The 57,301-nt window shown below is 38.4% G+C and carries 47 protein-coding genes, 3 pseudogenes and 2 other annotated features; of the genes and pseudogenes, 32 read left to right on the plus strand and 18 right to left on the minus strand.

What is annotated here, in order from left to right:
• Window positions 1–81: 81 nt before the first annotated feature.
• The 3 genes from betB to AC3G7N_RS15255 are packed head-to-tail and all read right to left on the minus strand — an operon-like array spanning window position 82 to window position 3,040.
• Window positions 82–1,554 (minus strand): betaine-aldehyde dehydrogenase, encoded by a 1,473-nt coding sequence (gene betB / locus AC3G7N_RS15245; protein WP_489423022.1) that lies wholly within the window; start codon window positions 1,552–1,554, stop codon window positions 82–84.
• Window positions 1,555–1,601: 47 nt separating this feature from the next.
• The gene (locus AC3G7N_RS15250; RefSeq protein WP_489423023.1) at window positions 1,602–1,955 is read right to left on the minus strand and encodes a Rieske (2Fe-2S) protein; all 354 of its coding nucleotides are present in this window, start codon (window positions 1,953–1,955) and stop codon (window positions 1,602–1,604) included.
• 17 nt (window positions 1,956–1,972) lie between these two features.
• Entirely contained in the window at window positions 1,973–3,040 is a 1,068-nt protein-coding gene (locus AC3G7N_RS15255) for an amidohydrolase family protein (protein WP_489423024.1), read from the minus strand.
• 294 nt (window positions 3,041–3,334) lie between these two features.
• Window positions 3,335–3,562, plus strand: a binding site (T-box leader).
• A 44-nt stretch (window positions 3,563–3,606) separates the two neighbouring features.
• Window positions 3,607–3,836 (plus strand) — a binding site (T-box leader).
• Window positions 3,837–4,015: 179 nt separating this feature from the next.
• On the opposite strand from AC3G7N_RS15255, the gene AC3G7N_RS15260 reads away from it, so the two are divergent.
• From AC3G7N_RS15260 to AC3G7N_RS15270, 3 genes are read left to right on the plus strand one after another with little or no spacing between them, the layout of a single operon-like run.
• Entirely contained in the window at window positions 4,016–5,092 is a 1,077-nt protein-coding gene (locus tag AC3G7N_RS15260) for a bifunctional 3-deoxy-7-phosphoheptulonate synthase/chorismate mutase (protein WP_489423025.1), read from the plus strand.
• A 15-nt stretch (window positions 5,093–5,107) separates the two neighbouring features.
• Window positions 5,108–6,214: a histidinol-phosphate transaminase gene (hisC, locus tag AC3G7N_RS15265; RefSeq protein ID WP_489423026.1), complete on the plus strand. Its 1,107-nt coding sequence runs from the start codon at window positions 5,108–5,110 to the stop codon at window positions 6,212–6,214.
• Window positions 6,211–7,314, plus strand: coding sequence for a prephenate dehydrogenase (locus AC3G7N_RS15270; RefSeq protein WP_489423027.1), 1,104 nt, complete (start codon window positions 6,211–6,213; stop codon window positions 7,312–7,314). Before hisC ends, AC3G7N_RS15270 begins: the two co-directional genes overlap by 4 nt.
• Before the next feature lie 108 nt (window positions 7,315–7,422).
• Here AC3G7N_RS15270 and AC3G7N_RS15275 read toward each other — a convergent pair whose 3' ends face one another.
• The gene (locus AC3G7N_RS15275) at window positions 7,423–7,878 is read right to left on the minus strand and encodes a hypothetical protein (RefSeq protein ID WP_489423028.1); all 456 of its coding nucleotides are present in this window, start codon (window positions 7,876–7,878) and stop codon (window positions 7,423–7,425) included.
• Between the two features lie 313 nt (window positions 7,879–8,191).
• Between AC3G7N_RS15275 and AC3G7N_RS15280 the strand changes: the two genes are divergently transcribed.
• The 4 genes from AC3G7N_RS15280 to AC3G7N_RS15295 all read left to right on the plus strand — a co-directional run bounded on the left by AC3G7N_RS15280 (window position 8,192) and on the right by AC3G7N_RS15295 (window position 13,028).
• Entirely contained in the window at window positions 8,192–8,731 is a 540-nt protein-coding gene (locus AC3G7N_RS15280) for a sigma-70 family RNA polymerase sigma factor (protein ID WP_489423029.1), read from the plus strand.
• Window positions 8,706–10,073 (plus strand): DUF4179 domain-containing protein, encoded by a 1,368-nt coding sequence (locus AC3G7N_RS15285; RefSeq protein WP_489423030.1) that lies wholly within the window; start codon window positions 8,706–8,708, stop codon window positions 10,071–10,073. Before AC3G7N_RS15280 ends, AC3G7N_RS15285 begins: the two co-directional genes overlap by 26 nt.
• A gap of 497 nt (window positions 10,074–10,570) precedes the next feature.
• Window positions 10,571–11,740: a hypothetical protein gene (locus AC3G7N_RS15290; RefSeq protein WP_489423031.1), complete on the plus strand. Its 1,170-nt coding sequence runs from the start codon at window positions 10,571–10,573 to the stop codon at window positions 11,738–11,740.
• A gap of 16 nt (window positions 11,741–11,756) precedes the next feature.
• Window positions 11,757–13,028, plus strand: coding sequence for a metal-dependent hydrolase family protein (locus tag AC3G7N_RS15295; RefSeq protein WP_489423032.1), 1,272 nt, complete (start codon window positions 11,757–11,759; stop codon window positions 13,026–13,028).
• Between the two features lie 86 nt (window positions 13,029–13,114).
• Here the strand turns inward: AC3G7N_RS15295 and AC3G7N_RS15300 are convergent, their stop codons facing one another.
• A complete protein-coding gene (locus tag AC3G7N_RS15300) occupies window positions 13,115–13,564 on the minus strand; it encodes an Lrp/AsnC family transcriptional regulator (protein WP_489423033.1) in 450 nt (149 codons plus the stop codon).
• A 269-nt stretch (window positions 13,565–13,833) separates the two neighbouring features.
• Between AC3G7N_RS15300 and nikB the strand changes: the two genes are divergently transcribed.
• Genes nikB through AC3G7N_RS15340 form a run of 8 tightly spaced genes read left to right on the plus strand, consistent with a single transcriptional unit; the run spans window position 13,834 to window position 21,843 of the window.
• A complete protein-coding gene (gene nikB / locus AC3G7N_RS15305; protein WP_489423034.1) occupies window positions 13,834–14,775 on the plus strand; it encodes a nickel ABC transporter permease in 942 nt (313 codons plus the stop codon).
• A gap of 16 nt (window positions 14,776–14,791) precedes the next feature.
• Complete coding sequence (locus AC3G7N_RS15310; protein WP_489423035.1) at window positions 14,792–15,688, plus strand: ABC transporter permease; 897 nt, start codon at window positions 14,792–14,794, stop codon at window positions 15,686–15,688.
• 15 nt (window positions 15,689–15,703) lie between these two features.
• On the plus strand, window positions 15,704–17,242 hold the full coding sequence (locus tag AC3G7N_RS15315; protein WP_489423036.1) for a glutathione ABC transporter substrate-binding protein: 1,539 nt from the start codon (window positions 15,704–15,706) through the stop codon (window positions 17,240–17,242).
• Between the two features lie 8 nt (window positions 17,243–17,250).
• Window positions 17,251–18,096: an ABC transporter ATP-binding protein gene (locus AC3G7N_RS15320; protein WP_489423037.1), complete on the plus strand. Its 846-nt coding sequence runs from the start codon at window positions 17,251–17,253 to the stop codon at window positions 18,094–18,096.
• The gene (locus AC3G7N_RS15325; RefSeq protein ID WP_489423038.1) at window positions 18,071–19,042 is read left to right on the plus strand and encodes an ABC transporter ATP-binding protein; all 972 of its coding nucleotides are present in this window, start codon (window positions 18,071–18,073) and stop codon (window positions 19,040–19,042) included. The genes AC3G7N_RS15320 and AC3G7N_RS15325 overlap by 26 nt, the downstream gene beginning before the upstream one ends.
• 44 nt (window positions 19,043–19,086) lie before the next feature.
• Window positions 19,087–20,700: a gamma-glutamyltransferase gene (ggt, locus tag AC3G7N_RS15330; RefSeq protein WP_489423039.1), complete on the plus strand. Its 1,614-nt coding sequence runs from the start codon at window positions 19,087–19,089 to the stop codon at window positions 20,698–20,700.
• 34 nt (window positions 20,701–20,734) lie between these two features.
• Window positions 20,735–21,319: a chromate transporter gene (locus AC3G7N_RS15335; protein ID WP_489423040.1), complete on the plus strand. Its 585-nt coding sequence runs from the start codon at window positions 20,735–20,737 to the stop codon at window positions 21,317–21,319.
• Window positions 21,316–21,843, plus strand: coding sequence for a chromate transporter (locus AC3G7N_RS15340; RefSeq protein ID WP_489423041.1), 528 nt, complete (start codon window positions 21,316–21,318; stop codon window positions 21,841–21,843). The genes AC3G7N_RS15335 and AC3G7N_RS15340 overlap by 4 nt, the downstream gene beginning before the upstream one ends.
• A gap of 54 nt (window positions 21,844–21,897) precedes the next feature.
• Here AC3G7N_RS15340 and AC3G7N_RS15345 read toward each other — a convergent pair whose 3' ends face one another.
• Complete coding sequence (locus tag AC3G7N_RS15345; protein WP_489423068.1) at window positions 21,898–23,121, minus strand: dicarboxylate/amino acid:cation symporter; 1,224 nt, start codon at window positions 23,119–23,121, stop codon at window positions 21,898–21,900.
• 302 nt (window positions 23,122–23,423) lie between these two features.
• Here AC3G7N_RS15345 and cuyB point away from each other — a divergent pair, with 302 nt between their 5' ends.
• The 4 genes and pseudogenes from cuyB to AC3G7N_RS15365 form a co-directional block, all read left to right on the plus strand.
• Window positions 23,424–24,107 (plus strand): cysteate racemase, encoded by a 684-nt coding sequence (cuyB, locus tag AC3G7N_RS15350; protein ID WP_489423042.1) that lies wholly within the window; start codon window positions 23,424–23,426, stop codon window positions 24,105–24,107.
• A 35-nt stretch (window positions 24,108–24,142) separates the two neighbouring features.
• Window positions 24,143–25,156 (plus strand): D-cysteate sulfo-lyase, encoded by a 1,014-nt coding sequence (cuyA, locus tag AC3G7N_RS15355; protein WP_489423043.1) that lies wholly within the window; start codon window positions 24,143–24,145, stop codon window positions 25,154–25,156.
• A 1-nt stretch (window position 25,157) separates the two neighbouring features.
• The gene (locus tag AC3G7N_RS15360) at window positions 25,158–26,258 is read left to right on the plus strand and encodes an alanine racemase (RefSeq protein WP_489423044.1); all 1,101 of its coding nucleotides are present in this window, start codon (window positions 25,158–25,160) and stop codon (window positions 26,256–26,258) included.
• Window positions 26,259–26,349: 91 nt separating this feature from the next.
• Window positions 26,350–27,069: pseudogene (locus AC3G7N_RS15365) on the plus strand (pyridoxal-phosphate dependent enzyme); the annotation flags it as partial.
• 55 nt (window positions 27,070–27,124) lie between these two features.
• Here AC3G7N_RS15365 and AC3G7N_RS15370 read toward each other — a convergent pair.
• The 4 genes and pseudogenes from AC3G7N_RS15370 to AC3G7N_RS15385 all read right to left on the minus strand — a co-directional run bounded on the left by AC3G7N_RS15370 (window position 27,125) and on the right by AC3G7N_RS15385 (window position 29,329).
• Window positions 27,125–27,340 (minus strand): penicillin acylase family protein, encoded by a 216-nt coding sequence (locus AC3G7N_RS15370; RefSeq protein ID WP_489423045.1) that lies wholly within the window; start codon window positions 27,338–27,340, stop codon window positions 27,125–27,127.
• A gap of 74 nt (window positions 27,341–27,414) precedes the next feature.
• A pseudogene (locus tag AC3G7N_RS15375) lies at window positions 27,415–27,951 on the minus strand (penicillin acylase family protein); the annotation flags it as partial.
• A 177-nt stretch (window positions 27,952–28,128) separates the two neighbouring features.
• Window positions 28,129–28,251, minus strand: coding sequence for a hypothetical protein (locus AC3G7N_RS15380; protein WP_489423046.1), 123 nt, complete (start codon window positions 28,249–28,251; stop codon window positions 28,129–28,131).
• Between the two features lie 40 nt (window positions 28,252–28,291).
• Window positions 28,292–29,329 (minus strand): AimR family lysis-lysogeny pheromone receptor, encoded by a 1,038-nt coding sequence (locus tag AC3G7N_RS15385; protein ID WP_489423047.1) that lies wholly within the window; start codon window positions 29,327–29,329, stop codon window positions 28,292–28,294.
• 863 nt (window positions 29,330–30,192) lie between these two features.
• On the opposite strand from AC3G7N_RS15385, the gene AC3G7N_RS15390 reads away from it, so the two are divergent.
• Complete coding sequence (locus tag AC3G7N_RS15390) at window positions 30,193–30,414, plus strand: YppG family protein (protein WP_489423048.1); 222 nt, start codon at window positions 30,193–30,195, stop codon at window positions 30,412–30,414.
• Between the two features lie 258 nt (window positions 30,415–30,672).
• On the opposite strand, the gene AC3G7N_RS15395 is transcribed toward AC3G7N_RS15390, so the two are convergent.
• The 4 genes from AC3G7N_RS15395 to nhaC all read right to left on the minus strand — a co-directional run bounded on the left by AC3G7N_RS15395 (window position 30,673) and on the right by nhaC (window position 34,748).
• Entirely contained in the window at window positions 30,673–31,113 is a 441-nt protein-coding gene (locus tag AC3G7N_RS15395; RefSeq protein ID WP_489423049.1) for an Hsp20/alpha crystallin family protein, read from the minus strand.
• A 380-nt stretch (window positions 31,114–31,493) separates the two neighbouring features.
• The gene (locus AC3G7N_RS15400; protein ID WP_489423050.1) at window positions 31,494–32,186 is read right to left on the minus strand and encodes a GNAT family N-acetyltransferase; all 693 of its coding nucleotides are present in this window, start codon (window positions 32,184–32,186) and stop codon (window positions 31,494–31,496) included.
• Entirely contained in the window at window positions 32,183–33,295 is a 1,113-nt protein-coding gene (locus AC3G7N_RS15405) for a mandelate racemase/muconate lactonizing enzyme family protein (protein WP_489423051.1), read from the minus strand. The genes AC3G7N_RS15400 and AC3G7N_RS15405 overlap by 4 nt, the downstream gene beginning before the upstream one ends.
• 31 nt (window positions 33,296–33,326) lie before the next feature.
• Window positions 33,327–34,748: a Na+/H+ antiporter NhaC gene (gene nhaC, locus AC3G7N_RS15410; protein WP_489423052.1), complete on the minus strand. Its 1,422-nt coding sequence runs from the start codon at window positions 34,746–34,748 to the stop codon at window positions 33,327–33,329.
• A gap of 513 nt (window positions 34,749–35,261) precedes the next feature.
• Here nhaC and AC3G7N_RS15415 point away from each other — a divergent pair.
• The 8 genes from AC3G7N_RS15415 to AC3G7N_RS15450 all read left to right on the plus strand — a co-directional run bounded on the left by AC3G7N_RS15415 (window position 35,262) and on the right by AC3G7N_RS15450 (window position 47,490).
• On the plus strand, window positions 35,262–35,585 hold the full coding sequence (locus AC3G7N_RS15415; RefSeq protein WP_489423053.1) for a DUF4870 domain-containing protein: 324 nt from the start codon (window positions 35,262–35,264) through the stop codon (window positions 35,583–35,585).
• A gap of 199 nt (window positions 35,586–35,784) precedes the next feature.
• The gene (locus tag AC3G7N_RS15420; RefSeq protein WP_489423054.1) at window positions 35,785–37,131 is read left to right on the plus strand and encodes a cytochrome ubiquinol oxidase subunit I; all 1,347 of its coding nucleotides are present in this window, start codon (window positions 35,785–35,787) and stop codon (window positions 37,129–37,131) included.
• A 66-nt stretch (window positions 37,132–37,197) separates the two neighbouring features.
• On the plus strand, window positions 37,198–38,928 hold the full coding sequence (gene cydD / locus AC3G7N_RS15425) for a thiol reductant ABC exporter subunit CydD (RefSeq protein WP_489423055.1): 1,731 nt from the start codon (window positions 37,198–37,200) through the stop codon (window positions 38,926–38,928).
• Window positions 38,928–40,646 carry a thiol reductant ABC exporter subunit CydC gene (cydC, locus tag AC3G7N_RS15430; protein WP_489423056.1) on the plus strand — a complete coding sequence of 573 codons (1,719 nt, stop codon included), beginning with the start codon at window positions 38,928–38,930 and terminating at the stop codon, window positions 40,644–40,646. The genes cydD and cydC overlap by 1 nt, the downstream gene beginning before the upstream one ends.
• A gap of 258 nt (window positions 40,647–40,904) precedes the next feature.
• The gene (locus tag AC3G7N_RS15435; protein WP_489423057.1) at window positions 40,905–41,915 is read left to right on the plus strand and encodes a DUF3231 family protein; all 1,011 of its coding nucleotides are present in this window, start codon (window positions 40,905–40,907) and stop codon (window positions 41,913–41,915) included.
• Between the two features lie 87 nt (window positions 41,916–42,002).
• Complete coding sequence (locus tag AC3G7N_RS15440) at window positions 42,003–42,545, plus strand: CBO0543 family protein (protein WP_489423058.1); 543 nt, start codon at window positions 42,003–42,005, stop codon at window positions 42,543–42,545.
• A 588-nt stretch (window positions 42,546–43,133) separates the two neighbouring features.
• Window positions 43,134–46,550, plus strand: coding sequence for a hypothetical protein (locus AC3G7N_RS15445; protein WP_489423059.1), 3,417 nt, complete (start codon window positions 43,134–43,136; stop codon window positions 46,548–46,550).
• Between the two features lie 379 nt (window positions 46,551–46,929).
• Window positions 46,930–47,490, plus strand: a complete 561-nt coding sequence (locus AC3G7N_RS15450) for a flavin reductase family protein (protein ID WP_489423060.1) — start codon at window positions 46,930–46,932, stop codon at window positions 47,488–47,490.
• A gap of 189 nt (window positions 47,491–47,679) precedes the next feature.
• Here the strand turns inward: AC3G7N_RS15450 and AC3G7N_RS15455 are convergent.
• Window positions 47,680–47,801: pseudogene (locus AC3G7N_RS15455) on the minus strand (hypothetical protein); the annotation flags it as partial.
• A 309-nt stretch (window positions 47,802–48,110) separates the two neighbouring features.
• Window positions 48,111–49,205 (minus strand): branched-chain amino acid aminotransferase, encoded by a 1,095-nt coding sequence (locus tag AC3G7N_RS15460; protein WP_489423061.1) that lies wholly within the window; start codon window positions 49,203–49,205, stop codon window positions 48,111–48,113.
• 208 nt (window positions 49,206–49,413) lie between these two features.
• Here AC3G7N_RS15460 and AC3G7N_RS15465 point away from each other — a divergent pair, with 208 nt between their 5' ends.
• The gene (locus AC3G7N_RS15465; RefSeq protein WP_489423062.1) at window positions 49,414–50,871 is read left to right on the plus strand and encodes a carbon starvation CstA family protein; all 1,458 of its coding nucleotides are present in this window, start codon (window positions 49,414–49,416) and stop codon (window positions 50,869–50,871) included.
• Between the two features lie 93 nt (window positions 50,872–50,964).
• Window positions 50,965–51,756 carry an HAD family hydrolase gene (locus AC3G7N_RS15470; RefSeq protein WP_489423063.1) on the plus strand — a complete coding sequence of 264 codons (792 nt, stop codon included), beginning with the start codon at window positions 50,965–50,967 and terminating at the stop codon, window positions 51,754–51,756.
• 84 nt (window positions 51,757–51,840) lie between these two features.
• Here the strand turns inward: AC3G7N_RS15470 and serA are convergent, their stop codons facing one another.
• Both serA and AC3G7N_RS15480 read right to left on the minus strand, forming a co-directional pair.
• Window positions 51,841–53,427 (minus strand): phosphoglycerate dehydrogenase, encoded by a 1,587-nt coding sequence (gene serA / locus AC3G7N_RS15475; protein ID WP_489423064.1) that lies wholly within the window; start codon window positions 53,425–53,427, stop codon window positions 51,841–51,843.
• Complete coding sequence (locus AC3G7N_RS15480; protein WP_489423065.1) at window positions 53,427–54,584, minus strand: pyridoxal-phosphate-dependent aminotransferase family protein; 1,158 nt, start codon at window positions 54,582–54,584, stop codon at window positions 53,427–53,429. Before AC3G7N_RS15480 ends, serA begins: the two co-directional genes overlap by 1 nt.
• 211 nt (window positions 54,585–54,795) lie before the next feature.
• Here AC3G7N_RS15480 and ilvD point away from each other — a divergent pair, with 211 nt between their 5' ends.
• Both ilvD and AC3G7N_RS15490 read left to right on the plus strand, forming a co-directional pair.
• Complete coding sequence (gene ilvD / locus AC3G7N_RS15485) at window positions 54,796–56,478, plus strand: dihydroxy-acid dehydratase (protein ID WP_489423066.1); 1,683 nt, start codon at window positions 54,796–54,798, stop codon at window positions 56,476–56,478.
• A gap of 566 nt (window positions 56,479–57,044) precedes the next feature.
• On the plus strand, window positions 57,045–57,301 hold a 257-nt coding region (locus AC3G7N_RS15490; RefSeq protein ID WP_489423067.1), incomplete at its 3' end, for a thiamine pyrophosphate-binding protein.

Raw genomic sequence — 57,301 nt, forward strand, 5'->3', positions numbered from 1 at the left:
ACGGATGTTCTCTAACACAGCAAAGGACCGGGCGGTCTATGCCCGGTTTTTCTTACTTCCTTCGATGTTAAAAATATCAAGTTAGTTAAACCAATTCAACGGTTCCGGCTTTTTGTTTTGGAAAATGTGTTTTACCTCGGTATATTCTTCAAGTCCTGATTTACCTAATTCGCGTCCGATTCCTGATTGTTTGTATCCACCCCAAGGTGCTTGGGCGAAGTAAGGATGAAAATCGTTAATCCATACCGTTCCCATACGGAGTTCAGCAGCCACTTGATTTGCTTTAAGCGTATCTTCTGTCCACACGCCGCCTGCTAAACCATAGATGGAATCATTGGCTAATTGGATAGCCTCTTCTTTCGTAGTAAAACGCTCGACCGTTAACACGGGTCCAAATACCTCTTCTTGAACAATTCTCATGTCTGTTGTGCAATCTGTGAATAGTGTTGGTTCATAAAAGAAACCATTTTGTAACTCGGGCAAATTAGGACGTTTTCCGCCAGCACGTAATGTAGCCCCTTCCTGCTTTCCAAGCGCTACATAACTTTCTACTTTGGTACGATGTTCGGCTGAAATCATTGGCCCGGACTGCGTTGCCTCATCAAATCCATTCCCCAGCTTGATGTTTTTAACGCGCTCTATCAATTGGGAGATGAATTGATCATGGATTCTATCCTCTACAAGTAGTCTAGATCCAGCGGAACATACTTGACCTGCATGGAAATAAGCGGCATTAAGTGCTTGATCCAGTGCTGTTTCTAAATTAGCGTCGGCAAAGATAATATTTGGATTTTTGCCTCCAAGCTCTAATGCTATATTTTTCATGGTATTGGCAGCGGATTTCATAATTTTTTTACCGGTATGAATGCCTCCAGTAAAGGATATAAGGTCCACCAAGTTGTTATCTGCTAATTCTTGGCCAACCGTTTCCCCAGCACCTAATACTAAGTTAAATACACCAGTTGGAATTCCTGCCTCTTCTATTAACTCGGTAACCTTTATGGTAGTAAGTGGGGTGATTTCGCTAGGCTTTATCACCACTGTATTACCTGCTGCTAGTGCAGGCGCTATCTTCCATGAAGCTTGTAACAATGGATAATTCCATGGTGTGATTTGTGCACATACACCAACCGGTTCCCGCACAACTTTGCTTGAAGAATCAGGGATAGGTGATTCAATTATTTCGCCACCATCTTTGTCAGCGAGACCTGCGTAATAGCGAAACACCTTAGCGATATCATCCATATCTACACGACTTTCAACGGCTGTTTTACCTGTGTCCAGCGTCTCAAGCTCAGCCAATTCTTCTTTGTCGCGTTCAATAAAGGCAGCGACTTTCAACAAAAGTTTTCCACGCTCCGATGCAGGGGTGTTACACCAATGGCCATTGTCAAAAGCAATTCGCGCGGCTTGGATTGCCTCGATTGCGATTGATTTATCACCCTCAGCAACTTTAGCTATAATTTCTTGGTTAAAGGGGTTGATGATATCACGTGTTTGATTATTATTTGGTTGGATCCATTCCCCGTTTACAAACATTTTTTTAATATGCATAAAAAAACTCCTTCTGTTTAGTGTAGATCCTGATCTTGTGAAATGGATTATTTATATACGATGACATAATCGTTTTCTATCTTGACAGGAAAGCTTGGCAGTTTGTGTGTTGGATCGGCTAACATACGACCCTCATCCTTCACATTAAATTCACGTCCATGCCAAGGGCAACGGAGAATCTCACCATCTTGACAGAATGTATATTCTCCTGGACGATCAGATTGAGGTGCACCACAGAGTTTTCCCTTGGATAAGGGCCCACCTTGGTGGATACACTTATTTGCAAAAGCGTAAAATTCTTCATCCAGCGTTTTGCAAATTACAATAGAAATCCGTCCGAGTTCAGCTTCCCGCAATTCTCCTGGTTCCATATCATTTATGTGACAGACAGTTTGTTGCATTATTTTTTTCCCTCCTGCTACTTCAATTTTGGATAGAATGCACGTGCATTTTCAGAAAATATTTTTTTCTTAAGATCGGGGTCCAAGCTAGGTAAGGACCGGTGCGGCGAATCAAAATCCCAGTGGGGGTAATCCGTTGCAAAGCAAAGCATTTCATCTGAACCCATTTGATCAAGTACGGATAAGAAGTCCTTTTTATTTAATTCCTCTGATGGTTGGGTACAAAATCGAACGTGTTCTTTCATGATATCGCTAGGCTTTCTTTTGATCCAAGGTACTTCATGACGAAGATCCTTGTATTGCTGATCAAGTTTCCACATCAAATGAGGAATAAACGTAAAGCCGCCTTCAATCATCATAAGTTTAAGATTTGGGAACTTCTCGAATACACCGTTGAATATCATGTTCGTCACCTGCATCATGTGTGTTGTAGGCAGGAGGCTGTGCCATTCTATAAAGTACCTTGGCCATTTACCAAAATATAATGGTGGCTCATTATGATGCATGCCGATCATCAATTCATATCTTTGGGCAGCTTCATAGATAGGGTGAAAGTAAGGGTCGCCCCACATCTTATCATCAATAGGCAGTAATATTTGAACCATTTTTGGATGTGACCCAACTCTTTCTATTTCACGAATGGCTCCACCCGGATCTTCCGCATTAATGTGCACAGAACCGTAAAGTCGCTCGTCTTTTTCCAACCAATTCTCTATTTGCCAGTCATTGTAAGCGGATGCGAGTGCTGTCGCCATCTCATACCATCCATGCATGGATGATGGTGATGGATCCAAGGCGCCGGTAAGAATACCGTATTCGTGACCAATGTCATCAAGTAGTTGTTCCTGCATAAAGGGTAGATCAGACCCTGCTTGCCGGCCATCCGGTAATTTAGCATCGGCACGGTTAACACCTGCTACAGAAGGCTGCGTGTATGGCAAATGTTTTTCCTGAATCCAATTCGCATCCTCGATATACCTTCTATATGGATTATCTAAATACTTGAATAGGTCTTTATACGCAACACTTTCGTGGATATCAACGTCTATAATTCTCTTTTTTTGTTGTTGATTGTTGTTACTCACAATATACCCTCCCGGTTGTTATTTATCTTATCTAGCATTATAGCAATCTCCTTATTTAAACCCTAACTCGGGAATAGACTGTGAGTAACACTGAGTGAGCTTAGTGTTACTCAGTGAGCGTCAGTAATGCTCAGTGATGCAAATTCGTTTTCTGTAGTAACACCTTGCAGCTGAAAAATGTTTCTTTATATCAAAAGCACAGTAATTAATTTAAATTTAAAAAAGTATTGACAAACAATCGATGGTCAACATATAATAAGAAACTATAACATTTAAACAATTAAATTATCATATATTTCGGCAACGAAAGGAAAAGTAGTGCCTTATCTCCCTGTTTTAGAGAGCTGATGGTTAGTGGGAATCAGTACAAAGATAAGCATGAATTACACCCTGGAGCTTCTTTTTCTAGTAAAGAGAGATCTTTATGAAGAGAAAGACGGTCAATTGATCGTTAACAAAATGAAGTGGTGAACAAATTCCGTTCACAACTAGGGTGGTACCGCGATTACAATCGTCCCTACTGATTAATCAGTAGGGACTTTTTTAATACAAAAAAATTGAATTATTTATAAGCAATGAAAGGAAACAGTAGTGTCTTATCTCCCTGTTTTAGAGAGCTGATGGTTAGTGGGAATCAGTACAAAGATAAGCATGAATTACCATCCTGGAGCTTCTTTTTCGTATTAAAGAGAATTCTTTAATTAGAGAAAGACGGTCAACCGATCGTTAACATTAACAAGAGGTGAACAGTTCTGTTCATAATAAGGGTGGTACCACGGTGAAAATCGTCCCTGTCGTTTAAATAAAAACGGCAGGGACGATTTTTTTATTATTTGAGGGAGTGATGCTTGTATTATTACACTAAAAGAAAGCTCGTTTTTATCGGTATAAAGTATAAAAAAACCATGGCGACGAGCCGAGATTTTCTGGAATTATGTGTCTAACTATAAAAACAAAAATTAGGAGGAATAAGATATGACTACAAATGACTTAACGCAATTACGTGACAAAATAGATGGGGTTAACTTACAACTGCTTAAATTACTAAACGAACGAGCGGAAATCGTTCAGGAAATTGGTGAACATAAGGAAAAACAAGGAGTAGCCCGATTTGATCCAGTTCGTGAGCGTCAAGCACTCGATTTAATTATCCAGCATCATGACGGACCTTTCGAAGCTTCAACCATTCAATACATTTTTAAAGAAATTTTTAAAGCTAGCTTAGAGCTTCAAAAAGATAATCATAAAAAGGCATTACTCGTTTCACGAAAAGCACGTCCTGAAAATACGATTGTTGATGTGAATGGTGAAAAAATTGGTGATGGGGAACAACGATTCATTATGGGGCCATGCGCAGTTGAAAGTTATGAGCAAGTAAAAGCGGTTGCCTTAGCAATGAAAGAGCAAGGACTTACCTTTATGCGAGGCGGAGCGTTCAAGCCTCGGACTTCTCCATACGATTTTCAGGGACTGGGACTTGAAGGCCTGCAAATTTTAAGAGAAGTTGCAGATGAGGTAGGAATGCAGGTTGTCAGTGAAATCCTTGCACCACATGATGTGGAAAAGGCGCTGGATTACGTTGATGTTATTCAGGTGGGTGCCCGTAACATGCAAAACTTTGAATTGCTTAAAACGGTCGGAAAAGTGAAGAAACCAGTTCTCCTAAAGCGTGGGCTTTCAGCAACCATTGATGAATTTATTAATGCGGCTGAATATATCATTTCGCAAGGAAACGACCAGATCATTTTATGTGAGCGTGGTATTCGCACATACGAAAAGGCAACGAGAAATACATTAGATATTTCCGCTGTACCGATCTTGAAAAAAGAAACACACTTGCCAGTTGTAGTTGATGTAACCCACTCGACAGGAAGAAAAGACTTGCTTCTACCAACCGCAAAAGCAGCTCTTGCTATTGGAGCAGATGCCGTTATGGCGGAAGTTCACCCGGATCCTGCAGTTGCGTTATCCGATTCAGCTCAGCAAATGAACATTCCTGAATTTAATGAGTTTATGGATATATTAAAGGTTTTCAAAAATAAGTTAGCGTAATAAGGAGGAAGGTTAATGAAATGGAAAGAACAGATTCTGGATTTGCGAGCGTATCAGCCTGGAAAATCGATTGAAGAAGTTAAGGAGCAGTATCAACTAGATTCAATCGTCAAACTGGCTTCAAATGAGAATCCATTCGGTTATTCACCAAAAGTAGATACTGCATTAAAAGAATTCCATTCGTCATTTATTCTTTATCCTGATGGGGATGCTTTTAAATTACGTGAAGCAACTGCATCTTTAATAGGTGTAAATAAAAAACAATTAATTTTTTCAAATGGAACGGATGAACTCGTCCAGATTATTTCTAGAGCCATGCTGGAACACGGGAAAAATACAGTAATGGCCACGCCAACTTTTCCACAATATAAACATGCGGCCATCATCGAAGGAGCCGAAGTACGTGAAGTAGAGTTAGTCAATGGAAATCATGATTTGAACAAAATGCTTGCCATGATCGATGAAAATACAGCAATTGTTTGGGTTTGCAGCCCTAACAATCCAACTGGGAGTTATATTCCGGAAAATGAGCTTTGGTCCTTTTTAGAGAAGGTGCCAAAAGATGTGCTAGTCGTTCTTGACGAGGCTTACTTTGAATATGTAAATGATTCCTATGATTCTCTTGCCTTTTTAAATAAGTTTTCGAATTTAATCATCATGAGAACTTTTTCTAAAATGTATGGTCTTGCTAGTTTTCGTGTTGGTTATGGGGTTTCGTCGGCAACGAATATTAAAAGACTAGAACCGATTCGTCTTCCTTTTAATACGAATGTACTCGGCCAACTAGTAGCATCCGCTGCGATAACAGATCAAGTCTTTGTAGAAAGATGCAGGCTGAGGAATTCGGAAGAAAGAGAAAAATATTATACGTTTTGTCAGGAAAATCAACTTCATTATTTTCCTTCGCAGGGCAATTTTGTCTTAATTGATTTTGATCGCGATGGTGACGCGGTAGCCAACTTTTTGTTATCAAAAGGTCTAATCGTTCGTTCTGGTAAATCATTAGGTTTCCCAACATCAGCCCGTATTACAATCGGTTCAGAGGTACAAAACGAACAAGTAAGAAGTGCTATCAAGGAATTTATGGAAAAAGGTGTAGAACTACAGGAGGATCATTCATGAGTGGAAACGTATTTATCGTAGGATTAGGATTAATTGGGGGTTCATTAGCCCTCATAATTAAGAATCAACATCCAGATGCAAAAATCTATGGGTACGACGTGAAGCAAAGTGAAGTAGAGAGAGCAAGCGTACTCAACATAATCGATGAAAAAGTAGCTTCTTTTCGACAGGGAGCAGAATTAGCAGATTTAATCATCCTGTCTACACCAGTATTAGAGATGGAAAAATTAATAAAACAATTATCAAGCCTTACCTTAAAGGAAAACGTTATTATAACTGACACAGGTAGTACAAAAGGGGGGATTATGCAACTTGCTGATGATTTGTTGCAAAGAGAGGTAACGTTTATTGGAGGACATCCAATGGCAGGTTCGCATAAAGCAGGCGTGGAAAGTGCTAAGGCACATTTATTTGAAAATGCTTTTTACGTACTAACACCTCACGCTGATACCCTTTCAGAAAGAATAGAAGAATTAAAAGACTGGCTAAGTGGGGCGAATTCTCACTTTCTAGTTCTCGATACAGAGGAACACGACTATATTACGGGGGTAGTAAGTCACTTTCCCCATGTTATAGCGGCAGGCCTGGTCAACTTAGCAAAAAAGAACGCGGACAAAAATCCGCTCATAAGCTTGTTAGCTGCAGGCGGATTTCGGGATGTAACTAGGATTGCGTCCAGTAATCCTAACATGTGGAAAGATATCGTTAAACAAAACCGGCTTAACTTATTAGCTTTATTAGAAGACTGGATGATGGAAATGCGAAACATACAAAATGTCTTAGTAGAAGAAGATGACAACGATATTATCCATTTCTTTGAAGAAGCAAAAGAATACCGGGATTCATTGCCAGTCCATTCCAAAGGAGCAATTCCGTCCTATTATGACTTATATGTGGATGTAATGGATGTACCTGGAGCCATCGCAGGTATTACTTCATTGCTAGCGGAACAAGCGATTAGTATAACTAACCTTCATATAATCGAATCCAGGGAGGGGTTACTCGGTGTCTTGCGGATTAGTTTTCAAAAGGATGAAGACCGTACCAAGGCTCAAGCTTTACTTAACCATAACGATTTTAAGACATATGAGGCAGCATAATAATATTGTACGGCACTACTAAAAATAGTGTCGTATTTTTTATTGATATTGAAAAAGTACACGTCAATTTGTTGGATTCAATAGCTGGTGTAAGTCTATCATTTACACTTAGTTTAAAGGTAGTTCAGCGATTACATTTGTTCCATCCAAAACAACCAATTTTACATTCAATGCAAATTTTTTTATCATTTCTAAATCCTTTATGTCCTTAAAAACATATTCTGCATGAAAGTCGCCTACTTGATTAGGAGGAATTTGACCTCTTCCACCAAATCCGACTGTCTGCATTTTTATATATTTTGTATTAGGGAGTATTTTCATGAATTTTTCTAATTTCTTATCTGGGACTACGACAATTTCCATACCTTGGTATTGGTATCCAGGATAATCAAATTCATTTCCGATAGTAGTAGAACCTGTATTTTTAATTTTTAAATCATATCGGATATTGTTCTGAGCCTCATTAATCGTAGTATCAACGTTAATTATTTTTAGATGGTCTTGGTGATCAAAACCTGTTAAAAGTAAAAGCGATGTCATAATAACGAAAATAATCCTAGTCACAAAAGTTACTCCTTTCGTAATTATATAAGCCTTTTTATCCTGCCCTAATGTAAAAAACCTATTTAAATAAGGTTTTACCAGACATGGGAAAAGAATAAACAAGCATATACCGTAATAGGGTGCTTATCTTGAATAAGGTTTAGCGCTTCTTCTGACATTTAAAGCCCATAAATAAGTGAAGTTAATTAGTAATAACGTGCTAAACTCTATCAGTTAGCACTTTTTTAATGCAATAGATTCTACTATCTATCTTAAATAAAAAACTTGAAACTTTTATACGTAAATTCTTCTCTAATGGTAAAGGGGGACAAGCATGGATCATTTAAAACTTATAAAAAAGGCGAAAAACGGCAACAAAAAAGCATTTGAAGATCTCCTTTCACTACATAGTGGACAGTTATATCGTACCGCTTTCCTATATGCAGGTAATCGCGAAGATGCTCTGGACATAGTACAAGAAACTTCTTATAAGGCATTTATATCAATTGGGAGTTTAAAAAATAATAAATACTTTTCTACATGGCTAACAAGAATACTTATCTATAGTGTTTATGACCTGAAGAAAAAACAAAAAAAAGATATACCGTTTGAAAATGTGGGTGAACTTTCATCCGAGAAAGTTCAAGAAAACATTGAACATATTGATTTAGTTAGAGCTATTAGTGACTTACGAGATACCTATCGGGATGCTATTATTTTATTCTATTATCAAGATCTACCGATTAAGGAAGTAGCTAATATTATGAACATACCTGAAAATACAGTTAAAACATACCTTCAAAGAGGAAAAAAGCGGTTAAAAACTATTTTAGAGGGGATGGGGTACAATGAAGGAAAAATTATTTCAAGATAAATACGATAAAATAGAAGTTCCAGAAGAAGATGTTCAAAAGGCAATTCGGGGTGGTATAGAAAAAGCTGATGATAGTTCTATTTTCAAGAAAAAGAAGAGCAGAACTAGGAAATTTATTATTTCAACTACAGCAGCTGTTACTTTACTGTCAACCAGTTTCATAGTTCCGTCTGTATCGAATGTGTTGGCTGATGCCCCACTTGTTGGGCAATTATATTCAAATTTTAATGATTTAGTTGGAAGAAGTCTTGAATCACAACAATTAATCACTCAATTAAATGAATCAGCTAGCAGTGAAGGAATAAACGTCATGATTACAAGTGCCTATTACGATGGAGCTGTTATCGGTGTTACTTTTGATGTGACAGGTGATGTAAAGGAGAATCAAAGTGGCAAATTAGCTGGATTTTATGAAATATTTAATGGAAATGAAGCAATTGCTGAGAGCAAAGAAATTGTTCAGATGGAAAAAACGGATAAAGGGTATACTGGACAAATTCAATTGCATTACCCTGGAGAAGAGTTGCCTGCTAACACGACATTTCCTTTGGAGTTTCTGAGAATTGGAAATGATGAAGGAGCATGGAAATTCGATGTTCCTATTAAACAACTGCCAAATCAAATTATTAGAGTTGACAAAGCAAGTAGTGATAAAAAGGCAGACGTACTGGTTCATTTCAATTCAATTATAGCAGGTAAGGCTTCTACAGCAATTGAATACACAAGCACATTCCCGGCTGAGGGCAAGAACGACCAAGTTCGATTAGAAGCTTATGATGACCAAGGAAATAAGATTAGAATTTCGATGGACGGTATTGATCTAAAGAAAACAAAAAAAGATAAACAAATGATAGTAAAAGGAAGAAGTATTATTCCTCAAGAACTTTATGGGAAAACGAATTATATCAAAATACATCCGAAAGTAGCTCTAAATCCAAGGAGTCAGTTTGTTAAATTAGATCAAGAAACACCTTTTGTAATAAGTTCTGATCGACAAGATCTCTCCGTAAGTCTGGAGAATATCACTATAAACGACGATACTGTTGTTATTGATTTTCAGATAAATGAGGGAGAAGAAAAGAATCAACGATTACTTTTCTATAAGAACATAGCCCGAAATGATGTAATAATGGTGAAGGAATCGGAAAAGGATATTTATAAGGAACCAATGGAACACTCCATAAAAGTTTTAGATGAAGGCGATTTAAGATTTAGAAGCACATTTGATCTTAGCTCTCTAGATGATTTTAAAAATAACGGTTATGTCGTAAGAGTTGGATTAGGTGGTTTAAGTAGTAATATACCTGTAGAGATGGAACCAGTAAAAATTTATTTGAAATAAAAGTAGATATACTTACAACACTTCATACATTTATTGGTTACATTAAAATAATAATTTGTTCAACTGAGGGGCACGTTTATTGAATAACGTGCCTTTTAGTATAGATGCGAATAGTAGAAAAAGGCATAATAAGCTAATTAAATATTTATGCTAAATAATATAGATTGTGAAGTATTAACCCCCACTGCCAAATAGTGCGCAATTTATTACACAATTTAATTGTATTTCTAGTACGATTCAAGTTCTGTAACGGTACCCTGGTTTTTTTCCTGAAATATTACTTTTTCCAATTCATGGAATACCGACCTCTCATAAGTCACAATCAGTAACCGCTTTCTTTATTGAAAGAACAATCACCCAGTCAACAAGGGATATTATTCTATTAAAATAATGCAACTGAAAATATTCTAATTGTAACAAATAATCTGAAAACACCATAGACAAACGATCTTTGAGGTGGTATATTATTAGGAATTTACATCATGAGGAGGGGTTTTATGTTAAGTAATCCGCTAATAGCTACGGTTTTGATCTTTTCTTTAATTGCATTAGGGGAGTGGCTATCTATTGTTTCCAGAGCCCGAATCCCTATGCTGCTTACTGCAATGGTTGGTTTTTTAGTTTGTTCATGGACAGGCATTTTTCCTGAAGATATTTTAGAGAAATCAACTTTTCCAGCTTTAGGAGCAATTTTGATCGGCCCAGCTATTTTGCATATGGGTACGTTAATTCCCTTCTCTATACTTAGAAGCCAACTTAAAGCGGTAGTTATTGCTCTCAGTGGCATCGTTGTGGCTGGCGTTTTACTATTGACGATTATTCCATTGTTTTTTGACTATGCAACAGCAGTTGCTGGTTTTGGCCCAATCAGTGGAGGGATTATTGCTCTTATCATTACTTCAGAAAAACTGACTGAACTTGGACTTACAAGCATTATTGTCATACCGGCTTTAATTGTAGCTTTTCAGGGCGTTCTCGGAATGCCGCTTGCGATGAATTTCATGCGAAGGTATGCCATTAAGATGCAGAAAGAAATGGATGATGGGACGTTTGTTCCGATGGCTAGTGGGCAGGATTCTGATAAAAAGGTTAATGACAAAGCAAAATCCAGTTCATTTAAATCTAGCGTGACATTAAAACTATTTTCTGTGTTTGTGGGTGCTGCAATTGGAATTTCACTAGGAGAAGTTACTCCTATTCATTACAGTTTATGGTGTTTAGTAATCGGTCTAATCGGTGTTAAAGTTGGGCTTTTTGAAACAAGATCTCTTGAAAAATCGAATTCATTTACCCTGACAATGATGGGAATTATCTTTGTCGTAATTGGTACAATGGCTGATGTAACACCTCAGGATGTAGTGAATAATTTACCGAGCATCATTTTAATTCTGTTACTCGGTACATTTGGAATAGCACTTGGTGGCTACCTTGCATCTAGGTTTGTTAAATGGCATCCATTCAAAGGTATGCCTGTAGCATTAACAGCCCTTTTTGGTTTCCCTGGTGATTATATACTCTGTGAAGAAGTTAGCAGAAGTGTAGCGAGAAACGAACAAGAAGAAAAAGTCATATTCAATGAGCTGTTAACACCTATGCTAATCGGTGGATTTACTACAGTCACGATCGCATCAGTGGTTATAGCAGGATTATTAGTACAAACATTATAACTTGGAGGTATACAAAATGACAAAAATGATTATTAAAAATGGGTTATTAATTGACGGTAACGGCGGAGAGCCGAAGAACGATTCTGTGGTAGTAGTGGAAGGTGAACAAATTGTTTATGTTGGTGCTGAATCTAACTACTCAGCTACAGGTGAAGAAACAGTCGTGGATGCCGAGGGAGGTACCATTCTTCCAGGAATAATCGATACGCATGTGCACGTGATGATGGAATTTTCGCCAATTGCAGACAGGCTAGCTACACCATTTTCATTTATGTATTATAAAGCAGCTAAACACTTAGAAAGCACCTTGCATGCTGGGATAACCTCTGTACGTGATGCGCTAGGTGCGGATTTAGGTATAAAAAAAGCAGTTGATGATGGCTTGATCGCAGGCCCAAGATTGCAATTAAGTATTAATGCACTGACCATTACTGGTGGGCATGGTGATGGGTATACCGTTTCCGGGAATACAACGGATATTTTACCTTCTGATTATCCAGGTATGCCTAATGGTAAATGTGACGGTATTGAAGAAGTACGGAAGAAAACACGTGAAATGCTGCGTGCTGGGGCAGAGGTCATAAAAGTTCATGCAACTGGCGGGGTATTAAGCGCTACTGATCACCCTGAGTTTACACAGTTTTCATTGGAAGAATTAAAAGTTATTGTCGAGGAAGGACGCTTTCGAAAAGGCGTTAAAGTGATGGCCCATGCGCAAGGTGCTGAAGGAATTAAAAATGCAGTTAAAGCAGGCATCCATTCGATTGAACATGGTATCTTTTTAGACGATGAGGCAATTGAATTAATGAAGGAAAACGGGACATTTTTAGTACCTACACTACTTGCCCCTGTTGCTGTGTTAGAAACTGCAAAGGACGTTGGAATGCCAGATACTGCAGTTGAGAAATCCAAAGAAGTAATTGAACATCACATGACAAGTATAGCAAAGGCTTACAAAGCTGGTGTGAAGATTGCAATGGGAACTGACGCCGGTGTGATGAAACATGGTACGAATTTAAGAGAACTTGGGTTAATGGCAGACATTGGCATGACACCAATGGAAACAATTGTAGCTTCTACAAAAACTGCTGCAGAATGTTTAGGTTGGGAAGCTAAGGTTGGGACGATTGAACGGGATAAACTGGCAGATATCATTATTGTTAAAGGTAATCCATTAGAGGATATTCATTCACTTGCAAATAATGATACGATTCAAGTTGTTATCAAGAATGGGAAAATAGAAAAAAATACAGTTGCAAAGGCGACGTCACCGATTGTCGTTTCATAATAGCAAAGGGACTGTTACCAAAAGCTAAGGCTATTGGTACAGTCCCTATTGTTTATATGCACTGCAACTGGAGCACAACTTCATAACTAGAGTTTAAATCCTTTACGACTTTTGAAACGTTTTAAAAGTACGCTACTTTCTACCCTCGTGATTCCCTGGACTGAGTATAGTTCATTATTAATAAACGTTTCAAGCATTTTAAAATCTTCCACTAGGACGTGCATATGAAGCGTGCTTGGTCCTGTCATTTGATAGATACTGGCAACATTTGAGTTATCTGCTAGATTTTGCGCTACTTCTTGTAGCTGCTTTGGTTCTACATCCACTTCAAAAAAAGCGGAAACCTTTTTTCCGAATTTCTCTGAATTTACCGTGACCGTAAAATTTTCAATTACGCCTTTATCAATAAGGTTCTGTATTCTATCTTTTACAGCTACTCGCGATAACCCTATTTTTTCAGCTAACTCAACATACGAAATTCTACCATCTTTCACTAGTTCTTCAACTACTCTTTTATCCACATCATCAAATTTCATAAAGGTTGACTCCCAAAATTATATTTCAAAGTTGTTGATTATTTAATAATAGCAGAAAATGTTAAAACTAACAAAATTTATTTTTCTAAAAACTAAACTAATTATACAAAATGAAACCATTAATGTTTAATTTTGGTATAAATGTAAGCTTTTATATTGATTTAACTTACTTTTGTTCAAAAATCTATTGACATGCAATTAAGGGTTTTGTACAATATTAATAATTTAATAAAAAGTTTGAAAACTATATTAAATGAAGGAGGGATAGAGTGATCGGATTAATCGTTAGGAGATTACTTCAACTAATTTTATTATTATTTGGTATCTCATTTTTAGTATTTATGAGTATGCATATCGCGCCAGGTGATCCAGCTACAATAATCGGTGGACCGACTGCGAGTGCTTCAGATCTCGAAGCAATTAGAGCAGATTTAGGGTTGGATAAACCAGTTCTGGTTCAATATGTAGATTACTTAGGTGGAATTTTACAAGGTGATTTTGGCTACTCTTATCAAACAGGACAATCGGTTACAGATGCAATTATAACCCGGTTTCCAAGTACGATAAAGCTTGCTGCCGCTAGTATGGTTGTAGCTGTTATTATTGGGATCATTGCTGGAATTATTGCTGCTATTAAACAGAATTCCTGGATTGACATCTCCAGTACGACTTTCTCTTTAGCAGGAGTTTCTATACCGAATTTCTGGCTAGGTACCATGCTAATACTTATTTTTTCTGTACAGCTACAATGGCTTCCGGTAGGTGGTTTAAATGCCCCTTTTTATACCATTGAAGGTATGAAAGAATTGATATTACCAGCCATTACATTAGGAACGGCTTCAGCAGCTTTAATCGCCCGTATGAGTCGGTCGTCAATGTTAGAAGTAATTAGGTCCGATTATATTCGTACTGCCAGAGCAAAGGGTGTTAAGCAGCGATCGGTAATATGGGTTCATGCACTGAGAAATGCAATGATTCCGGTTGTAACTGTTGTTGGTATAAATTTCGGTTCTTTATTGGGTGGCACCATCATTACAGAGCAAGTATTTGCTATTAATGGGATAGGAAGATTAATGATCGATGCGATTGCATCAAGGGATTTTCCAGTGGTACAGGGAACAGTGTTACTAGTGGCTGCTATCTTTGTAATCGTTAACTTAATAGTAGATGTAGTTTATGCAATTATAGATCCTAGGATAACGTATAACTAAGAGAGGAGGTCAAGTAGTGCCGGCTAATTTAGCTTTAAATGATAAAAACGTAACTCCCAAGAAAAAAGAACGATATCTCGTACAAACGATCAAACGTGTACTAAAAAATAAATTAGCGGTCTTTGGGCTTTTCATTATTACACTATTGATTATTATAGCTTTATTTGCTCCTTTACTCGTTAGCCAGGGGCCTTTTGAACAAAACTTGTCAGAAACAGAACTTGGAATAGGTGCAGAAGGTCACTTTCTTGGAACTGACAACTATGGAAGAGATATGTGGTCACGATTGGTTTACGGGGCAAGGATTTCCCTCGTTGTAGGCTTGTCATCCGTGATACTAGGTTTAATTGGCGGCCTTACATTAGGTCTTCTAGGTGGTTACTATCGGAAAATTGATGGTTTTATTATGAGAATTGTAGATTTGTTATTTGCCTTCCCTGGTATATTGCTTGCGATGCTTATTATCGCAATGTTAGGAACAAGTCTAGTAAATGTGGTTATTGCTATCAGTATTTGGTCAATACCAGGTTGCGCTAGAATTGTCAGGGGTAGTGTCTTATCAGTTAAAAAGCAAGAATATATTTTGGCGATGAAGTCTTTAGGAGCAAGTGATACAAGAATTATTCTAAAGCATATATTGCCTAACTGCACAGCACCAATTATTGTATTTGCGACTATGCGAATGGGTACAGCAATTTTATCTACATCAGCTTTAAGTTTCTTAGGCTTAGGAGCACAACCACCAACTCCAGAATGGGGAGCGATGATTGCTGCGGGTCAAGATTTTATGTGGAGCGCTCCACATATGTCAATTATTCCAGGAATAGCTATCATGCTAACCATCTTTGCATTTAATGTTGTTGGTGATGGATTAAGGGATGCGTTAGATCCAAATATGGAATTAGATGTATAAAATAAGGAGGATATAATGATGAGTAAGAGAATGCTTCAGCTTATGACTTTATTAGTGTTAACAGTACTTGCTTTGGTTGGATGTAGTGAAGAAAGCAGTAGTGAAAATGGTGGTGAGGATGCTCCGGCTGAACTAACATATGCATCAACTTCAGATGCTGCCGGGTTGTCACCCATTGATACAAATGATTCCGTATCTTCTAATGTTACGTATCAAATCTATGAAACTTTATTTACACAAGATCCGGAAACATTGGAAGCGAAGCCGTTACTGGCAGAATCATACGAAACACCTGATGCTAACACTTGGGTAATCAAGCTGCGCGAAGGGATTACGTTTCATGACGGAACTCCTTTCAATGCAGAAGCTGTAAAATATACGTTTGAACAAATTAAAGATCCTGAAAGAGCTGCTCCAAGAGCGTCCTTGCTAGAGCCGATTTCTTCCATTGAGGTTAAAGATGAATACACGGTTGTTCTTAAAACGGATAAACCATATGGTCCAATGTTAGCTGCTTTAAGCCATACGAATGCAGCCATTGTTAGTCCGACTGCCGATAAGGAAGGGGATATTAACAAGGATCCTGTAGGCACTGGTCCATTCGTATTTGAAGAATGGGTAGAAGGGGATCACATCACTCTAAAGAGGAATGAAGACTATTGGAAGGAACCTGCACAATTGGAGAAAGTTACGTTTAAGGTAGTTCCAGAGGCTTCAACAGCCATCTCCATGCTGGAAACAGGAGAAGTCCAATTTATCGATGCTTTACCTTCTGATCAGCTTCCTAGAATTGAGTCACTTAAAGGTGTTGAGGTACAAAAGGCTGAAGGAACACGCGTATCTTATTTAGGGTTTAATATGGATAAGGCACCATTTAATGAATTAGCATTTAGACAAGCTGTTGCATATGGTGTTGATCAAGAAACATATGTAGAGCAGTTAAATGGACTTGGAATTTACAACGAGAGCATAATCGGTCCAAAAGTCTTTGGTTACAACGAAGAAGCGAAAGATGCAGGCTATGCGTTTGACCAGGAAAAGGCCTCAAAATTAATAGAAGAAAATGGGTATACTGGCCAAGAAATAACACTTTTAGTAGCTAATAGAGATAATTACATGAAGATGGCAGAGATTGTTCAGGCTCAGCTAACCGAAATTGGTTTAAATGTAGAAATTGAAACAATGGAATGGGCAACTTTTCTAGAAACTGCAAGAAAGGGAAATTACGAAATGACATTCCTAGGCTGGTCAAATAGTACTGCTGATGGAAGTGAGTTGCTATATCCAAATCTACATTCAGACAATATCGGATCCTCGAACTTCGGTAGATATAATAATGAAGAGTTTGATAAATTAGTAGAAGAGTCACGCGAAACGGTTGATCAGGAAGTCCGAAAAGAAAAATTACATGAAGCAAATGTCATGGCAATAAAAGATGCACCGTGGATAGTTATGGAACACGGAACGGTAACAGCTGCTTATGATGAATCAGTTGAAGGATTGGTTGTAGATCCTACTGGTCAATGGTTACTTTATAATGTTAGCAGAAAGTAGGGTTATGAATGGAACATCTGTTGCAAGTTGAAAATCTTGTTACCCAATATCGGACAGCCAATGGGAAAGTCCCGGCTGTTCGGGGTATTTCTTTCTCAGTGAGTAAGGGAGAGACCTTATGTATCGTGGGTGAATCTGGGTGTGGGAAAAGTGCCACTTCCCTGTCGATAATGGGTCTTTTACCAAATAATGGAGAAATTACCGGATCCATACGTTTAAAGGACGAGGAAATTATAGGTAAAACAGAAGAACAACTACAAAAGATTAGAGGAAATAAAATGTCGATGATTTTTCAAGAGCCAATGACTGCTTTAAACCCAGTTTTCACTATAGGTTTTCAGCTTCGGGAGCCATTGATGATTCATCGCGATATGTCTAAAAAAGAAGCAACACTGAAAAGCATTGATTTACTTGATCAGGTCGGTATACCAAACCCGAAGGAAAAGCTAAAACAATTTCCACACGAGCTCAGTGGTGGAATGAGACAGAGGGTAATGATTGCTATGGCGCTGGCATGTAAACCGTCACTATTAATAGCTGATGAACCAACAACAGCCCTGGACGTGACAATTCAGGCACAGATTTTAGATTTAATTGATGATTTAAAAGAACTGATGGGAATGGGTGTTGTATTTGTAACACATGACATGGGCGTTGTAGCTGAGATAGCTGACCGGGTTATGGTTATGTATGCTGGAGAAGTTGTCGAAATGGGTGACGTGTACAGTGTTTTTAATGACCCACAACATGCTTATACGAAAAAACTCTTGGCAGCAGTGCCGAATGTAGATGATGACAGTAAATATTGGCTTCAGGGGGTGGATAACCATGACAAATCAACAGCCACTACTTGAAGTGAAGGATTTGAAAAAATACTTCCCAATTAAAAGCGGTATATTGCAACGAACAACAGCAAATGTAAAAGCGGTACAGGATGTTAGTTTGCAGGTATATGAAGGAGAAACACTTGGAATTGTGGGTGAATCTGGTTGTGGAAAGTCAACATTTGGTAGAACGATTCTAGGGTTAGATGAGCTAACAGAAGGTTCTATTATGTTCCGTGGAAAAGATATTGGCGGACTGTCAAGCCGGAAATTAAAGGACTACAAAAAAGATATGCAGATGATATTTCAAGATCCGTTTGCATCCTTAAATCCACGCCAACGAATTGGTAATGCTTTGGAAGAGGTATTTGTCATTCATAGTAATTTATCAAAAAAGGATAGGGAAAAACGGGCACGTGAACTTTTAGTAGAAGTAGGATTAAAGGAAGAGCATTATGAAAGATATCCACACGAATTTAGTGGGGGACAACGACAACGTATTGGAATTGCCCGCGCGATTGCACTTAATCCTTCGTTAATAGTCTGTGATGAAGCGGTGTCTGCACTTGATGTATCCGTGCAAGCCCAAATTATTCGACTGCTCAATGATCTGCAAGAAAAGTATCAACTGACATATATGTTTATTTCTCATGATTTAGGTGTTGTCAGACACATGTGTGATCGTGTGTTAGTGATGTATCTTGGGAAAATGGTGGAACTCGGATCATCAGAACAGATATATAAGAATGCAATGCATCCCTACACAAAAGCGTTATTATCAGCAATTCCTCGTCCAATTCCTGGTCGAAAAAAAGAACGTATAAAGTTAGAGGGAGATTTGCCGAGTGCCTCCAATTATCCGACGGGCTGTCCATTCCATACACGATGTCCATTGGCTCAGGAACACTGTAAGGTAGAAGTTCCTGAATGGCGAGAAGTCGAGGATGGTCATTTTGTGGCTTGTCACGAGGTTTAATGCTAAAATAATCTAATAATAGTACGTATACAAGGAGTGTTTATATGTTTTCTTTTAACAATCAATCCCATCCGTATCCAAATACGCGAAATGCTACCTATGCAAAAAATGGTATGGTTGCAACGTCTCAACCACTTGCCTCGCAAGCGGGACTAGAAATTCTGAAAAAAGGTGGAAATGCAATTGATGCAGCAATTGCTACTGCGGCATGTCTCACGGTTGTAGAACCTACTTCAAATGGGATTGGGGGAGATGCTTTTGCTTTAGTATGGACAAAGGGTGAATTGCATGGCCTAAATGGAAGTGGCAGATCGCCTAAAAATATTTCAATCGATGCTGTAAAGGAATCTGGTCATGAAGAAATTCCAACCCATGGATGGACACCGGTTACTGTTCCGGGTGCACCTGGAGCATGGGCGGAGCTTTCGGAGAAGTTCGGAAAACTTCCATTAAATGAAGTATTAGAGCCAGCAATTAATTATGCTTCAGAAGGTTTTCCCATATCCCCAACATTAGGGAAATTCTGGGATAAGGCACATAATGTTTTTAAAACAAAATTAAAGGATGATATTTTTACGAACTGGTTTGAGACATTTGCACCTAGAGGCAGAGCGCCTAAGGTAGGGGAAATCTGGTCATCTTTAGATCATGCTGAGACATTACGCTCAATTGCGGAGACAAACGCGGAATCATTTTATCGCGGGGAGTTGGCAGAAAAAATAGCTCGTTTTTCAAAAGAGAACGGTGGTTATTTAACTGCTGAAGACCTTGCTGAACATCGTACAGAGTGGGTGAAACCAATCAATGTGAATTACCGAGGCTATGATGTTTGGGAAATACCACCAAACGGCCAAGGTATTGTCGCACTTCAAGCACTAAATATTTTAAAAGGATTTAACTTTACGGATAAAGAGTCAGTAGATACATACCATAAGCAAATTGAAGCTATTAAACTGGCATTTGCAGATGGTCAGAAACATGTAACAGACGAAGGCCATATGAAACATACTACAGATGATTTGTTATGTGATGAATATGGCGAATTACGGAGAGAGCTTATTGGTGATGAAGCACATCTACCAGAGGCTGGGGAACCTTCTTTAAGTGGAACTGTTTATTTATCTACAGCTGATAATGAAGGTAATATGGTTTCGTTTATTCAAAGCAATTATATGGGATTTGGCTCCGGATTAGTTGTACCGGGAACAGGGATTGCCCTGCAGAATAGAGGACATAATTTTTCCATGGACCCTAATCACGTCAATGCCCTAGAAGGCGGTAAGCGAACATACCATACGATTATCCCAGGATTTTTAACAAAGGGCGATCAACCAGTCGGTCCATTTGGTGTGATGGGAGGCTTTATGCAACCCCAGGGTCATGTCCAAGTAGTCATGAATACGATTGATTTTGGCCTGAATCCACAGGCGACACTTGATGCTCCCCGCTGGCAATGGATGAAAGATAAAACAGTTGAAGTAGAGCATAGATTCCCACATCATATTGCTTCAGCATTGGCGGAAAAAGGGCATGATGTTCGAATTGCGCTTGAACCAAATAGCTTTGGTCGTGGCCAAATTATCTGGGCAGACCCTGAAACCGGCGTCTTGGTTGGTGGTACGGAGTCAAGAACTGATGGTACTGTTGCTGCATGGTAACTATTGTGACGATTAAATTAAAGGCTTGTTTCTAATGAAAAAACAGTGGGATGTCTTTATTGCGTTTTTTAGGATTGGTATGCTTGGATATGGAGGGGGACCAGGGTCTATCCCCTTGATCCATAAAGAGGTAGTTGGTAAGTATAAATGGATGAACGATGAAGATTTTGGTGATTTATTGGCTTTGGCAAATACACTACCTGGTCCGATAGCAACCAAATTGGCTGGATATATCGGCCATCGGGTATCCGGTTTTTTGGGAATGCTTAATGCAGTTTTAGCAACCATTATTCCTACCATAATCTTGATGATCATTCTATTAACATCCTTATCGTCAATTAAGGATTTAAACTGGGTACAAGGAATGACTGCAGCAGTAATACCAGTCGTCGGTGTAATGCTTGCGGTTCTGACATGGCAGTTTTTTCATAAAGCAGTACAGGGCATGGGTTGGTTGCAGACAGGAATAATGTCAGTTATGATTTTTGTATTATTACAATTTTTAAATGTGCATCCAGGTATTATGATTGGAATTTTGCTTGTGGCCGCATTAGTTAAAAAAGATAAAACAGATAAAGAAGAAGAGTCCGTTCGGGGTAAGGAAGGTGAATCATCATGAAGTATTGGCATATATTTTTAGCCTTTTTCATCCCAGGAATTCTTGGTTATGGTGGTGGACCAGCTTCCATCCCATTAGTTGAAAATGAAGTAGTAGAACGGTACGAATGGATGAACGTTCAGGAGTTTAGTGAAATGTTAGCCCTCGCAAACTCACTACCTGGACCTATTGCCACTAAAATGGCAGGGTATATTGGGTATGACGAAGGTGGGGTTTTAGGGGCGATAATCGCTGTATTTGCGGCAGTTGCGCCATCATTAATTATTATGATTTTGTTATTAGGTGTCCTTTATAAATATAAGGATTCTAGTAAGGTAAAGCGTCTAACGCAATATGTTCGTCCGGTAATCGCTATATTGCTTGGGGTCATGGCTTGGCAGTTTTTTAAGGAATCATATGATGGAATAGGGTTATGGCAAACGTCCTTAATTATTATTTGCAGTTATTTGTTAATTGAGCGAATGCAAGTACATCCTGCGTTTGTAATAGCGGGTACACTTGTTTATGGTGGACTTATTTTGTGACTACTATTTTTTTATGAGAGGCGCATGAATGATTCATGCGCCTTCTTTTAATTCTTAGCCAGTTACAGATTCTGAATCAGCATGTTGATCAGCCTTATTTTCAGATCTGTCGATAACAAGAGCTCCTGATGCGTCTCCTGTAATATTTACCGCTGTCCGGAACATATCCATGAATCGATCAACCCCAGCAATTAATGCAATAGCTTCTAGTGGTAAATTCACTGTAGTTAGAACGAGTATTAACATCACTAAACCGGCCCCTGGTACTCCAGCTGCTCCAATTGAACCAAGTGTTGCAATTAAAACAATCATCATTATTTGTCCAAAAGTTAATTCGATTCCATATGCTTGTGCTGTAAATAGGGCAGCAACACTTAAATATAGCGATGTTCCATCCATATTAATGGTCGCACCCAATGGTAAGACAAAACTCGATATCTTCTTTGATACACCCAAATTATCTTCAGAACATTTTATGGTTACTGGTAATGTTCCCGAACTACTCTGCGTACTGAATGCCACAAGACTGGCTGGAGCAATTCCTTTGAAAAATTTTATTGGGCTCATCTTTCCAAGCGTTTTTACTGCGATGGAATAGGTGACCAGCGCATGCACGATACAAGCGAAGGCAACGACAGATATCAGCTTGATTAAAGGAAGCAAAACGGAAAGACCGTATTCCCCAATGATCGGTGCTAATAAGCCAAAAACGCCAATTGGGATAAGTTTCATGATAATTGCAGTGATTTTATACATAATCTCTGCAAGTCCATCAAAAAAGCGAAACACGGGTTGTGCTTTTTCGCCTACCATTGTGATTCCGATACCAAGGAAAAGAGCAAAGAAAATAATTTGCAAGATATTCCCGCTTGATAAACTTTCAAGCGGATTAGTCGGTATGATGTTTAACAAAACACTAATAAATCCGCCAGTTTCTGTTGCTTCAGGTATCTCTCCTGCAGAAGAAATATCAACTCCTGCACCTGGGGAAAATACTAAGGCGGCAATTAGACCAATCGTAACAGCAACTAGCGTAGTAGTTAAATAATAAACAATGGTTTTTCCGCCGATTCTCCCAAGGGACTTCATGTCACCAGTACTTGCCACACCTACAATTAGTGATGATGTGATTAAGGGGATAATAATGAATTGAATAAGACGTAAAAATAAATCCCCGAGTGGTTGAACAACGTCAACGCTAGGTCCAAAAATAATTCCAGCAATGATAGCAGTTACAAATGCAATTAAAATTTGTGTAAGTAAACCTATTTTTTTGATTTTTGCCACTAAGAACTACCTCCCTTTCGGATTTAAATACTTTTTGGTGAACAATACAGCTATCAAAGCAACACCTCTCTTCCATAATAGATTTATACGAATGGAGAAGATTGAATATTAAGGCAACTATTGAATCCTATTTCATAAATATGTTTTGTCCTTAGAATTAAGAACCATTCCTGTGCTACTAACTACTTATTATTCCAAAGTTAGGGATAAATTAAATTATAGTTAATATATTTATAATAGAAGAGATTTAAATACTAGAATTGGCTGGCAGTTTGAAAGAAGGGGGAAGGTAAATGCCGAAAACGGTTGGAATAATGGGGGGGATGGGACCACTTGCAACTGTGGACATGATGCGCAAAATTATTATGCGGACACCAGCAAAAGTAGATCAAGACCATCTTCATATTGTTGTGGATAATTATCCGCAAATTCCGGATCGAATGGCAGCTATTTTAGGAGAAGGGGCAGATCCAATTCCGTATATGATAAAGTCAGCCCAATTATTACAAAGGGCTGGGGCTGACTTGCTGGTCATTGCTTGTAACTCGGCCCACTATTTTTTTCCAGCAGTACAGAAGGAAATTGATATTCCAATATTGCATATGCCGAACGAAACAGCTCGATATACGAAGAAATTAAATTTTAATAAAGTAGGTTTGCTGGCTACAGATGCTACGCTTCAGGAAAAGCTCTATCATAAACCATTTCAATCTCTGGGAATTACTTTGCTGGAGCCAGATCCAACCATGCAAGAAAAGGTGATGAAAGGCATTTCGTATATAAAGGAAGGCGACCTGGAAATGGGGACAATTTGTTTGGAAAAGGTTGCTGATTCCTTATTTCAACAAGGAGCTGAAGCAATTGTTTCAGGTTGTACAGAAATATCGCTGGTTCTTCATTCTACAGATTCACTTACGGTACTGGATCCTACAGACATCGTAACTCAATCGGTAGTGAAAGCAGCTTTCGAGCAGTAGAAGGATAAAATCTTATTTTACTAGGGAGGATTATCATGAATTTAGCACAGTTCAAGCGAAGAAATTATACGGATTGGGAAATACCAATTGAAAAGTTAGATAATTTATCAAAAGAATTAGGTGGTCCAGAAATTTATATAAAGCGGGATGATTTACTGGGACTAACCTCCGGCGGTAATAAAACTAGAAAGTTGGAGTTTCTAGTTGCGGATGCATTGGAGCAGGGGGCAGATACGTTGGTAACCTGTGGTGCTGTCCAGTCGAACCACTGTCGTCTTACGCTAGCTGCCGCAGTAAAAGAAGGGTTAAAATGCAGGTTAGTTTTAGAAGAACGAGTTCCTAACAGTTATCGACAAGATGCAAGCGGAAACAATTTCCTTTTTAACTTGCTTGGTGTGGAAAAAACAAAAGTCGTACCAGGTGGCTCCAACATGATGGAAGAGATGCAGGGTATGGCAGAAGAAGTTGTTGGTGAGGGCCATAAACCTTATATTATACCAGGTGGAGGATCAAACGAAATTGGAGCGACCGGTTACGTTGCTTGCGCCCAGGAAATACAAGAGCAAACTTTTGCCAAGGGCATTAATATTAATCATATTGTTTGTGCCAGTGGAAGTGGTGGTACTCATGCAGGTTTAGTAACAGGTTTTTTCGGTAACCACAGCACCGTTTCGGTAATCGGTATTAGTGTAAGAAAAAAGAAGGAAGACCAAAAACAATTAATCGATGACCTTGTTCAAAAAACTGCTAAGCATGTCGGAATTAAAAGTACTATCCCAAACGAGTTGATAACCTGTTTTGATGACTATGTTGGGAAAGGTTATTCGTTACCAACTGCCGAAATGGCTGAAGCTGTTCAATTACTAGCAAGAACAGAGGGGATTCTGCTCGACCCTGTATATTCAGGAAAAGCAATGGCGGGTTTAATTGACCTTGTTCGAACAGGTTATTTTAAAAAAGACGATAAACTTTTATTTCTACACACTGGAGGATCTCCAGCCCTTTATGCTTATATGCCTGAAGTACTTAAAGAAGAGAGGAATCTGTAATATGGTTGGAAAGCTGCTAGAAGATTTGGATACGCCGTCCCTTATTATTGATCTCGATCAGATGGATAATAATTTGAAAGCAATGCAAGACTTTGCAGATTCTGCAAGGGTTAAATTACGGCCCCATACTAAAACCCATAAGACGGCTGAGATTGCACGGTTACAAATGAACTATGGGGCCAGAGGCATTACCGTTGCAAAAGTAAGTGAGGCAGAGGCGATGGTTAATGCTGGAATATCAGATATTTTTATCGCAACGGAAGTGGTAGGGAAACAAAAGTTTGAACGAATCAGGGTGATTGCTAAAAGAGCCAAAATCCGCTTGTCAGTCGATTCGGTCTATCACGTGGAACAGATTTCGGACTTTTTTGGCGATGAAGTTCCAATTGAATTGATGATTGAAATTGACACAGGGCAAGGACGCTGCGGTGCAAAACCAGTTGAAGCAGTGCAACTTGCTCAAGAAATTATCGAAAAATTTCCATTGCTAAAGCTAAAAGGAATATTTACACACGAAGGACACACGTACAACGCAACAGACAAAGACCAAATGAAGAAAATAGCGGTAAATGCACAGGCAGATGTTATCGAAGTCGGAAAAGAAATCAAAGATAAATGGGGCATCGATTGTGAAATCAGTATAGGTTGTACACTAGCCCAATTAACAAGGGAAGTTCTGCCTGGAATAACTGAGCTTCGACCAGGTACGTATGCCTTTTATGATGCTGGACACGCTTATTTTCTTGGGGACATCACGTATTGTGCCGCTACGGTTTTAGCGACAATTACATCAAAAAGTAGTAGGGGAGATGTGGTTGCTGACGCGGGGGCCAAATCCATGACGATTGATCAAAGATCTAGTGGGGTACTGAAAACGGAAGGTTTTGGGGAAATTAAGGGTCATCCAGATTTGCTGATAAAAAAGCTTTCCGATGAACATGCTGTAATAGAGGCTGAAAATACATTGAATATTGGAGATCGTATTGAAATTGTTCCTAATCATGTTTGTCCAACTGTCAATTTATACGATAAGGCCTATGGAGTGAGAAACGGGAAAGTTGAAAAGGTATTTACTATTAGTGCTAGAGGTTGTGTTCAATAGAAAAAGATTCATTCCGTATAGAAAGGGTTATGCGCATGACGTATCGATGCACTGTTTGTCATAAACTTTATGAACCCACTACCTTTGTATGACTTCCCCGAAAAAAATAAAGCAGATTGTAAGGCATGGTGCCACTATTCATACTGTATCAGGCAACCGGGAAGATACAGCCGAAGCAGCCAAGAAGGCGGTAAACGAGGGTGACGTGTTTTATGCCAGTCATGTTTATAATCCATATTTTTATCAGGGAACGAAAACCTATGCATTCGAGGTCTGGGAGCAAATGAACGGCGAGGTTCCAGAGGTTGTGGTAGTTCCAGTAGGGAATGGTACTTTGTTGTTAGGTGTCTACTATGGATTTAAAGAGTTACTCGAAATGGGTCTGATCGACAGGATGCCACGTATTCTTGCCATTCAAGCAGAAGGATGTGCACCACTTGCATCAGCATTTGAAAAAGGTTTGGAGGCAGCTGGTCCAGTTGTCAACAAAGGGACAGCAGCGGAAGGGATTTCTATTGCCAATCCACCTCGGGGCCGTCAAATCTTAGCTGCAGTTCGTGAAACAGGTGGTGTGATTGTAACTGCGCCTGAACATGAGATTGATAGTACCCGAGGATTTCTGGCTACTAAAGGTTTTTACGTAGAGCCAACGACAGCCGCCACATTTGCTGGTTTTACCAATTATAGTAAAAGTTATTTACATGGGGATATCCCAGACAAGCATAGACTTTTTGACAATGATCCTTTCCGTCCTGATTCAAGTAAAAAAGTGATCATTCCCTTATGTGGGGCTGGTATTAAATCAGATTGATCAACTATTCGGAGCAAAAGAGGACCCTTAAAAAGAGTCCTCTACGGTTCCAATGTTAATTTCTTCCCTTTTTCTCGTTTATGTCGGTTCCATGGTATTCGCCGTCAACCCAGTCATTCATTTGGTCATGATACCACTCGCTCTTAAAATGATCTGCTTGTCCTGGTCCAACGATATGATACCCTTTTTCCATGTCACGTGTATCAATAACAAATCGCCAGGAAACGCCATGAACGACAATTCCAGTTTCCGCATCATAGCTTGTTGCCATTGGTGTAACACTACTCCACTAACTGAAATTGGATTTTCTTTATTGAAAAAGAATGCAAGGACAGGACTTATATCTGAGACTGGATGAAAGAACTGTACTTTATGGTAATCGCCCCATTGCCAAGTGGACAGATCGTCGCCATACTCATCAATCAGATAGTCGGTCGTATCGTTAAAAGCGGTATGCAACACATCTCCATACCCACCATTTTGCTGAATCCAAATGGAATCATCGCCACTTCGTAATATTTCATCCAGCCAATGGTGAAAAATGAGAAGTTGTTCTGCATTAGTCTTATCTTCATAATCCCAATCCGAAAGTAATTCCAACGCTTTTTTCTCATCACTAGAAAGCTCTACACTGTTCAATTACTCGGTAAACATCGGTAGAAATTCACGAGCCTGCAAATTCACCTGATCCATTTGCAATGCTTGCATATCTTTCGCTGTAAAGTTTTCGCCTGCAGCCAGAACCTCGGCAATACGCTCATAACGATATGGTTGGGCCCAGACATTACTGGTATGGTAAGGGTAATGATCCCCAATTATTTTGTTGTTCGCCGTTGCAATGAAACCTTTCTCGGGGTTTATTACTGTAGGCAATCCACGCAATATTCATGTTATGACTTAGTATGTATTAGACATAAGTTAGTAGATACCTTGTTCTACATTTTTGTAGTATGTCTACTAAAAGGGTCTTAAAAAAAATTACACAACCAGCGTTCTTAATAAAAAGAGCGCTGGTTGTGTAAAGTGGCATTTTATTTTCTATTGATTGTTAAGTTCAGATCAATCAATATCCCCGTATCCTGGATCGTTATAAAATTGTGGTCCCGTTGTGGCACTAACGGGAGCGCTAACAAAGAATACTGTTAAAGCAATAATTGAAAAAAGCATTCCGATTTTTTTCATGTTGACACCCCCTTTCATATTAGAACGAATTTCTGATGCATCATTTTGCGCAAGCATCCATTTTCTGTAATGCCAAAATTGGTAGTCTACTAAAAAAGTGATCACTACGGTTTACAATAAAGCAGTCATACGATTGGTGTAATAAATCTTTGTCATGCGTCGCTAGTCCTAAATAATAAAGCTGAAAAGGCGAGTCTAGAGGCAACTTCAGTAAGCTGTCTTCTGCTAATTTAAAATTCCCTTTCGCAATTTCGAGATGGGCTTGTTCGCTTGGATCGTTAGTTGTAATTCCTTCTACTCTTCTGTGATGTGCGGATATAAATGGGATATTTTGGTTCTGTATAATATAATTAATGTCCGTTAAGTCATGTTCTGTTGAGATCTTTACTGCTTCGTGTAGGTGATGCATTCCTTGTTGATAGGTATCAAATGTATAGGTTAAAGCTAAATTTATGTTTATAGCAGCTTTTGTTCTTGGGTTCTGCGTTAAATTTAGAACGCGGAAGGCATATTTTCTAGCAATTATGAGTTCATTCCGAATCCAATAATAGGGGAACAACACTTCGTACATTCGTATATTAAAATAGGATAATAAAAATCGGTCCTTAACAGAATTAAATAAAGATTGTTGTTTATCTAAGAAGTTTCCTAGCTTTCCAAATTCGTGCATGTCATAATGATTTGATATTTTTACGAATTCTATTAAACATATTACTTCAGGTTCATCACTTTGGAGAGACTTTACGCAGTGCAGTATTTCTAGTGGTGTTAAACGTTTTAATTTTCTCGCCATCATTAGTTGATAGACTGCTGCCCATTGGTTATTTGACTTTAATCTTGATTTTCTGTTTCTATCAATCAGAAGTTGCAAATCTTCATAAAAGCCACTCATATATAAAAATTCCATACCTTTTTTCATAATTTCATTTTTACTACTTTGCAGACACAATCTTCTGACTAGCTGTAGAACCGTTTGTTCATTGTGTTCTGTTGATAACATAGAAATTACGTGTTCCAGCGACAAATTTCCATTGTGAGTAATGTCAAGTGCAGAAATAGATAATAAATCAGTAGTCATTTTGGGCTCCTAACTATAAAAACACTATTCTGATATTTAACTACATAATACCACAAAATCTGCAGGTACAAATACCTGACCTTTCGACAAAGTTTGCGCTCTGTAAATGGATTATTTTTCCTTCTAATTTCATAATCCAGTCAAACTATTAAGCGTCTTACACGTAAGTACAAGGAAAAAGAGATAGGGTATATTCAATATTATCAACTAGATATAAAGGAACTTGAGAAATTTATGTTATGTTGAGGAAGACGGGATTACTTATGGAACTGATCAATTTATAGGGGAGACCAAGTAGCGGAATAAAGGTAGTGGGAATTACTTGTTACCTCAATGATCAATTTACTAGTTGATATCAAAACACTTAGGTATGGAATAAACGTGCAATTTGTTGTATAAAAATGTGGGTTTTAAAAAGGTAAAGGCACTTTCTAGACATGAACTTCATAAAGGGAATACCGGGACGATTTTGATTATATTTCCCGGGAAACTATTAAGCGTGAATTGAAATATAAAACCCTCTGGTATTACCATCTTTCAAAAATCAGTCGAATGTTGTCTGATTTTCACAAATTTTGCTATGAGCAGTATGATGTTTAATAGAATGATTGTCAAGATTCTTGGAGCTACTTATTTTAACGGTCTTGACCATTATCATAAGGTCAAAAGTGTTACTGTGGGAGGAGAAAATAAGTTTCACAGATGTCTTCGATTTTTCTTTTTTTATTCATAACTCTGGATAATTCCTTCCAATTTATTCACGGTACACTTAAAAAGATTGCTGTTCTAGGGATAAACACCTTCGCAGTGACTCCTTTTATGAATAATATATATCAGATTGTAATAATGGAGGTGTTATGCTTATGTTTCCTAATAGACCAAGACGACCAATGCCACAGTATCAACCTGCTCGAATTCATCCACCATTCCCAAGACGCCAAATTGCTCCTAAGCCAAGTTTATTGTCTTCGTTCCGTGATCCTAATGGAAAGTTGGATATTAATAAAATTACAGAAACTGCTCAACAAATGAAAAGAATATACAGTCAAGTAGGGCCGATCGTCACAACATTTATTAAAAAGTAGAACTTGTAAACCTAAATAAAATAAATGCAGATGGTGATAACAGGCAATTGAAAGGGCAGGTGGGAAAAAAATCGGCTCACTGTATATATCATAAATGGCAATTACGATAATTAGTTGAGGTATAATATTAGAAAGCTTGGCTTATCGCCAAGCTTTAATGGCGAAAGCCTTAGTTGCACTTATACTGAAATCCGTTAAAAGTTATATTTACTGTTCAGTGTAATAAAGCCGGTTTGGAATCCCGGCTTTTAAAATCGACTAATCATTTTTGGGGTCAATATTAATAAATCTAGTGTTTGGTTTCTTTTTTGGAGTGGATATTTTTAGTATTCCATCTTTATAGGTAGCTGTTGTATCTTCTTCAGAAATTGTAAATGGTAAGGAAATCAAACGTTCCATCTTGTATTCTTTATTATTGTTTTTAATATGGTCATTCTTTTTGTCCTCAAATTTAGAGTCTTCTACGGTAATCCGCAATTGATTACCAATGATTGCTAGTTTAATTTGATCGCGTTTGTAGCCTGGCAACATTGCCCTAACCACAACCTCAGACGTTGTCTCCTGCAAGTTAATTTCGAATGGCTTCTGGTTAAAAAATTGTTTGAAGGAATCATTGAAAAAGGAATCCATGTGTTTTGCTAATTCATGAAATGAATCTTTGTGAAACCATTTTGACAGGTTGTCTTTACTTGAACCCACTTTTTTCACCTCTTTTAGCTTTTGTTATAATAACGTATGCTAAAGGTTAAAAGAGTGATGGGCTAATAGTGGTTGTTCTAAAAGTCACCATATGAAAAACAGTGGATTTCTTCGTTCCCTGAAAAAGATGCCCACTTTTTCAAACGAAGAAGTAAAGCTTTATAATTCTAGTGCTCAGTTGTTCCGGTCCTAAAATCTTTGCGCCTTGAACTTGACGCACAGGACGTGCTAATGTCGACTTTGCAACAGGATAAGGAAAGCTACCCTGAAAAATCATCGCACGAAGAAAATTGTCTTTTATTTTCGAGGACGTCAGCATTCTTTGTCGACCTTGTTTCTAATCTGCCGACTTTTTGAACACGCACTAACAGGCGTGTTTTTTATACCCTGCAATACCCAATATAAAATTTCTTGTTATCTTCCTTAATGGACACCCCATAGAATCCTGCTTCCAAAGTCTTCTGTTGTTCCGTAATGTCAGTCGATATAATAAACGTTTCGTCACCTAGTGTATCCTTGAGTTTGGCTGTTAAATCTTTGATTAGAATATACCGAAGTTTTCCGCCGTATTTTTCCTTTAAAGCAACAATCTTTAAACCAAGCGATAGTTTATCCTTTAAACTAGGAATATTGAAGGGGGCAACGGTTGCGCAAACATACTGAAATCGTTCATTATCGATTCTTTTCATTAATAATTTCCCCATATACATCTGCAATCCGTTTCCGCGGTAATCAGGGTCTACACTAGATATTTCCGAATAGATGACCTTTGGAAGTTCTTCTGGTAGCAGGCCAGCGTCGATTCCTAAATGTTCATCATCCACTTCTGGCTCCAGCATCGCTCGAAATGCGATTATCTTTTCCTCGATAAACACACCGATCATTAATTCATGCCCGGATAGGATCGCGGTGAACTCGTCTTTACTAAGCGGTTCTAATGTTGCACGTGATTGAAGGGCGTGCTTAACTTTTTCCTGCAAATTTATAATAATAGATATGTCGTCGGTAGTAAGATAGCGTACGTAAAAAGCTTGTCCATTAAGCAATTTGCCGCTTGTCAGTGTCGTACTCATAATGTGATCTTCTCCGAATGAACAGTCAATTCATCAAGTATCTGCTCGTCAATGTCTATACCTAAGCCCGGTTCTTCATTTAATTGAATAAATGGTACGTTATATTTTAGGTTTCCGATGTCTTTTGCAAACTTCAATGGGCCGGTTAACTCAACACTTGTGATTACCTTTTTAGAAAATGCAACATGAAACCCTGCTGCTGACCCGATGGATGACTCGACCATCGAACCGATTTGACAGTCAATGCCTGCCATCTCGGCCATATGTGCAAGTTTTGAGGCGGGATAAATTCCTCCGCACTTCATTAGCTTAATATTAGCCTTGTCTGCCGCTCGTTTGGCAATAACTTCACGCATTTCTGGGAGCCCGCGCAGACCTTCGTCAATCATTAACGGAGTAGTAGTTTTAGCCTTTACCTCAGCCATACCATCCATATCATTAGCTGCAACGGGCTGCTCGAGCCAGTCTAATGTAACACCGCTAAGCTTATCTAAGGCTTGGACGGTTGCTGCACTGGATTTCCAGCCTTGATTCACGTCCACCCGGATCAAACTATCATCACCGACACGTTCTTTAACTGCCTGAATTCGTTTCACATCTTCAGATACATTTGTACCAACTTTCATTTTAAAAGAACGATAACCTTGTTCCGCGCGACTAGCTGCCTCATCAGCCATTTCTTCACATGTACCGATACTCAATACATGTGTAATCGGAAACTTATCGTGGTAGCGCCCGCCTAATAATGCGTAAACTGGAACGCCTAGTGCTTTACCAACGACATCGTAACAAGCAATGTCAATGGCAGCTTTGGCTGTTGGAACAGCAAAAATTCCCTTATTCATGATATCGTGAATGCGTTCTACATTCACTGGATTTTCGCCCAGTATTTTTGGGGCGAGGGTTGATTTAAGCACATGAAACGTGCTATTCCAGCTTTCACCCGTCACATGTTCATCTGCGACACCTTCCCCGTAACCGACAAGTCCAGTATCTGTTGTAATCTTCACGATTACCGATGGCATTGAGTCATACGTTGCATAACTAATCACAAACGGATTAATCAGCGGCAATTGAATGGCAAAGATTTCGATATCAGTTATTTTCATAGTAACCCTTCCTATCAATCAATATAGATGTTTAGCTGACTGCTTCCTCAGCTTGTGAAGCAAGTATCTCATCTTTTTCTTCTTTGGACAATTTAGTAATGCTAAACCCTGTAAACGCATAAATTAACGAAATGATCGGTACGGTGAAATTCAGTATCGCATATGGCGCATAGGCAAAGGCGTGAACACCAAGAGTCCCGAAAATAAACACGCCACACGTATTCCATGGAACGAACACAGAGGTGAGCGTACCCCCATCTTCCAGGGCGCGGGATAAGTTTTTGGAATGCAGTCCTTTTTCTGTATATACTTTAGCAAACATTCGTGATGGAACTACAATGGAAATATATTGCTCTGAACACGTGGCATTTGTAAGAAAACATGCCCCCAGGGTGGAAGCGATTAGTGACCCCGTTGATTTAACGACCTTTAACAATTGGTTCATAAGCGACTGTAACATGCCAGAAAACTCTAAAATCCCTCCGAAAGTCATCGCGACAATCGCTAAGGATACGGTGAACATCATGGAATCGAGTCCACCTCGGTTTAATAATCCAGCTAAAAATTCATTCGTTGTGTCAATGGTGTACCCGCTTTGTAATGCTCCCAGTGCGTTTGTGATGGGTTCTCCCTGAACGAGTACCTGGGATAAAAAACCGAGAGCTATCCCGACAACTAATGCAGGTATTGCTGGTACTTTGAAGGCTACGAGTACAATGACGAGCAGGGGAACCAGCAATAGAAATGGTGATAGGACAAAACTTTCCTGTAGTTCTACTATTGTTAGCGCGATATCAGCTGACTCTGAAGCATTTTTGCCGAAATCTTTTCCTAAATAAGCATAAACGCCAAGTGCGATCAATAAACCTGGAATCGTCGTATAAAACATGTGCTTAATATGTACAAATAAATCCGTATGTGTAAGCCCGGACGCCAAGTTTGTTGTATCTGACAATGGAGACATTTTATCTCCAAAGTAAGCGCCTGAGATGACAGCGCCTGCGATCATTGGTGCAGGAATTCCCATGCTAATTCCGATTCCCATACCAGCTACACCAATTGTTCCCATTGTTGCCCAGGAACTACCAATGGCAAGGGAGACGATAGCACAAATAATAGCAATGGTAACAAGAAAGAGAGGTGGTGAGATGATTTCCAATCCATAATAAATCATGGTAGCAACGATCCCGCCACCAATCCAAGCCCCAATGGTTAATCCTACCAGCATGATTATCACGATCGCTGGAAGAGCTAATTTAATTCCTTTGTACATCATTTCTTCAATTTCTTTCCACTTATAACCATACTTCCAAGCGACTATTGCGGCCACTACAGTTCCGATAATCAGCGGTACATGTGGAGCTTGTTCAAATACAATAACAGCAAATAGCATGACAATAATCATTACAACCAGAGGTAATAACGCCATCCAAACATTCATTTCCTTTTTCATAGGTACCACTCCTATTCCTAATAGTTTAAAGATTTACAATTGATGGTAAATAGAGATAATTAGGATAATAGTAAAAGAAGTTTATGAAATTGTCAATTCTTATTAGAACAAGTAGAATCTGTCTATCAATACTAATTAGCGTTTTCGTTCGGAATTAAGAAAAGGTCAGGCAATAATTTCGTGTACGAGATTTCCTTCGACTTTAGGGTTGTAGTCTTTACTGGAACTTGATGTTTCTTGTCAACGTCTTATCGTTTTCATCTTCTGTCAGACGTTGATCAGTTTGCCTCTGACACCTGTTACTGAAATACCATTTTCCGTTTCCTTATGATCATCACACTTTTTATTTTGTTCTCCGTTCATCTTCGTCCACCTCGCTAGAATTCTAGTTTGAGGCGAGTATAGCAATTTTTCATTCTAAGCATATAATGGAAAGAATAAACTGAACGAAGACAAAATAGAAAAAGGTAGTATGTAACATATAAATAGTGTATTTTCGCAGGGGTGAATAATATGTTGAGTAGTGATGAACGTTTGTTTAGTATGCTTATTTATTTAGTCAGCTTCCCGTTTCCAATTCTGGGGCCACTCATTATATGGATGTTGAAACGAGATGAATCTGAGTTTATTGATTATCACGGGAAAGAATATTTTAACTTTTTTATTTCTTATTCAATCTATGCCATCATTAGTTCAATTTTAATTCTTTTATTGATTGGGTTTCTACTCATTTTTGTTGTTGCAATCATGGCATTTGTGTATACGATTGTTGCATTAGTTAAAGCATACAATGGTGAGAGATACAGATTTCCTTTGATTTTTAGATTCATTAAATAATCGTTTTAAACCTGAATTTCTGTTTTCGAAGTGATTCAGGTTTTTGCTTTGCAAAGTAAATGGTTCTATATAAAAATGTCATGAAACTGTCATGGCATGGGTCGCATTCTTCCTGCAAAATGGTTTATACTATTTTCATAGTTAGTTATCGGTCTAACTTGCTCAGTATTGAACATAATTAAAGGGAGGTTTTATCACTATGGAAATGGATACGGTCTTGATGAGTAGGTTGCTTACTGCACTGACCCTTGGATTTCATATCATATTTGCAACAATTGGTGTTGGAGTTCCTTTGATGATTTCGATAGCTGAGTTTGTTGGAATAAAAAAGAAGGATCCTCATTACCGCATGTTAGCTAGGCGATGGGCTCGTGGGTTTGTTATAACTGTTGCAGTTGGTGTTGTCACTGGAACCGCTATTGGTCTACAATTATCCCTAGTATGGCCTAACTTTATGCAGGTTGCAGGAAATGTTATTGCTCTACCATTATTTATGGAAGTTTTCGCTTTTTTCTTTGAAGCAATTTTCTTAGGAATTTATTTATATACATGGGATCGATTTACAAAACCGGTAGTCCATTGGTTGTTATCCATACCGATTGTAATAGGGGGGGGATTATCAGCTGTATTTATAACAACGGTAAACGCTTTTATGAATACACCAGATGGGTTTACAATCGAAAATGGAACGTTTGCAGCCGTTAACCCGATTGCAGCAATGTTGAACCCAGCTACTGCATCAAAGGTATTTCACGTATTGAGTTCTGCCTACTTAACATGCGCAGCTCTTCTTGCAGCTATAGCGGCATTTATGATTTTAAAAAAGAAAGCATCTGCTTATCATAAAAAAGCATTAAAACTCACGTTAACGGTCACCTTTATTTTCGCAGCAATAAATTTGTTGGCAGGGGACACTTCTGCTAAGTTTCTTGCTGAACACCAACCAGAAAAATTAGCAGCTGCTGAATGGCATTTTGAGACAGAAAAAGGAGCAGATTTGATCTTATTTGGCTGGTTAAACGAGGATAAGGAAACAGTAGGTGAGATTCGTATCCCTAACGCATTGAGTTTTTTGGCACATGGTGATTTTAATAGTGTGGTAACAGGATTGGAAGAGACTCCCGAGGAAGAAAGGCCACCACTCTGGATTCATTATATGTTTGATTTAATGGTTGTAATCGGTATGTTCTTACTAGGAATATCTTTCCTTTATCTTCTTGTAAGTAAAGTGAAAAAGTGGAATGAACATAACAAATGGTTGCTTTGGCCCATCTTTTTAAGTGGACCTTTAGCATTTCTTGCGATAGAGTTTGGCTGGATTTATGCGGAGGAAGGTCGTCAACCATGGATCATTAGAGGCTACATGACGGTAGAAGAAGCAGCAACATCTTCCCCATATGTTGGACTCATGTTCCTATTGTTCTTAGGCTTATATATTGTGCTCGGAACGTTGTGTATAATTACACTACGTAAGATGTTTCATAACAATCCAGCGGAGGAAGAATTGGAAAAACAGTATCCAACCATTAAAAAGAGTCAAGAATAAAGGTAAGAGCTATCTGTTATTGCGTAATTTCAACTGATGGAACTTCAAGTTGGGAGATTTGAATATATGAGTAAGTTAAAAGATATGGCAAAAGCACAGAAAAAAAGCATGTTGTTTTTAGTTATTTCAGCTGTGATTACTAGTGTGACAGTAATCGTACAGGCTTATCTTTTTGTAGCAATTGTTGATGGAGTATTTTTGAAAAACCGTTCATTTAACGAAGTCCTCCCATTACTGGGGGGATTATTGCTCGTTCTTTTGGCAAGAACCATGTTCACTTACATGAGTGGACAAAATGGGGTCAAGATGGCTGCCAAGGCTAAGGGTGATGTTCGTAAATCTCTTTTGACTAACTATTCAAGGAATCCTATGCAGGCCTCATTGCGTGGACAATCGGGACAAAAAGTAAGTGTCATGATGGATGCTGTTGATGGGATTGACAGCTATTTTAGTCAATACATTCCGCAAATTATTCAAACATCCTTCATACCACTTGTAGTTCTTGCAGTAGTATTCACGCAGCACGTGAACTCGGGGATTATTATGATAATCACCGCACCATTTATTCCCATTTTTATGATCATCATTGGGTTGCAAACGAAAAAAAAGTCCGAAGAGCAGCTGGAAAAAATAGCTGCATTTTCAGGTCGCTTCTTAGACATTTTACAAGGGCTTACCACGCTTAAATTATTTGGTCGTGCGAAACAGCAAAAAGAATCCATCAGACAAAGCAGTCTTAAGTTTCGGGATGCCACGATGGAGATATTAAAAATTGCCTTTATTTCTTCATTTATGTTAGAGCTTATTTCCATGCTTAGTATTGGGATAATTGCCCTTGAATTGGCAATACAACTTATTGTTTACGAAAGTATTTCCTTTTTTACTGCTTTCTTCGTATTAGTACTTGTTCCTGAATTTTACACCTCGCTGAAAGAACTGGGAAGCACCTTCCATAATGGACGAAGTAGTATGGGTGCCGCTAAAAAGGTGACAAATGAGTTAACAGAAACTGAAGAAGCTGTACAATGGGGGGATGCAAGTTTACAAAAAAAAGCAAGACCGCCGAGCATCGATTTGCAAGCAGCAGTTTACAGTTACGGGGAAGATCAGTTTTCGTTAAAAAATATGACTGCTGAAATTCCTCCATTTGGACAAATTGCCATTGTAGGACGAAGTGGTTCCGGAAAAACAACGTTATTACATTTAATTGCTGGTCTGATTGCACCCTCGACAGGTAATATCGATATCAATGGCAGGCGCCTATCTGATTACCGAGAAAAAGATTGGTTTGATCAATTGAGTTATATCTCGCAGAATCCGTATATTTTCTCAGGTACGATTGCCGAAAATATTTCGATTGGCGGTAATTTGAATGCGACCAGCATGGAAGTGCAACAAGCAGCTGAACAAGCAGGAATTTCTGAAATGATACAAACGCTTGAAAAAGGCTATGATACGCCTATTGGAGAAGCTGGCAGAGGGCTATCAGGAGGAGAAAAACAACGGATTGCTATCGCACGAGCATTTCTTAAAAAGCCATCGGTCATTCTTTTTGATGAACCAACAACAGGGCTTGATTTACACACAGAACGGATCCTGCAAGTATCTATTGAGCAATTGTCACAAAACGCAACCGTCATTACCGTTGCACACCGGCTCCATACAATTAAAAATGCTGATAAGATTCTTTTCTTGGAAGATGGAAAGCTAGTTTCAGCTGGAACGCACAATGAGCTCATCGAAGCGGTTGCAGAATATCGTGATATGGTATCTGTTCAGCAAGGGGGGACTGCATAGTGAAGGACTTAGCGATTGTCATTAAGTTAGTAATGACAGAAAAAAAGGATATTCTTATTTCAATTATCTTTGGCTTTGTTGCTGGTATAACTGCAGTTGGCCTTTTTGCTGCAAGTGGATACTTGATTTCCAAAGCTGCTTTTGCTCCTCCATTATATACGTTAATTATTCTAACATCTACGGTGAAGCTGCTTGGAATTACGAAGGCAATTAGTCGTTATGCGGAGAGGTATTTCTCCCATCGAGCAACATTCACAATTTTAAGTAATTTGCGTGTTTCTTTTTTTGAAAAGCTTGAGCCAGTAGCACCAGGAATCTTTCAAAAGTATCGAAGTGGGGACTTGCTATCTCGAATTGTAGGAGATGTTGAAAGTCTGCAGAATTTCTTTTTACGGGTTTTTTATCCACCGATAGTTTTGGTGATTGTATTTTTAAGTACCATTTTATTTACTTCCTTTTTCTCAATTTATGTCGGACTTGTCATTCTCGCCGGGTTAATTCTTACAACCTTTGTTATTCCAGCTTTATTTGCTGTCAAACAAGCAAAGATTGATAGTCATGTGAGGGAAGGAAGAGGAGAGTTATCGACCGAAGTAACCGAGTTTCTTCATGGTTTTCGTGATTTAAAAATCTATCAGAAGCTTGAAGGAAAAGAACAAAAATTGATCCAATCCTCCGAAGCATACATTAAAGAACAAGAACGAGAAGGTACTAACATGATGTATAGTCAATCAGTCAATACATTTGTATCGCTGTTTGTGTCTTGGTTTGTGCTGGCATTGGGTGCCTATTTAGTAGTTAATGGGCAGTTGGAAGGGATTTTCCTGGCGATGCTATTGATGATTTCACTTACTGTTTTTGAGGATGTTTCTACCATGGCTGTCTTTCCAATCCATTTACAAGATAGCAAACGAGCAGCAACACGACTCTTTTCTGTGGTTCGTGATGAGGGAACAGAAGAAGTGGAAAATAGGCAAATGGAACAGCTTCCATCTAATAAAGCTCTTGGTATTGAAATGAACAATGTTTCCTTTGCTTTTCCAACAGATGGACGTATGATTTTAAAAAATAGTGATATAAGTCTACCAGCAGGATCAAAAACGGCTATTGTTGGGCCGAGTGGTTCAGGGAAATCGACAGTGCTACAGCTATTGTTAAAAATGAATCCAGCTAATCAAGGAACTATTCATTTCGATGGGGCTTCCATCGATCAACTAAATGAAGAAAACATCTGGGAAAAAACGAATGTCGTCCTTCAAGAAAACCACTTTTTCCATGGTACGGTACGTGATAATCTGCTTCTAGCTAAAGATGGACTGACCGATGAAGAAATGGAAAAGAAGTTGGCAAAGGTAAGACTTAATCAGTTGTATTTAACAGATCCTATCTTTGAAAAAGGAGAAAATCTATCCGGAGGGGAAAAACAAAGGCTAGCTATTGCCAGAGCGATGTTAAAGGGAGAAAGGCTCTGGTTATTGGATGAGCCTACATCGTCTATTGACGCATTGACGGAACAATCCATATATGAGCACCTTTTCGAACAAGCAAAGGACGATACACTCGTACTCGTTAGCCATCGCTTAACAGGACTGGAAAAAATGGATCAAATTATTGTCATGGAGCAGGGAACCATTATCGAATCTGGTACTTTCAACGAATTGATGCAAGAAAAAGGGTACTTTTATGAGATGAAACAGATTGAGAAGCGTATGCTTTAGTTCAAAAAAATAAGATAGACGAGAGCTTCTATTTTTTAGAAGCTTTTTTATTTATAATGAAGAGTTGTATGATAGTTTTCGGTAATAGCATTATAGAGCATGTTGACCACAACGCAAGTTAAAAATAGCCACAAAAAACAAGCATAATTATATTCATATTTTTTTATATTCTGGTGATAATAACTGCCAGGAGAATAAGCTTAGAAAAATGCTTGAACGATTGAAAGTCTGTGCTTAAATTGAATAGAGGTTATTCCAATGGAGAACAAAACAAAAATTCGTTTAACTGCTTCAGAAATGTCTTGTTTATGGGCTCAGTATATAAACGACACATTAGCAGTTTGTGTGAATAGTTATTTTTCAGAAAAAGTAGAAGATGAGGAAGTACGCCCTGTTATTGAATATGTGTTGCGTATTGCTAAGGGTAATATTTCTATTATGCATGAACTTTTTAAAAAAGAAGGATTTCCTATACCTATTGGGTTTACGGAACAAGATGTAACTATTAAAGCCCCAAAACTTTTTTCAGATACCTTTATTTTAATGTACTTACGCAATATGTCTATTCTTGCAATGGCAGCAAGTAGTGGAGCATTGGGTATAGTAACACGTTCAGATATGGTTGCTTTACATAAGGGTGTATTAAAGGAAGGGGTTAAAGTACAGGATTTAACACGAGAATTGATGCTCAAACAAGGGACCTATGTAAAACCTCCTTATATATCCACTCCTGACGAGGTGGATTTTGTGGGAAAACAACAGTTTTTAGCTGGATTTTTTGGGGATAAGAGAGCTCTAACGTCAGTAGAAATTAGTCATTTGTTTATGAACGTTCAAAATAACTATGTCGGAAAAACATTAATGACAGGGTTTGCTCAGACTGCACAAGATGAAGAAGTTAAGAAATATTTAATAAGAGGAAAAAAAATTGCCCATAAACATATGGAGATATTTAGCGATTATTTAAAGAAAGAGGATTTACCAGCTCCAATGAGTGGGGATTCAGGGGTATTAGGTACAACATCAAAAGTTTTTTCCGATAAATTAATTATGTTTCATGTATCAGCAATGAATACAGCAGGAATCGGAAATTATGGAATGGCGATGGCAGTAAGTCCAAGAAGAGATATAGGGTTGAAGTATGCGTCTTTAATCCCTAAAGTTTCTCTTTATGCGGAAGATGGTGCGAATATTATGATTAAACACGGGTGGATTGAGAGACCCCCACAAGCGGATGATCGTGAAAATTTGATACAGGGAAAACGTTAAGGTGAAGGAGACAATAAATAGAGAACTCGCTTAATTAGATGTTGCCCATGCACTAACATCAGTAGATCTTCAGCAAAGGTGGTTTAAATGGAAAATTACAAAACACTAATCGAAAAAAATTCAAACACACTTACGAAGGCCTTTGATGAGCAATATCAAATATGGCTTGATTATGTTTTATTCACCTGGCGATGGTGGTTAGGCGTTGCTGTTATTGTTTTATGTATTCTGGTATTGAATTGGCTGAGGAAAAAAGAAAGTGCAGACCGCCTATTTTACGCAGGACTTATCACTGCATTGATTTCATCATTCTTAGATCAATTGGGTAATTTTTTTGGCCTCTGGGGTCTTCGTTATGAAGTTTTTCCAGCAGTTACTTATATCACTTGGGATCTTTTCTTTCTACCAACCATGACCATGCTCTTATTGCAGTATAAACCGCAAGTCAATCCATTGATTAAGGCCTTTACACTAGGAGTGCTTACTTCTTTTGTTGGTCTTCCTTTGATGTCCTGGCTAGGTATTTACAAACTGTCTAATTGGGAATTCATCTATTCTCTACCTGTCCAAATGGTAATTTATTTGCTTGCCCACTACTTTAGTCGCAGAAATAAGTTTCGTCCTTTGTAAACAAAGCAACATCGTGAAAAAAGCTGGTGGTTTCCGTTTACTATCACAAAAGCCTTATATACACCTTAAAAATGCTAGTGGAAATATATATCTTATTGCATCGCAAAATGCGGTGCTATTTGTTTTCTGAAAAATAGACGATCAATATAAACTAGGTTGTTCCGTAGTATTTTAATCGCTTATTCAAAACACCTAGTCAGCTGGAACTGGCGGAACATACGATTCGCTATTTCTATTAAAACAGTGATTTTGAGGAAGTATGCGGACAAACAATCCCTTATTTAACATATATCAAAGTAAAATAGGGGTATTCCTCCCAAATAAGGAACCTGATGTCCGCGAAAGTAATTTTAGGTACTCGTTTATTCAAGTTCTTTTGTTTATCTATGCCAATTAGCGTAAAAATTGATGGTCATTATACATTACATTTTAATGCCTGCTATAGGTAATGAGACCAGTTAGGAAAAAAGGTGTTGTTTTCTAATTAGGGATTAATTGAATATTTTGGTGAATCATTTTGCATATATTGATATGATAGAAAGAAAAGGTCTTATAACGGTTTGCTTGATTTTAAAGGGGGCACTTTTAATGGAACATAAAAGTGAAGAGCGGCTAAGAATTTTCAACGATGAACTAAAACAGTTAGCTGAAGAACATTACATAGAGGCAAAGACTTTTTATCATGTTTCAGAAGCCCATAATCAATATTATTTGGACCAGAAACAAAAGGAACAAAAAGGAACTAATGTTGTTATCGACAATGTAAAAAAGAATAAGGGGATACCAGCTGAAACGAAAAAGGTGAAAAAGACGTTGTCACCTCAGGAGGTTCGTGAGCGTAATATTACATGGTCACTTAATCTGGGTGTAATCTTTTTGCTGATTGGTGGGTTAGTACTCGCCACAAGCACGTGGGATACGTTAGTAAATTGGATGAAGACGGGCTTAATCGCAATCGTTTCGGTGATGTTTTTTGCGCTGGCATTATTTACGAAACGTGTTTTAAAGATAAAGAAGACCGCCTTTGCTTTTTATGTGCTTGGTAGTTTATTCTTACCGATAGTGATTTTATCTGTAGGTTATTTTGGATTACTCGGTACATACTTTTCATTTTCCGGTGAGGGGCGTTACTTATTTGTCTCTGCTGGTTGCTTAGTAATATTGCCTGTTTATTTGTTTCTTTCTGTAAAGCTAGTATCGAGACTGTTCGTTTGGTTTTCGTTTATTACGTTTTCCGTGTTTGCAGGATTTATCATCGGATCATTTTACCTTCCGATTGATGGATTTTACTTAGGGATGATGGTATTTAATGCAGCGTTAATCATCGTTTATCACTTTTTGAAAAAGCAGGAACATTTCCAGCTTTTTACGAACGAATTTGTATTATATATTCAAGGAAACTTAATTCTTTCCACATTAATGATGCTAACTGTATATAATAACGAACTGATTTATAGCTTTAATCTGATTTTGACTGCTATTTTATATTTTGCCATGATTTTTGTGACGAATCACAAAGAATATCATTTCGTCTTTAGTGCGATGCTTGTATATGGCGCGTATCAATTGATAGAGTTTTCATTTATCAATGAAATTGGAGGCATTGCTTATGCGTTAATTGGTTTTGTATTTTTAGGATTAACTAAACTGGTAAAAGATCAAAGTGGGTTACATAAGGCATTTCGCTATACAAGTGCAGTCGTTTCGTCGCTAGCTTTTATCTATATAAGCATAGAAGGAATCGTATTACGCATGAATGAACCTTCCATAGTTCTGTTGATTGCCTATGTAATCATAGGATTAAACTTTACGTATCTTGCAAATAAGGTGAATAGGCAGCTATTTATCTACTTAAGTCCGGTATTTTTTATGGTTGCCTTATATGAAGCAGTATTAATAGGGCAGAGGGTAGTTGGGTATGAATTCCTCAATTTACCGTTATTCATCGCCGGCTTCTTCTTATACGTTGGTTTCGGTTGCTTGATGAAATTTGGCTTTTTTCAACCCATTAAGGAAAGCTCACGTGATATCGGTAGTATCGTGATGCTGCTTAGTACGATGGAAAGTTTCGGACTTACACATTGGTGGCAAGTTGGAACCATGTTTCTCTTGTTAGCTGCAGTTGCATTATTCATGGCAAAATATGAAAAGCGTGCAGCGATTATAAATACTTCCCTGGCTCCAACGATACATGCACTGGCGATTGGCTTGTCCGTTGTCATGTATTTTATCAGCGCCGTTGTGGACGAGTACATGTACAATCCAGTTTCCATCGTGGCGCAGGGCTTTGTTGTTTCTGGGATTACCGTTCTTTTTGTTAGTTTTGTATGGAGACAGTTTAATAGAAAAGTTTTTTCAACAAATTCATTTTTTGTTTCTCATTGTTTTTATTTGATCGGAATGCTGATGACTTTTTCCAGTATATTCAGTGACACTCTACGCGCAATAGTTGTTCTTGGTGGAATAGGGATGGCTTATCTTTTCTATAAAAAGTCAGAGGGTTCAGCTGCACCTTTTCTTGTTAGTGGATTAACTTTGTTGTTTTATTTAACAGTGGTATACGCGATCTTTACACAAATAACAATTCAAGCAGATTTGTATTACTCTTTCCAGTTTGTAACAGGTGCATCGCTGCTCTTAAGCATCGGATTGCTGATTAAGACGAAAGACCGCATACTCATGAACAGCTATTTTTGGGTAGGTCATATTTACCTTCCCTTATCCTTAATCCTTACTTTTTTCTTATACGGTGAAATAGCTGTTTGGGCATTCCTGGTTTCTATTGTTATCTATGCAGTAAGTGTGCGAAAAGCAGAAATAGACTGGTTAATTAATCCATTTTTGTATTCGTTTTTCACATCGACTTGGATTGCCATTTATCTCGGAATGCGATTATTGGAATGGCGAGAGTATGTGCACTATTCCTTTCTGCTTACGAGTATTGGGTTAGCAATCGCGTGGTATATAGGCAAGGGTTTATGGTCCAGAAGAATAGCCTTCTACACGGTACCGTTCTCGTTTGTTGGAATAATAGCATTCACTTTAGTAACACCATTCAGTCTGTTTACGTTTATTGTCACTTTGATGTACATAATTCTCTTGTTACTTATCATGCACAAGGAGAAATGGGATGTTTATAATGTTATCCCATTGCTAATTGTCTTTTATGCATTAGGTTTATACGGTAATAATTATTTGAACGCAGCGTATTTCATGTTGTATGGAGTTGCTGGTTTTGCTGCGATCTACACGGTAGTTGGTATGCTTAACTATCCATTTATTTATCGAAACTCAGTGAGTAAAGTGGGGCTCCCAAAAATTGATTGGTACACAATTGTCGGCTTCATGGCACTGTTTGGTTTGTATGGAATGACAACAGGGGAGTTAGGCACAAAGCTTTTACCCGGTATTCTAATTGCAGCCAATCTGGTTCTGCAACGGAAACGAATTCCTTATACGGCACCAAAATGGTTTGTTTATTCCGCCTGTGTCTTTTTACTGCAACCCTATTATACGGTGTTGATGAATACAAATGTATCAGCCTTAATTGAACGGGAGATGTATGCCCTACCATGGATTGTTCTGATTATTTACCTTAAAAAAATTACAGATAAAAAACACAAAGCAACCATATATGCCGTACAATGGTCTGTTCTGATTATCGTTTCACTTCTCCTTATTCAGGATGGAATGGCTAGTAATACAATCTATGACGCGCTGATAGTTGGAACGTTGTCACTTGCTTCCATGCTTGGTGGAATGCTTTACCAAATGAAGTCATTTTTCTTTGTTGGTGCGGCTGTTTTGCTTTTAAATGTGTTCCTTCAGACTAAGCCATACTGGGGAAACATGCCATGGTGGGGATACCTCCTGATTGCAGGTTCTATATTAATTGGCGTAGCCAGCTACAATGAATGGCATAAACAAAAAAACGCAGACGGAAAGGAAACCATCCTCTCGATTTTAAACAAAAAGATTATACAAAGAATTAAAAAGTGGGAGTAATGAGGTGGGAAATTGAAAAAAGAAAAGAAGTCCGGTAAATGGGAATGGCTAACTGACCTGTTTGTGGCTATACCGGAACTTATACTAATTCCAATCCGTTTAGTTTTTAGATTGGTAGTAAGTATTATAAGGTATTGGAATTGAGTTTCCGGAAGAATTTATAATTAGAAAGAGTTAACTAATGTGTAATTATTTAACATAATGGATTCCACATATCTTTGCGTTATTACTAATAATCTTGTATTTAAATAGCATCTACATCTTCTTTTGTAGATCTTATCATTTATACAAATAACCAAAATTCTATTTTGAAATAGAATCATATGAGATAATGCTACTTACATAGAATTTCAGAAATACAATGAGAAGGGAAGATATAATGAGAAAATCTACATCCAAAACTGTTATGCATAGCTATCCGGGCATGGTTGCATTAGTTACAGTATCCCACAATGGAAAAACAAATATTATGGCTGCAGGATGGCATTCCTATATTTCTTATAATCCACCGATTTATGGGGTGGCAATTGGGAGAGAACGTTATACATATGAGCTGGTTAAAAATGCTGGATGTTTTGCCATTAACTTTTTGCCGTATGAGAAAGCTGTATTTATTCAAGAAGCCGGAGTGTATTCAGGTGGTAATTTAAATAAATTTGTATATGGAGAAATGGTGTACGATCAAGGGATTACTATTGAAGCACCAATTCTTCGAGATGCTTATGTTGCATATGAGTGTAAAACGATCGATATTAATTCTTATGGTGATCATGATTGGTTTGTTGGGGAAATAACCCAGTGCTATCGTGATGAGGAATTGTTTTTGGAAAATGGACTTCCTAATTTTGAGAAGTTAGAAATTCCACTTTATCTAGGCCGTTCAGAATATGCACGGCTGGATCGGGATAGTAGGGTAGAGGAGTTTAAGATAGAAGAGTAAGCTTGTATAACCTAAACACCTTCTTTAGGTCAAAAAAGGAACAATCCCAGATTTAGAGATTGTTCCTTTTTACTGTGTTAGTTACTAGTTTCTTTTTCGCTTGCTGCTATACTATTACTAGTTTCTTTCGTTTCATACCTTATATGATCGAAATCGATGTCATCAATGATGTTCTTTTTTTCACGTAGGTTTTTTTACATCAATACCTGAAGAAGCCTTAAGTGATTCTTGTAATGCGGACATTAATTTGTTGCATAACCTGTTACTTTATTTGCGCCACCCTCCGTATCACTACTACCAGTCTCGACTACGTAATACTAAAAAAGACCTTGCCACCTTTCCAAATGGCAAAGTCTATCACGCAGATTTAAGTGCTTCCTGCAACATAGGAGCGAGGTATTTTATTAGAGAAATTCTTAAACCCTATTCTGAAAAGAAGGGGTAGCAATTCAGACAACGGATTACTAGCTAACTAGAACTTGGCTGACATTGGCTTCATTAATTAGCTTATATCAGGGCCTACGCACCAACGTGCGGAACCAGCGTGACGTTTGCTGTATTTAAGTCAATCGAAGCTCCATCAAAATCTTCGATTTAGGTGGGGAGGTTCACCACGCATATTATATAGTTGAGTTACTTTTTTCTTTTACTTTCTCAATCCATCCAAACGGATCTTCTTGTTTCCCGTATTGAATTCCAGTCAATGTATCATATAAACTTTTTGCAATTTCACCCGTTTTACCATTATTAATAAATAGATGTTCAAGCTTCCATGTTAATTGGCCAATTGGTGAGATAACTGCAGCTGTTCCTGCGCCAAATGCTTCTTCCAATAATCCTTCTTTGTATGCCTGATAAACTTCTTCCATTGAAACTTTCCGCTCGACAATCGGAATGTTCCAATGCTTTAACAATCGGATTACTGAGTTCCTAGTCACACCCTCTAGAATACTTCCGTTTAACGCGGGTGTAACAACTTCTCCATTAATTTTGAAAAATACATTCATGCTGCCGACTTCTTCAATGTACTTTCTTTCGATTCCATCCAGCCACAATACCTGTGCATACCCATTATTTGCAACTAACTCTTGTGCTTTAAGACTGGCGGCATAGTTCCCACCTGTCTTCGCTTCACCGGTACCCCCTGTTACTGTACGAACAAAGTTATCTTCTACCGCAATTTTCACAGGATTAATTCCCTCTTTGTAATACGCACCAACAGGCGATAAGATAACAATGAATTTATAATTTCGTGATGGTGCAACACCAAGATAGGCCTCTGTGGAAATAATAAACGGGCGTATATAAAGAGAGGTTCCTTCAGATTCTGGAATCCAATCTTTTTCCAAAGCAACCAGTTGTTTGATTGCCTTTAGTGCAAAATCTTCATCAACCGGTGGAATACAAAGCCGATCATTCGACCGATTTAACCGTTCTAGGTTTTTTTCGGGCCGGAATAAATGAGCGTTTCCTTCTGGTGAGAGATAAGCCTTTAATCCTTCGAAAACAGTTTGACCATAATGAAATACCATTGCGGAAGGATCTATAGTGATTTGTTGATATGGTGCAATGCGCGCATCATGCCATCCTTCAGGATACGAATAATCCATTATAAACATGTGATCGGTAAATACTCTTCCAAACTGCAATTGATCTGATTCCGGCTTTTCCTTCCCAGATGAACAAAGATTGACTTGAATAGAATTATTTCCCATGATACTAGCCCCCGTGGTGTAAAAGTTTAATATCAATAGTAAGTTATATCCCATATTAAAGCAAGACCTAAATGTATAAAATTAATTGAATTTAATCAAAATTGTATTGTAAACGCTTTATTCTGAAAATTATTTGCGAAATACCTTGTTTTTTGAAAATATTAGGTTTAATATACTTCCTATATTCATTTTGAAAGGAGGCTCAGCGATGGTTACATTTATTGCATCCATCTTATTATTACTAGCAGGTTATTTCGTGTATGGGAAGGTGGTCGAACGAATTTTTGGCATCAATGATCAGCAGGTTACACCAGCATATTCAAAGCAAGATGGCTTTGACTACATGCCGTTAAGTTGGTGGAAGGCGAGTTTAATTCAACTATTGAATATCGCTGGACTCGGTCCAATCTTTGGAGCATTATTAGGTGCCTTATATGGCCCGGTTGCATTTTTGTGGATTGTCATAGGCTCAATATTTGGTGGAGCTGTACATGATTATTTTTCAGGAATGTTGTCACTTAGACATGGTGGTGCCCAGTACCCATCCATCGTAGGTAAATACTTAGGAAAAAGTGTACAATCTGTTATTAATGTTGTGTCCATCGTGCTAATGATTCTTGTTGCAGCTGCTTTTACTGCAGGACCAGCACAACTAATTGCTCAGATAACACCGCTAAGTTTTATGGCTGCAATCCTAATCGTTTTTGTTTATTTACTGATTGCAGCTGTATTACCGATTAATAAAGTGATAGGAAAAATTTATCCGATTTTTGGAGCGATATTGATTTTTATGGCCATTTCAATTGGTGTTGGGATGTTCTTTTTCGATAATCCTGTTCCGAATTTAACATTTAGTAATTTGCATCCAGACAATTTACCAATGTGGCCGTTGTTGATGGTTACCATTTCATGTGGAGCTATATCAGGATTTCATAGTACTCAAAGTCCGATCCTCGCGAGAACATTGAAAAAGGAAAGTGAAGGAAGAAAAGTGTTTTACGGTGCAATGATAGCTGAAGGTGTCATTACTTTAATTTGGGCAGCGGCAGGAATGGCTTTTTTCAATGGTACGGAGGGCCTTCAGGCTGCACTCAATGCTGGTGGACCTGCAGGAGTTGTAAATGAAATCAGTATATCAACCCTTGGGACACTTGGTGGTATTCTGGCAATTCTAGGTGTAATTATTCTTCCTATCACGACAGGAGATACGGCGCTTCGTTCTTCTAGAATGATGCTTGCAGATTTATTGAAACAAGTAACAAAAAAAGATTTGAAAGGTAAATGGTCCCTGAGTCTTCTGATGATTCCGGTAGCAGTGCCAACTTTTTTGCTGACACAAATGAATTATAGCTTTCTATGGCGCTATGTTGGATGGACAAACCAGGTAGTGGCAACAGTAATGCTGTGGACGGGAGCAATGTACTTATTAAAGCATCATAAATTCCACTGGATTTGCAGTGTACCGGCGTTATTTATGACCGGTGTTACAAGTACTTATATTTTTTATGCACCAGAAGGCTTTAATTTAGCTTACTCGACATCTATGATTATTGGATCAATTATTTGGATCGTCATTCTTTTGTGGTTTGTAAAGCAGCTTATTTCACATAAAAGAGAGAAGCAACAGCAACAGGCGATTCATACGAAAGAGGCAAAGGCGGGATGAGAGAATAGTTACAAAAGCTATTATTTTAATGAAAAAAAACCCCTGGGTACTCTCGTAGTGTCCAGGGTTTTTAAATTGAAAGGTGATAAATAAATGATAAAGGCAATCCTATTTGATTTAGATAATACGCTCCTATGGGATGATAAGAGTGTTAAAGAGGCTTTTAAAGCTACCTGTGTACTTGCAGAGGAGAAGTATGCTATCAACCCTGAAATGTTAGAAAAACAGGTTCGAGAACATGCTCGAACGTTATACGCTTCCTATGAGACATATTCCTTTACAAAAATGATCGGAATAAATCCTTTTGAAGGGCTATGGGGGAATTTTATTGATGAGGGTGAAGATTTCCGTAAGTTGAAAGAAATGGTTCCTGCTTATCGAAAGGAAGCTTGGACGAAAGGGTTACAAGATTTAGGAATTAATGATCCTGAATTTGGATTGGAGCTGGCCGAGACATTTCCAGTAGAACGAAAAAAAAATCCATATATTTATGAGGAAACATTCGATGTACTTAATCAGCTTAAAGGAAAGTATCAGTTATTGCTGCTCACGAATGGTTCCCCTGATTTACAGCAAACAAAACTGAGTATAACCCCAGAACTCAGACCGTATTTTGACCATATTGTAATTTCGGGAGGTTTTGGAAAGGGAAAACCAGATCCAGCCATTTTTGAGCATACACTAGAGCTTCTTTCGGTCAACAAGGATGAAGCTATGATGGTGGGTGATAATTTGAAGACAGATATTCTTGGTGCATCAAGGGTAGGAATAGATTCTGTTTGGGTTAACCGTCATCATATTGAAAAAAGTGAAGGGATGCCAACCTATGAGATATCAAATTTAGGAGAGCTTCTGCCAATTATCAAGAGAGTTAATCGTTCGTAAAAACAAAGCAAGCACACAGCAGAGCAGGAATGCTGTGTGCTTACTTTATAGAATCGTGACATAAGAAGTCGCCACCGTTTTAGATTATAAATCTATTGCTGTTACATCATAAATTTCATTTAATGCCTTTAACTCTATTAATCCGTCTTGATTCAGGTGTTTATCCACTCTCAACATCATGATGGCATCTCCTCCGATATCTGACCGATCCACCTGCATAGTTGCAATGTTGATTTGATGTTGCGCTAACAGGCTACCCATTCTACCAATTACACCTGTTTGGTCTTTATGATAAATGACCATTATATGTCCTTCTGGAGTCACATCGACACTATAATTGTCCACTTTTACTATTCTAGGTCCTAAGCCATTTAATAAGGTACCTGAAACACTTCTTTTGCCTGCTTTTGTTTTCACTTCCACTGTGAGTAAATTGGTAAAGCCCTCTGCTTTGAACGTTTTACTTTCATTTATGGTTATTCCTTTTTGTTCAGCAAGATAAAGGGCATTCACATCATTAACATGTTCACCTAAATGGCGCTTTAATAATCCTTTTACAGTATTCCTTGTTAAAGGCGCTACATCTAGCTCAGACAAATCACCTGAGTAATAAATGTTTATTTCTTCTACCACGTCTCCAGTTAAATCTATTAGAAATAGTCCTAGCTTTTCTGCCAAATTAAAATAAGGTTCAATTTTGTTCATAATTTCCTTTGGTACGGATGGAAGGTTAACAGGATTTTTGACTAAATCTCCTGTTAAAAAACGGACAACATCATGACTGACATCGACTGCTACACTTTCCTGCGCCTCAAATGTACTTGCTCCTAAGTGGGGCGTAGCGATTACTTCTGGTAACTCCAATAGTTTATGGTCTTGGAATGGTTCTTCTTCAAACACATCAAGTGCTGCACCAGCTACCTTTTTAGAGATAATGGCCTCGTATAGTGCTTCTTCATCGATGATTCCTCCACGAGCACAATTAACAATGTGCACGCCTGTTTTCATTAGCTCGAATGATTCAGCGTTAATTAAGTGTTTTGTTTCCTTCAGCAAAGGTGTATGTATGGTAATAAAGTCTGCCTTTCGTAAAACTTCCTGGATCGAGCCATAGCCAATGCCCATTTTATCTGCCTTTTCTTCAGTTAAAAAAGGGTCATATGCGATGACATTCATCCGTTGTCCCTTGGCCCTGAAAGTAACTTCAGCGCCAATTCTGCCTAGACCAATAACCCCTAGTGTTTTGTTTTTTAATTCAACACCGACAAACTTTTTGCGATCCCATATGTGGTTTTTTAAAGCATGGTAGGCCTGTGGTATATTTCTGGATAAAGACATGATCATTGCCATTGTGTGCTCCGCAGCTGAATTGGTGTTTCCGTTAGGTGCGTTGACAACGATGATTCCATGTTCTGTAGCAGCATCAAGGTCAATATTATCAACCCCAACACCTGCACGGCCGATTATTTTTAACTTAGATGCTTTACTAATTATAGTGCGAGTTACTTGAGTCTGGCTACGGACTAAGAGGGCATCGAACTCCCCAATCCGGTTTGCTAATTCTTCTGGTGTCATAGTTGTGTCGGTGACAATATTCATATCTTCTGCATCTCGAAGCGGTTGAATACCTTCCTCGCTGAGTGGATCACTTATTAAAATAGTAAACGTCATTATTCAACCTCCTGTAGTAAATAAATTTCTTGGGCTGCCCGAGTTCCTGAGCCAAGGTCAATAGTCTTGCCAATCTTTTTTAATCCGATTTCAATTGTACTGATGATTTGTAACACATCTCCCGTGGAACAATAGCCCATATGTCCAATCCGGAAAATGTCACCTTTCATATGTCCTTGTCCGCCTGCCACAGATAAGCCAAATTCTTTTTTAATCACTTTTCGTAACTCCTCAGCTGGAAAGTCTAGCGGCTTTATTGCTGTTACAGTAGGAGAAGCAGCTTTATCATTGGTAAGCAAAGGAATAGCCAATGCTCGGAATGCTGCTCTAGTCATTTCCATCATCAATTGGTGACGTCTATAAACTTGTTCTAGACTTTCCTCACCTAAAAGCTTAAGAACTTGTTCCAATCCAAATAAAAGGGACACAGCAGGAGTGAATGGGGTAGAATCGTTTACTGAATTATCTCGGTACTTGTTTAAATCTAAATAGAAACGTGATTGTTCGTTCTCCTCAATTACTTTCCAGGCACGTTCACTTGCTGCTATAAACGTTAAACCGGGAGGCAGCATCAATGCTTTTTGTGAGCCTGTCACCAATACATCAATTCCCCATTTGTCCATTTCTGTTTCAACAGCCCCAATACAGGAAACACCGTCAACAACAACTAAAGCATCCGAGTTCTGATGAACAACTTTTGCCAGTTCTTGAACTGGATTTAGTACACCTGTTGACGTTTCACAATAGGTAGAAAAGACAACCTTAATTTCTGGATTTTTTTGTAGATATTCTCTTATATTGTCGGTGTCTACAGCTGTACCCCAATCGACAGCATAACGATGAACTTTTATCCCGTACGCTTGTGCTATGTTAACGAAACGATCGCCAAAGGCACCAGTTACGATAACTAACACCTCATCTTCAGGGCGTGTGGTGTTAACAACTGCTGCTTCCAATCCAGATGTCCCGCTTCCTGTAATGATAAGAACATCCTGTACTGTTCCGAATAGTGGCTTCAGTTTAGGCTTAATCCTTTGCAATAATTCTTTTGTTTCTTGACCTCTATGCCCAATCATTGGCTGGCTCATTGCACGCTGTACACTTGGTGGTATTGGACTAGGACCAGGGATTCGTAATGAATGATGATCTGGTAGCATATGTGCACTCTCCTTTGAGGCTTAATTTTTACTCATCATAGCAAATCTATGGTTGTTGTCAATATAGTTTAATAATTATGTAAACGAAGAAAAGATTCTGTAAACGCTTAACCCACTCGGGCAATTGACTTTAATTTTTAAATAAAATAAATACATTGAACAATAAGAAAATAAGTCATATAATTATTCGAAAGGAAGGGTGGGAATCTAGATGAAAAAAGATTTACGTATAAATAGCAACGTTTTTAGTGAGGGTGCTATGAAGGCACCAAACCGTGCAATGCTGCGAGCTGTTGGGGTTTCAGATGAAGATTTTAAGAAGCCAATGATTGGTATTGCTAGTACATGGAGCGAAGTTACACCATGTAATATACATATTAATGATTTAGCAACAAATGCAAAAGAAGGAGCTAGAGAAGCAGGTGGCGTACCGTTAATATTTAATACAGTTACTGTTTCAGATGGTATTTCAATGGGAACGCAAGGGATGCGTTATTCTTTACCAAGTCGTGATGTAATAGCCGATTCGATTGAAACAGTGGTAGGTGCGGAGAATCTAGATGGATTAGTTGCCATTGGTGGTTGTGATAAAAATATCCCTGGCTGTATGATAGCGATTGCGAATTCAGATGTTCCAGCCGTTTTTGTTTATGGTGGTACTATTTCCCCTGGTTCACACAACGGTAAAGATATCGATATTGTATCTGTATTTGAGGGAGTAGGCCAACATAATAACGGCGATATAAATGATAGTGAATTAAGGTCAATTGAATGTAGAGCATGTCCTGGAGCTGGATCATGTGGTGGTATGTACACGGCAAATACCATGGCATCGGCAGTTGAAGCTATGGGCATGAGTTTACCTGGGAGCTCTTCTAACCCGGCGGAAACAAAGGGTAAAGCCGATGATTGTGTCGCTGCTGGACAAGCAGTTTATCACCTGCTGGAAAAAGATATTTATCCAAAAGACATAATGACAAAGGAAGCATTTGAAAATGCAATTACCGTTGTTATGGCACTTGGAGGGTCGACAAATGCCATCTTGCATCTGCTGGCCATTTCGCATGCTGCCAGCATAGATTTAACAATTGATGACTTTAATCGAATTCAAGAGAAAACACCACATCTTGCTGATTTAAAACCAAGCGGTAAATATGTTATGCAAGATTTACATCAAGTCGGGGGAGTACAAGCAGTAATGAAACTTCTTTATGAAGCAGGTTACCTTCATGGGGACTGTTTAACTGTAACGGGTAAAACTGTTGCTGAGAATTTAGCGGATGCGCCATCCCTTGAGGAAGGTCAAAAAGTAATCATGCCATTTGATAACCCCAAACGAGCGGATGGTCCATTAATTGTTTTAAAAGGTAATTTATCACCGACTGGTGCTGTGGCCAAAGTTTCGGGTGTTAAAGTGAAACGTCATACGGGACCTGCTCGCGTGTTTGAGACGGAGAAAGAAGCTACAGCCGCTGTGATGGATAACAAAATTAATGACGGAGATGTGATTATCATACGTTATGTAGGTCCAAAAGGTGGTCCAGGAATGCCTGAAATGTTGTCAATTTCAAGTATATTGGTTGGGAAAGGAATGGACGAAAAAGTTGCCTTATTAACCGATGGCAGATTTTCGGGTGGAACACACGGCTTAGTCGTTGGGCACATTTCACCTGAAGCACAAGATGGAGGACCAATCGCATTGGTGAAAGAAGGGGATCTAGTTACGATAGATTCAGATGAAAAAGAGATATCTTGTGATGTTTCCAAAGACGAACTAGAAAGTCGTCGCAAGGAATGGCAAGCCCCCTCCTTATACAAAAAAGGTGTTTTAGGGAAATATGCGCATAATGTTTCCTGTTCATCAAAAGGTGCTATAACAGACTTTTTTAACTAAATAGTAACGCTTGTTACGAATGACTTCAGTTTTATAACTGGAGTCTTTTTATACATTGAAATAGTTGTTCAACAGCTTTCTCAATCATACTTACGTTGTAAGCGCATACAACTTTTTAGATTTATCCAAAATATCAAAAAACTTTCAAAAACCTGTTGACCAACTGCCCAAAACGTTATATGATTGTCGGCAATATAAAAAATTTAAATCCTTGAAAACTGAAATAGAAATAACTCGATGACGGGAACGAAGAAACATGTATGATGTATTAACAGAGATCTGGGGACGCTGGGAACCTAGAAGTACATATTGTTTTGATATCATCCCTGAGTACTAAGTTGAACAGTACTTTTTAGTAGACTTGGTCAGGTGCATTACCATGTACCTGTTATCAAACCAGGCTGTTTGTCAGCCTCTAAGGTAGCATTTGTGAGAATGCTGCGAAAATGGGTGGTACCGTGAATAGATGACTCTTTTCTCCCCTATAATTCTGACATTATGCAGATTTATGGGGAGCGAAGGGTCTTTTTTAATTCAAACAATCCAAATAGAGGAGGTATGTAGTAGTGAAGGTTGAGGCAAAACATGAGATTGAACGTACGAAAGAATTGAGGACGGGGTCCGATTTATTAATTGAAACACTGGTTGATGCTGAAGTTGATACGTTATTTGGCTACCCGGGTGGAGCTGTGTTACCGATTTATGACGCATTATATCGCAGTAAAGCTCCCTTTGAACATGTGCTTTCCCGTCATGAACAGGGTTCCATTCATGCAGCGGAAGGTTATGCACGGGTTACCGGAAAACCGGGTGTTGTACTTGC

This window comes from Virgibacillus carmonensis, from assembly GCF_057836705.1.

Excerpts from the sequence above, each read along its gene's own strand:
- betB (WP_489423022.1), bottom strand. The coding sequence starts at position 1,554 with ATGCATATTAAAAAAATGTTTGTAAACGGGGAATGGATCCAACCAAAT.
- AC3G7N_RS15250 (WP_489423023.1), bottom strand. The coding sequence starts at position 1,955 with ATGCAACAAACTGTCTGTCACATAAATGATATGGAACCAGGAGAATTG.
- AC3G7N_RS15260 (WP_489423025.1), top strand. The coding sequence starts at position 4,016 with ATGACTACAAATGACTTAACGCAATTACGTGACAAAATAGATGGGGTT.
- hisC (WP_489423026.1), top strand. The coding sequence starts at position 5,108 with ATGAAATGGAAAGAACAGATTCTGGATTTGCGAGCGTATCAGCCTGGA.
- AC3G7N_RS15270 (WP_489423027.1), top strand. The coding sequence starts at position 6,211 with ATGAGTGGAAACGTATTTATCGTAGGATTAGGATTAATTGGGGGTTCA.
- AC3G7N_RS15280 (WP_489423029.1), top strand. The coding sequence starts at position 8,192 with ATGGATCATTTAAAACTTATAAAAAAGGCGAAAAACGGCAACAAAAAA.
- AC3G7N_RS15285 (WP_489423030.1), top strand. The coding sequence starts at position 8,706 with ATGAAGGAAAAATTATTTCAAGATAAATACGATAAAATAGAAGTTCCA.
- AC3G7N_RS15290 (WP_489423031.1), top strand. The coding sequence starts at position 10,571 with ATGTTAAGTAATCCGCTAATAGCTACGGTTTTGATCTTTTCTTTAATT.
- AC3G7N_RS15295 (WP_489423032.1), top strand. The coding sequence starts at position 11,757 with ATGACAAAAATGATTATTAAAAATGGGTTATTAATTGACGGTAACGGC.
- AC3G7N_RS15300 (WP_489423033.1), bottom strand. The coding sequence starts at position 13,564 with ATGAAATTTGATGATGTGGATAAAAGAGTAGTTGAAGAACTAGTGAAA.
- AC3G7N_RS15315 (WP_489423036.1), top strand. The coding sequence starts at position 15,704 with ATGATGAGTAAGAGAATGCTTCAGCTTATGACTTTATTAGTGTTAACA.
- AC3G7N_RS15320 (WP_489423037.1), top strand. The coding sequence starts at position 17,251 with ATGGAACATCTGTTGCAAGTTGAAAATCTTGTTACCCAATATCGGACA.
- AC3G7N_RS15325 (WP_489423038.1), top strand. The coding sequence starts at position 18,071 with ATGACAAATCAACAGCCACTACTTGAAGTGAAGGATTTGAAAAAATAC.
- ggt (WP_489423039.1), top strand. The coding sequence starts at position 19,087 with ATGTTTTCTTTTAACAATCAATCCCATCCGTATCCAAATACGCGAAAT.
- AC3G7N_RS15335 (WP_489423040.1), top strand. The coding sequence starts at position 20,735 with ATGAAAAAACAGTGGGATGTCTTTATTGCGTTTTTTAGGATTGGTATG.
- AC3G7N_RS15340 (WP_489423041.1), top strand. The coding sequence starts at position 21,316 with ATGAAGTATTGGCATATATTTTTAGCCTTTTTCATCCCAGGAATTCTT.
- cuyB (WP_489423042.1), top strand. The coding sequence starts at position 23,424 with ATGCCGAAAACGGTTGGAATAATGGGGGGGATGGGACCACTTGCAACT.
- cuyA (WP_489423043.1), top strand. The coding sequence starts at position 24,143 with ATGAATTTAGCACAGTTCAAGCGAAGAAATTATACGGATTGGGAAATA.
- AC3G7N_RS15360 (WP_489423044.1), top strand. The coding sequence starts at position 25,158 with ATGGTTGGAAAGCTGCTAGAAGATTTGGATACGCCGTCCCTTATTATT.
- AC3G7N_RS15370 (WP_489423045.1), bottom strand. The coding sequence starts at position 27,340 with ATGGCAACAAGCTATGATGCGGAAACTGGAATTGTCGTTCATGGCGTT.
- AC3G7N_RS15380 (WP_489423046.1), bottom strand. The coding sequence starts at position 28,251 with ATGAAAAAAATCGGAATGCTTTTTTCAATTATTGCTTTAACAGTATTC.
- AC3G7N_RS15385 (WP_489423047.1), bottom strand. The coding sequence starts at position 29,329 with ATGACTACTGATTTATTATCTATTTCTGCACTTGACATTACTCACAAT.
- AC3G7N_RS15390 (WP_489423048.1), top strand. The coding sequence starts at position 30,193 with ATGTTTCCTAATAGACCAAGACGACCAATGCCACAGTATCAACCTGCT.
- AC3G7N_RS15400 (WP_489423050.1), bottom strand. The coding sequence starts at position 32,186 with ATGAGTACGACACTGACAAGCGGCAAATTGCTTAATGGACAAGCTTTT.
- AC3G7N_RS15405 (WP_489423051.1), bottom strand. The coding sequence starts at position 33,295 with ATGAAAATAACTGATATCGAAATCTTTGCCATTCAATTGCCGCTGATT.
- nhaC (WP_489423052.1), bottom strand. The coding sequence starts at position 34,748 with ATGAAAAAGGAAATGAATGTTTGGATGGCGTTATTACCTCTGGTTGTA.
- AC3G7N_RS15415 (WP_489423053.1), top strand. The coding sequence starts at position 35,262 with ATGTTGAGTAGTGATGAACGTTTGTTTAGTATGCTTATTTATTTAGTC.
- AC3G7N_RS15420 (WP_489423054.1), top strand. The coding sequence starts at position 35,785 with ATGGAAATGGATACGGTCTTGATGAGTAGGTTGCTTACTGCACTGACC.
- cydD (WP_489423055.1), top strand. The coding sequence starts at position 37,198 with ATGAGTAAGTTAAAAGATATGGCAAAAGCACAGAAAAAAAGCATGTTG.
- AC3G7N_RS15435 (WP_489423057.1), top strand. The coding sequence starts at position 40,905 with ATGGAGAACAAAACAAAAATTCGTTTAACTGCTTCAGAAATGTCTTGT.
- AC3G7N_RS15440 (WP_489423058.1), top strand. The coding sequence starts at position 42,003 with ATGGAAAATTACAAAACACTAATCGAAAAAAATTCAAACACACTTACG.
- AC3G7N_RS15445 (WP_489423059.1), top strand. The coding sequence starts at position 43,134 with ATGGAACATAAAAGTGAAGAGCGGCTAAGAATTTTCAACGATGAACTA.
- AC3G7N_RS15450 (WP_489423060.1), top strand. The coding sequence starts at position 46,930 with ATGAGAAAATCTACATCCAAAACTGTTATGCATAGCTATCCGGGCATG.
- AC3G7N_RS15460 (WP_489423061.1), bottom strand. The coding sequence starts at position 49,205 with ATGGGAAATAATTCTATTCAAGTCAATCTTTGTTCATCTGGGAAGGAA.
- AC3G7N_RS15465 (WP_489423062.1), top strand. The coding sequence starts at position 49,414 with ATGGTTACATTTATTGCATCCATCTTATTATTACTAGCAGGTTATTTC.
- AC3G7N_RS15470 (WP_489423063.1), top strand. The coding sequence starts at position 50,965 with ATGATAAAGGCAATCCTATTTGATTTAGATAATACGCTCCTATGGGAT.
- serA (WP_489423064.1), bottom strand. The coding sequence starts at position 53,427 with ATGACGTTTACTATTTTAATAAGTGATCCACTCAGCGAGGAAGGTATT.
- AC3G7N_RS15480 (WP_489423065.1), bottom strand. The coding sequence starts at position 54,584 with ATGCTACCAGATCATCATTCATTACGAATCCCTGGTCCTAGTCCAATA.
- ilvD (WP_489423066.1), top strand. The coding sequence starts at position 54,796 with ATGAAAAAAGATTTACGTATAAATAGCAACGTTTTTAGTGAGGGTGCT.